General features: G+C 42.0%; 49 protein-coding genes (2 of these 49 cut by a window edge). 26 read left to right on the forward strand and 23 right to left on the reverse strand.

Annotated features, from left to right (window positions below; all coding sequences use genetic code 11):
• The 3 genes from AC1DXF_RS09815 to AC1DXF_RS09825 form a co-directional block, all read left to right on the forward strand.
• Positions 1–708, forward strand: partial view of an alpha/beta hydrolase gene (locus AC1DXF_RS09815; protein ID WP_477448126.1) — the 3' portion only. The gene continues 234 nt to the left of window position 1, outside the view; only the last 708 of its 942 coding nucleotides appear in the window; its start codon lies off the left edge, out of view; the stop codon is at positions 706–708.
• A gap of 98 nt (positions 709–806) precedes the next feature.
• A complete protein-coding gene (locus tag AC1DXF_RS09820) occupies positions 807–2,633 on the forward strand; it encodes a glycoside hydrolase family 9 protein (protein WP_477448127.1) in 1,827 nt (608 codons plus the stop codon).
• A gap of 328 nt (positions 2,634–2,961) precedes the next feature.
• On the forward strand, positions 2,962–4,413 hold the full coding sequence (locus tag AC1DXF_RS09825; protein ID WP_477448128.1) for a hypothetical protein: 1,452 nt from the start codon (positions 2,962–2,964) through the stop codon (positions 4,411–4,413).
• Positions 4,414–4,807: 394 nt separating this feature from the next.
• Here the strand turns inward: AC1DXF_RS09825 and AC1DXF_RS09830 are convergent, their stop codons facing one another.
• From AC1DXF_RS09830 to proB, 7 genes are all read right to left on the reverse strand, one after another.
• Positions 4,808–10,399 carry an alpha-2-macroglobulin family protein gene (locus AC1DXF_RS09830; RefSeq protein WP_477448129.1) on the reverse strand — a complete coding sequence of 1,864 codons (5,592 nt, stop codon included), beginning with the start codon at positions 10,397–10,399 and terminating at the stop codon, positions 4,808–4,810.
• A 199-nt stretch (positions 10,400–10,598) separates the two neighbouring features.
• Entirely contained in the window at positions 10,599–11,003 is a 405-nt protein-coding gene (locus tag AC1DXF_RS09835) for a hypothetical protein (protein WP_090650669.1), read from the reverse strand.
• A 195-nt stretch (positions 11,004–11,198) separates the two neighbouring features.
• Positions 11,199–13,592, reverse strand: a complete 2,394-nt coding sequence (gene topA, locus AC1DXF_RS09840; protein ID WP_477448130.1) for a type I DNA topoisomerase — start codon at positions 13,590–13,592, stop codon at positions 11,199–11,201.
• Between the two features lie 226 nt (positions 13,593–13,818).
• Complete coding sequence (gene mnmA / locus AC1DXF_RS09845) at positions 13,819–14,907, reverse strand: tRNA 2-thiouridine(34) synthase MnmA (RefSeq protein ID WP_477448131.1); 1,089 nt, start codon at positions 14,905–14,907, stop codon at positions 13,819–13,821.
• Between the two features lie 360 nt (positions 14,908–15,267).
• Complete coding sequence (locus AC1DXF_RS09850) at positions 15,268–15,951, reverse strand: TIGR02117 family protein (protein WP_477448132.1); 684 nt, start codon at positions 15,949–15,951, stop codon at positions 15,268–15,270.
• A 1,134-nt stretch (positions 15,952–17,085) separates the two neighbouring features.
• Positions 17,086–18,333 carry a glutamate-5-semialdehyde dehydrogenase gene (locus AC1DXF_RS09855; protein ID WP_477448133.1) on the reverse strand — a complete coding sequence of 416 codons (1,248 nt, stop codon included), beginning with the start codon at positions 18,331–18,333 and terminating at the stop codon, positions 17,086–17,088.
• Positions 18,334–18,335: 2 nt separating this feature from the next.
• On the reverse strand, positions 18,336–19,415 hold the full coding sequence (gene proB / locus AC1DXF_RS09860) for a glutamate 5-kinase (protein WP_477448134.1): 1,080 nt from the start codon (positions 19,413–19,415) through the stop codon (positions 18,336–18,338).
• 309 nt (positions 19,416–19,724) lie between these two features.
• Between proB and AC1DXF_RS09865 the strand changes: the two genes are divergently transcribed.
• Positions 19,725–22,667, forward strand: a complete 2,943-nt coding sequence (locus tag AC1DXF_RS09865) for a TonB-dependent receptor (RefSeq protein WP_477448135.1) — start codon at positions 19,725–19,727, stop codon at positions 22,665–22,667.
• A gap of 127 nt (positions 22,668–22,794) precedes the next feature.
• Here AC1DXF_RS09865 and AC1DXF_RS09870 read toward each other — a convergent pair whose 3' ends face one another.
• Positions 22,795–23,208 (reverse strand): Ohr family peroxiredoxin, encoded by a 414-nt coding sequence (locus tag AC1DXF_RS09870; RefSeq protein ID WP_477448136.1) that lies wholly within the window; start codon positions 23,206–23,208, stop codon positions 22,795–22,797.
• 831 nt (positions 23,209–24,039) lie between these two features.
• Between AC1DXF_RS09870 and AC1DXF_RS09875 the strand changes: the two genes are divergently transcribed.
• The 4 genes from AC1DXF_RS09875 to AC1DXF_RS09890 all read left to right on the forward strand — a co-directional run bounded on the left by AC1DXF_RS09875 (position 24,040) and on the right by AC1DXF_RS09890 (position 27,858).
• A complete protein-coding gene (locus AC1DXF_RS09875) occupies positions 24,040–25,383 on the forward strand; it encodes a PhoH family protein (protein WP_477448137.1) in 1,344 nt (447 codons plus the stop codon).
• Positions 25,384–25,562: 179 nt separating this feature from the next.
• Positions 25,563–26,222 (forward strand): MBL fold metallo-hydrolase, encoded by a 660-nt coding sequence (locus AC1DXF_RS09880; RefSeq protein ID WP_477448138.1) that lies wholly within the window; start codon positions 25,563–25,565, stop codon positions 26,220–26,222.
• Between the two features lie 200 nt (positions 26,223–26,422).
• Positions 26,423–27,055: an HAD family hydrolase gene (locus tag AC1DXF_RS09885; protein WP_477448139.1), complete on the forward strand. Its 633-nt coding sequence runs from the start codon at positions 26,423–26,425 to the stop codon at positions 27,053–27,055.
• Between the two features lie 29 nt (positions 27,056–27,084).
• On the forward strand, positions 27,085–27,858 hold the full coding sequence (locus tag AC1DXF_RS09890) for a DUF6438 domain-containing protein (protein ID WP_477448140.1): 774 nt from the start codon (positions 27,085–27,087) through the stop codon (positions 27,856–27,858).
• Between the two features lie 7 nt (positions 27,859–27,865).
• On the opposite strand, the gene AC1DXF_RS09895 is transcribed toward AC1DXF_RS09890, so the two are convergent.
• Positions 27,866–29,347: a PAS domain-containing sensor histidine kinase gene (locus AC1DXF_RS09895; protein WP_477448141.1), complete on the reverse strand. Its 1,482-nt coding sequence runs from the start codon at positions 29,345–29,347 to the stop codon at positions 27,866–27,868.
• Between the two features lie 183 nt (positions 29,348–29,530).
• Between AC1DXF_RS09895 and AC1DXF_RS09900 the strand changes: the two genes are divergently transcribed.
• Positions 29,531–29,920 carry a hypothetical protein gene (locus AC1DXF_RS09900; RefSeq protein WP_477448142.1) on the forward strand — a complete coding sequence of 130 codons (390 nt, stop codon included), beginning with the start codon at positions 29,531–29,533 and terminating at the stop codon, positions 29,918–29,920.
• Here AC1DXF_RS09900 and AC1DXF_RS09905 read toward each other — a convergent pair.
• From AC1DXF_RS09905 to AC1DXF_RS09915, 3 genes are all read right to left on the reverse strand, one after another.
• A complete protein-coding gene (locus tag AC1DXF_RS09905) occupies positions 29,910–30,239 on the reverse strand; it encodes a hypothetical protein (protein ID WP_477448143.1) in 330 nt (109 codons plus the stop codon). The two genes, AC1DXF_RS09900 and AC1DXF_RS09905, sit on opposite strands and share 11 nt — an antisense overlap.
• A 13-nt stretch (positions 30,240–30,252) precedes the next feature.
• Positions 30,253–30,723 (reverse strand): ferritin-like domain-containing protein, encoded by a 471-nt coding sequence (locus AC1DXF_RS09910; protein WP_477448144.1) that lies wholly within the window; start codon positions 30,721–30,723, stop codon positions 30,253–30,255.
• Between the two features lie 116 nt (positions 30,724–30,839).
• Positions 30,840–32,756, reverse strand: coding sequence for an ATP-binding protein (locus tag AC1DXF_RS09915; RefSeq protein ID WP_477448145.1), 1,917 nt, complete (start codon positions 32,754–32,756; stop codon positions 30,840–30,842).
• A gap of 349 nt (positions 32,757–33,105) precedes the next feature.
• Here AC1DXF_RS09915 and kaiC point away from each other — a divergent pair, with 349 nt between their 5' ends.
• The 5 genes from kaiC to AC1DXF_RS09940 all read left to right on the forward strand — a co-directional run bounded on the left by kaiC (position 33,106) and on the right by AC1DXF_RS09940 (position 38,030).
• Positions 33,106–34,839 (forward strand): circadian clock protein KaiC, encoded by a 1,734-nt coding sequence (gene kaiC / locus AC1DXF_RS09920; protein ID WP_477448146.1) that lies wholly within the window; start codon positions 33,106–33,108, stop codon positions 34,837–34,839.
• Positions 34,840–34,847: 8 nt separating this feature from the next.
• The gene (locus AC1DXF_RS09925) at positions 34,848–35,135 is read left to right on the forward strand and encodes a circadian clock KaiB family protein (protein WP_477448147.1); all 288 of its coding nucleotides are present in this window, start codon (positions 34,848–34,850) and stop codon (positions 35,133–35,135) included.
• An 11-nt stretch (positions 35,136–35,146) separates the two neighbouring features.
• On the forward strand, positions 35,147–35,479 hold the full coding sequence (locus AC1DXF_RS09930) for a circadian clock KaiB family protein (RefSeq protein ID WP_477448148.1): 333 nt from the start codon (positions 35,147–35,149) through the stop codon (positions 35,477–35,479).
• Position 35,480: 1 nt separating this feature from the next.
• Positions 35,481–37,145: a PAS domain-containing sensor histidine kinase gene (locus AC1DXF_RS09935; protein ID WP_477448149.1), complete on the forward strand. Its 1,665-nt coding sequence runs from the start codon at positions 35,481–35,483 to the stop codon at positions 37,143–37,145.
• A gap of 108 nt (positions 37,146–37,253) precedes the next feature.
• Entirely contained in the window at positions 37,254–38,030 is a 777-nt protein-coding gene (locus AC1DXF_RS09940; RefSeq protein ID WP_477448150.1) for an enoyl-CoA hydratase/isomerase family protein, read from the forward strand.
• Positions 38,031–38,062: 32 nt separating this feature from the next.
• On the opposite strand, the gene AC1DXF_RS09945 is transcribed toward AC1DXF_RS09940, so the two are convergent.
• Positions 38,063–38,341, reverse strand: coding sequence for a hypothetical protein (locus AC1DXF_RS09945; RefSeq protein WP_477448151.1), 279 nt, complete (start codon positions 38,339–38,341; stop codon positions 38,063–38,065).
• A 92-nt stretch (positions 38,342–38,433) separates the two neighbouring features.
• Here AC1DXF_RS09945 and AC1DXF_RS09950 point away from each other — a divergent pair, with 92 nt between their 5' ends.
• On the forward strand, positions 38,434–40,116 hold the full coding sequence (locus AC1DXF_RS09950; RefSeq protein ID WP_477448152.1) for a MutS-related protein: 1,683 nt from the start codon (positions 38,434–38,436) through the stop codon (positions 40,114–40,116).
• Positions 40,117–40,119: 3 nt separating this feature from the next.
• Here the strand turns inward: AC1DXF_RS09950 and AC1DXF_RS09955 are convergent, their stop codons facing one another.
• Complete coding sequence (locus tag AC1DXF_RS09955) at positions 40,120–40,413, reverse strand: chaperone modulator CbpM (protein ID WP_477448153.1); 294 nt, start codon at positions 40,411–40,413, stop codon at positions 40,120–40,122.
• 5 nt (positions 40,414–40,418) lie between these two features.
• Positions 40,419–41,321 (reverse strand): DnaJ C-terminal domain-containing protein, encoded by a 903-nt coding sequence (locus AC1DXF_RS09960; protein ID WP_477448154.1) that lies wholly within the window; start codon positions 41,319–41,321, stop codon positions 40,419–40,421.
• A 145-nt stretch (positions 41,322–41,466) separates the two neighbouring features.
• Here AC1DXF_RS09960 and AC1DXF_RS09965 point away from each other — a divergent pair, with 145 nt between their 5' ends.
• Entirely contained in the window at positions 41,467–41,802 is a 336-nt protein-coding gene (locus AC1DXF_RS09965) for a cupin domain-containing protein (protein ID WP_477448155.1), read from the forward strand.
• Positions 41,803–41,868: 66 nt separating this feature from the next.
• On the forward strand, positions 41,869–42,378 hold the full coding sequence (locus tag AC1DXF_RS09970; protein ID WP_477448156.1) for a GNAT family N-acetyltransferase: 510 nt from the start codon (positions 41,869–41,871) through the stop codon (positions 42,376–42,378).
• Here AC1DXF_RS09970 and AC1DXF_RS09975 read toward each other — a convergent pair.
• Both AC1DXF_RS09975 and AC1DXF_RS09980 read right to left on the reverse strand, forming a co-directional pair.
• Positions 42,375–43,004 carry a CatA-like O-acetyltransferase gene (locus tag AC1DXF_RS09975; protein ID WP_477448157.1) on the reverse strand — a complete coding sequence of 210 codons (630 nt, stop codon included), beginning with the start codon at positions 43,002–43,004 and terminating at the stop codon, positions 42,375–42,377. The two genes, AC1DXF_RS09970 and AC1DXF_RS09975, sit on opposite strands and share 4 nt — an antisense overlap.
• Entirely contained in the window at positions 43,001–43,690 is a 690-nt protein-coding gene (locus AC1DXF_RS09980; protein ID WP_477448158.1) for an HAD family hydrolase, read from the reverse strand. Before AC1DXF_RS09980 ends, AC1DXF_RS09975 begins: the two co-directional genes overlap by 4 nt.
• A gap of 166 nt (positions 43,691–43,856) precedes the next feature.
• Here AC1DXF_RS09980 and AC1DXF_RS09985 point away from each other — a divergent pair, with 166 nt between their 5' ends.
• Positions 43,857–44,237, forward strand: a complete 381-nt coding sequence (locus AC1DXF_RS09985; RefSeq protein WP_477448159.1) for a DUF1493 family protein — start codon at positions 43,857–43,859, stop codon at positions 44,235–44,237.
• Positions 44,238–44,352: 115 nt separating this feature from the next.
• Here AC1DXF_RS09985 and AC1DXF_RS09990 read toward each other — a convergent pair whose 3' ends face one another.
• Entirely contained in the window at positions 44,353–44,574 is a 222-nt protein-coding gene (locus tag AC1DXF_RS09990) for a PspC domain-containing protein (protein ID WP_477448160.1), read from the reverse strand.
• Between the two features lies 1 nt (position 44,575).
• A complete protein-coding gene (locus tag AC1DXF_RS09995; protein ID WP_477448161.1) occupies positions 44,576–45,862 on the reverse strand; it encodes a DUF2851 family protein in 1,287 nt (428 codons plus the stop codon).
• Positions 45,863–45,971: 109 nt separating this feature from the next.
• Between AC1DXF_RS09995 and AC1DXF_RS10000 the strand changes: the two genes are divergently transcribed.
• On the forward strand, positions 45,972–47,273 hold the full coding sequence (locus AC1DXF_RS10000) for an MFS transporter (protein ID WP_477448162.1): 1,302 nt from the start codon (positions 45,972–45,974) through the stop codon (positions 47,271–47,273).
• A gap of 163 nt (positions 47,274–47,436) precedes the next feature.
• On the opposite strand, the gene AC1DXF_RS10005 is transcribed toward AC1DXF_RS10000, so the two are convergent.
• Complete coding sequence (locus AC1DXF_RS10005; RefSeq protein WP_477448163.1) at positions 47,437–48,105, reverse strand: basic secretory protein-like protein; 669 nt, start codon at positions 48,103–48,105, stop codon at positions 47,437–47,439.
• A 121-nt stretch (positions 48,106–48,226) separates the two neighbouring features.
• On the opposite strand from AC1DXF_RS10005, the gene AC1DXF_RS10010 reads away from it, so the two are divergent.
• Positions 48,227–49,312, forward strand: coding sequence for a M20 family metallo-hydrolase (locus AC1DXF_RS10010; RefSeq protein WP_477448164.1), 1,086 nt, complete (start codon positions 48,227–48,229; stop codon positions 49,310–49,312).
• Positions 49,313–49,381: 69 nt separating this feature from the next.
• Here the strand turns inward: AC1DXF_RS10010 and AC1DXF_RS10015 are convergent, their stop codons facing one another.
• Both AC1DXF_RS10015 and AC1DXF_RS10020 read right to left on the reverse strand, forming a co-directional pair.
• Positions 49,382–50,104 (reverse strand): ZIP family metal transporter, encoded by a 723-nt coding sequence (locus AC1DXF_RS10015; protein WP_477448165.1) that lies wholly within the window; start codon positions 50,102–50,104, stop codon positions 49,382–49,384.
• A complete protein-coding gene (locus AC1DXF_RS10020; RefSeq protein WP_477448166.1) occupies positions 50,104–50,667 on the reverse strand; it encodes a phosphatase PAP2 family protein in 564 nt (187 codons plus the stop codon). Before AC1DXF_RS10020 ends, AC1DXF_RS10015 begins: the two co-directional genes overlap by 1 nt.
• A 274-nt stretch (positions 50,668–50,941) precedes the next feature.
• On the opposite strand from AC1DXF_RS10020, the gene glmM reads away from it, so the two are divergent.
• The 4 genes from glmM (at position 50,942) to AC1DXF_RS10040 (ending at position 55,204) form a co-directional block, all read left to right on the forward strand.
• The gene (glmM, locus tag AC1DXF_RS10025) at positions 50,942–52,324 is read left to right on the forward strand and encodes a phosphoglucosamine mutase (RefSeq protein WP_477448167.1); all 1,383 of its coding nucleotides are present in this window, start codon (positions 50,942–50,944) and stop codon (positions 52,322–52,324) included.
• Positions 52,325–52,508: 184 nt separating this feature from the next.
• Entirely contained in the window at positions 52,509–53,645 is a 1,137-nt protein-coding gene (locus tag AC1DXF_RS10030; RefSeq protein ID WP_477448168.1) for a cysteine desulfurase family protein, read from the forward strand.
• A gap of 356 nt (positions 53,646–54,001) precedes the next feature.
• On the forward strand, positions 54,002–54,400 hold the full coding sequence (locus tag AC1DXF_RS10035; protein ID WP_477448169.1) for a hypothetical protein: 399 nt from the start codon (positions 54,002–54,004) through the stop codon (positions 54,398–54,400).
• Positions 54,401–54,985: 585 nt separating this feature from the next.
• A complete protein-coding gene (locus tag AC1DXF_RS10040) occupies positions 54,986–55,204 on the forward strand; it encodes a hypothetical protein (protein WP_477448170.1) in 219 nt (72 codons plus the stop codon).
• 68 nt (positions 55,205–55,272) lie between these two features.
• Here AC1DXF_RS10040 and accD read toward each other — a convergent pair whose 3' ends face one another.
• Complete coding sequence (gene accD / locus AC1DXF_RS10045; protein ID WP_090651024.1) at positions 55,273–56,118, reverse strand: acetyl-CoA carboxylase, carboxyltransferase subunit beta; 846 nt, start codon at positions 56,116–56,118, stop codon at positions 55,273–55,275.
• Between the two features lie 297 nt (positions 56,119–56,415).
• Here accD and fbaA point away from each other — a divergent pair, with 297 nt between their 5' ends.
• Positions 56,416–57,495 (forward strand): class II fructose-bisphosphate aldolase, encoded by a 1,080-nt coding sequence (gene fbaA / locus AC1DXF_RS10050; protein ID WP_477448171.1) that lies wholly within the window; start codon positions 56,416–56,418, stop codon positions 57,493–57,495.
• A 95-nt stretch (positions 57,496–57,590) separates the two neighbouring features.
• Positions 57,591–57,671 carry the start of a low affinity iron permease family protein gene (locus tag AC1DXF_RS10055; RefSeq protein ID WP_477448172.1) on the forward strand. Its footprint extends 429 nt past the window's final position, so 81 of the gene's 510 nt are visible here — the first part of the coding sequence; it begins with the start codon at positions 57,591–57,593; its stop codon lies beyond the right edge, outside the window.

Consider the following 57,671-nt stretch of genomic DNA (forward strand, 5'->3'; position numbering starts at 1 on the left):
AATGAATTCAGGACCTGGGCAGGCGGGCGTACAGATTTCGCTATCTCACAAGTATTGTTGGGCGGCCACGGGTTAGATTATGCAAACTTTAAAAGCGCTACCTGGCAAGTATGGAAGCAACCTATAATGGACGAATATAGTAAGCTGGAGCAGCAAGGCTACACCAATATCAGCCTTGCAGGTTCATCAACAGGGGCAACGTTGATATTGGAAATGCTGGCAGATGGTTATTTCAATAGTCACATTAAACCCAGGCACGTTTTCATGGTCGATCCCATTATTATCCCCGCCAATAAAACTTTATCGCTTGTAGATCCGCTGGGGCCGGTTATTGGTTACACTACCGTTGATAACTCTGCGGGCGAGGAAAAGTATTATTTTCATTACAGGCCATACGAATCGTTACAACAGTTAAACAATGTAATTAACATAGTGCGTAAGCAATTACAGAACGGCGTTACACTGCCGGCCAATTGCACTTTAAAAGTATTTAAAGCCGATAAAGATGATACGGCCGACCCCGTAAGCGCGGTTTTGATATACCTTGGCACAAAAACGAACACCGGTGCAAAAGTAAACGTACACCTGGTAAATTCCAGCCTGCACGTTTTTACCCGCCTTGCGCTTCGTGATCCCGCGCCAACAACACAGGATGTGAAAAACCAAACAGATACCTTTACCGATATAGCCAATACCATAACACATTAAAGTACAGTGTGCTTTTAAGATTAAGTGCCAGTCATTCACAATATTGTTGCAATTAAATCAACGGTGTAATTCTTATATTCGGCATAACTTCCTACGTTATGATCAATAAAAAAATACACTCATTATTCATGGCGATAGCCCTGCCCGGCATCGCTATCGCCCAAAATATAAAAATAGTTATCAACCAGGTAGGCTATGAGGATACCCAGGCAAAAAAAGCGATTATAGTTGCCGATAAACAATACGCCATCAGCTCATTTGAACTGGTTGATGAGGCCGGCAAAACGGTATTTGGCGGCAAACCTGTTTACAACGGCAAAGTAAATGGCTGGAAAGGCCGCGAATTTTATACCGTTGACTTTAGCAGTTTTGATAAAGACGGCAATTATAGGTTACAGGTTGATTTGCCCGGCAAAAAAATCAGCTCATACCCGTTCAAAATTGGTAAAAACATACTGGAGCAGGCTACCATGAGCGATGTGGTTTATTACTTTAAAGGCCAACGCAGCGCGGGCGAGATTGATAAGGCCGACCACCACCTGCTATTAGCCGGGAAGACCACCGATACCGTTGATGCCCATGGCGGCTGGTACGATGCTACGGGCGATTATGGCAAACACCTTTCGCATTTGTCGTTTTCGCTGTATTTTAATCCGCAGCAAATTTCGCTGGTGGTGTACAGCCTGTTTAAAACCAGTGAGTTGCTTAATAAAAAAACGGTGACCGATTTCCGCCAGATTAACCGCCGGGTTTTGGACGAAGCCGTTTATGGGGCCGATTACCTGGTACGTATGCAGGCAAAAAACGGATCCTTTTACCGGTCGGTATCAGCTCCCGGCCCTGGTAAACTGGCAAAGGATAGGGTGATCCGGGCCGAAGACGCATCTTATCGCATCAAACAAAATAAAGATCAAACGTTGAAAAACGATGCTAAAAATAACGATTGGCATCGCTACCAGGCCAGCTACCGGTCGGGAGGAGGAATTGCCATCGCCGCGCTGGCCATGGCCTCAACATCAAAAGCAAGCGGCGATTTTACCAACGCGCAATATTTACTGGCCGCCGAAAACGCTTTTAAATTCCTGGAAGCCAATAATAAGGTTATGACCTTTGATAGTAAAGAAAATATTCTTGATGATTATTGCGCCCTAAGCGCCGCGACAGAACTATATAAAGCCAGTAAAAAGCCCGGATATTTGCTTGCTGCTACCAAACGTGCCAATAGTTTATTAAGCCGCTTATCAACATGGAAAAACTATAAAAACTACTGGCGTGCTGATAGTACCGACAGGCCGTTCTTCCACCCATCGGATGCGGGATTGCCTGTAACCAGCCTGGTATATTACTATCCTTATGCCGATGCAGAGATGCAGGCATCCATAAAAAAAGCCATCAAAAGCTCATTTGAGTTTGAGTTAAAGGTGACTAATGAAGTGAATAACCCATTTGGTTATAGTCGCCAGCTGGTGCAGGATACATTGGGCAAAAGGCGCACTTCGTTCTTCTTTCCGCAGGGCAGCGATGCCTCGCCATGGTGGCAGGGCGAGAATGCACGCTTAGCATCAATGGCCACCGCTGCAAGGCTTGCTGCCGGTTTATTTACTGATGATAAGCCCTTTCATGATCAACTCGAAACTTTCGCTATCGACCAGTTGAACTGGATTTTAGGCCTTAATCCTTTTGATGCCAGTATGCTGCAAGGCACGGGGCATAACAACCCGGCTTATGGTTTTTTTGGTACGTTTGAGTACACCAACGCGCCGGGCGGTATTGTAAACGGCGTAACATCGGGTTTGAATGACGAAAATGACATCGATTTCAACCTGTCATACGCCCAGATCCACAAGGATTATGACTGGCGATGGGCCGAGCAATGGCTGCCACATACCGCCTGGTATTTACTGGCTGTGGCTTTACATGAGTAAATTACTCAGAAGCTGTTTAAAAATGGTAATTTGAAAAGTTAATGCCTGGGTCAGTGTTATCTTATCGTAGGCCAGTTCGTTAATCATTCCTTTGATCATTGAATTGTGTTATCCGGTTATTAGGTTGCTTCAGGACATCCCTGGTTGAACTGTTGATTTGCAGCGCACGATAAAGATTGAATATCTTTTTCATGACATATGTAATCCTGTTTCAGGATAGGCCTTGAACCCTTAAAATAGTCTAATGGGATTTGGTTATGATTATTTGTAGCAGATTCGTTCATTTCTTGTAGCTTGCAATTTTTACGACTTGAACCTATAATAATCTATGGCGACAGAAGAAATCAAATCCTTTAAACGGCCGGTTGAAATAATCACTGAAATTCAGCGCAGCGGCTGGGGCGTCTTTTCCTCAGATTTCAAACCGCTTGATGGCGTAAAAGCAAGGCTAAAGAAAAACGCAAAGCAATTTCTTTTAAACTGGAAGTATCCACTTTATGCACCCAGGGAAATTACACCGGGTGATTATTTGAATTTTCTTGATTTTCAGTTTAGGGGGTATGTTTTACGCCTTCAGAATGTTTATATAGGGTCGAGCCAGCTGGGGGTCGTGGGCGGCATGAAAATAAGTGCCGATGTTGGTTATTTTCATACTAAAGATTTCTCGAAGAAAACCCCTTATTATTACCGTCTAATTATGGTTATAGACAAAAAAATCGATTTGTTGCACCAATTACAACGAAAAGTATTCGCGGACGATCTTGGATGGCGGCATTCAAATGGAACTGAAGCTACGATTTCGAAAGACCCACTACAGGTGTGCATTTTTCATGTCAACAAAGAACAATATTACCTGTCTATTGAGTCGTCAATTGAACAACCGTTTGAGGCTTTTTGCGATAAAGCCCATGCTGTCATTAATGGTGTAGCATTGCTAACAGGATTCCTTGCCGGAAATGCCGGATGGTACTTTGCCTATGATCATGTCGACAAAAAGGAGCCGGTTCACCTTTACCGGAACGAAATGCGGGACAGTATTGAAAGCTTCTACTCCCCAATTAATACTAACCCTAGCACGTGGATCAGGGACGATGTTGAAGCGAAACGGCTCTACGACCTCAAATTAACCAAACCGGTTAATTTCGAAGTGTTTTCTGCACTGTGCCAGAAACTACATGATTCAATAGATTTTTCCTCGGTAGTTTTGCTCATACTGGAAGCTAGTGTCGCAAGTCTGGTCTTCATGCCGGGTGGTTTTGCAATCGCGTTGGAGTCTATCGCGGATCTTATTATAGGGGATATGAAGACTGATCTGGCTCCGATGAATAAATCGCTTGCAAAGAAAGTTCGATCAAAATTGGAGATGATAATCAAAGAAGAATGTGCTCATTTACCGAAAGAACAACAGGATATCCTTTTGGGGAAGATCGCCAATATTAACCAGGTCACCAATAAATCCCGCCTGCGAACACCTTTTGATCTGCTCAAAATCCCGTTAAACGATAAAGATCTACAATTGATCAATACCCGTAATGATTTTCTTCATGGCCGAATACCTGATATTACGGGTGCCGGTGAAAACCGTTCTACCGATCAGAAAAACCTGGATCTTTATTATGCGGCAATGCGATTTTATACTTTGTTGAACCGCCTTATTCTAAATTGGATCGGTTACGACAATTATGTTTTAAATCATGCCAAAATTCAGGAATCGTATACCAAAATCCCACTTGATGAAGATTATTACCTGCAAGTAAGGCCGGCATCGGTTGCAGAATAACTGGCGGATACATTTGGCTATCTTGACGGCTAAAATACGTTTGAATATAATAGGTTAATTGCTCATAGGTGTTCTTTTTTATAAAAGTCTTGAATTTGGCTTAGATAATTTGTCATACTAATTGCGTTTTTGGTTATTCTCAGTTAGTATTTATTCAGTCATATATCGATGGCCTTTTTATCCATTTTTCAACACATATCTAACCGTTTTTAAACGGCTTCTAAGATAAGCCAGAGTTTTTATCTTTTTTATAAATTGCAACTTGTTGATTATCAATACTAAAGTGTTCTATATGGTATTTTTTATATTCGTAAGTGACTGACTATCAGCGCCAATGCGTTCCAGAGCGTTCCGGGTGTTCCATGCGTTCCGGTGGAACGCATGGAGCGTTATTTTACTTGGTTACATCAACCCACTGCCCTTTAATTAAACTGTTTATCGAGTTGTTGTACATGGCCTCGCAATACACAGCCGGTAAATAATAATGGCCGGTATATGCCGCGTTCAGCATTACGTAATAGGTAACTTCACGGCCTTCAGGCAAGCCAAAATAGGTATTAACCCTGTCGTCGCGAATATCCCGGTAATTAGATGGCGACGATTTAAAGGCTTCATCGTTGTTCATCATCCTGCTGTTCAGAATTTCCCAGCCCGATGGGAAGATCTGGGTGAGGGCAAGGTTATCGTACCGGCCACGCTTGCCAGGGTTTTTGATATTAACCTGCGCTACAAAATCGGTTCCCTGCCTTAATGAAGATGGATCTATCTGCTTACCCGACAAGGTAAAGTAACCTACGCGCATCTGTAATATCCTCGGGTCGATATAAGTTTTTACGTCAAGGCCCGATGATGGCTGTCCTTTTTGTATAAGTCTCACATACAGCCTGTTGGTGCCGTTGTTTTTAAGGGTCACTTTTCCTCCGCCCGCTGCCAAAGCACCTTGCCATATATAAGATTGCGAGTTAACCGCGCCACCCTGGAAGCTGAATGTCATTTTACCGGATGATTTGTTTTGTCCGCAATATTGAGCAATGGCGATCAGCGAGTAGGCTGTAGTTTGGGTGCTATACCAGTCGTCCTGCGATAGTTTTGCGGCTACTACCCTTAACTGCGCCGCGGCACGTGCCTGCTGGCCCAGTAAGGTTAATGTTTCCAGTATCATAGCCTCATCCCTTAAGTCGGACCCATAGGTGCCAAACATGGTGTAATACGGCTTAATAACGGTTGGTAAACCAGCAATCATCCGTAAACCTATCTCTGGCTGCCCTGCCAGCTTGTAGGCCGCTGCCAGCCGCCATTTTGCTTCAATGCTTATATACTTAAACTCGCGCAGGCGGTTCATGGCTCCCAACTCCGGCGAGCGGGCAAGGGCCAGTAAGTATAGGCGGTAGGCCTGGTTCAGGTCATCGCCATAAAAACTGCGGCTGTCCGGCGACCAGCCAAGGGCTTTTTGTTTCTGGAATTTTTTCCATTGTTGCATAAAACCAAGCGGCATGCTATAGCCTTTAGCCTGTGCTGCCAGCATAAAGTGCCCTGCATAATTGGTTCCCCATTCATCGGCATCACCGCCGTCGGGCCAGTAGCTTAAGCCGCCGCCCGGAACCTGGAACCCATTTAGTCTTGCTATAGTAGCCTTGATATTTCGTTCCGTTTCGGCCTTTTGCCTTGGCGACAGGTCAAGCAGTTGTCCTAAATACAATTGCGGGAATGCTGCCGATGTAGTTTGCTCCACGCAGCCATGAGGATAATCGATTAGGTAATCCAAACGTTTACCCAGATTAAGGGGTGGGATGGAGGCAATTTCCAGCGTATTTTTATTGGTGCCGCTGATACCCACGGCCTGGTATGCTGTGTTCCAGGCTTCACCCGCTGCAAGTTCCTTTTCCAATATCCGGGTAACCGGCGGGTTAGGGTTACGTACGTTCAATTCAACATCATAAGCCGCTGTTTCTGAACCGCTTTTTGCAACTACTTTTACTTTACCTACGCCTACAAAGTCCTTAACGTTAAGGTCAAATGTTACCAGCTGGTCGCCGGTTTTGGCGAAAGTGAGCGTTTGAGTATTATTACCTTCCAGGTTACTGAAAGCGTTGCTTTGTACCGATACGGTAACTGTTTTAACATTAGGCTCCATTGCAAAGACGGTAACCGGCAGCTGCACCTTTTCTGACGGCCCCAGTACCCGTGGCAGCGTTGCCAGTATCATTAATGGTTTTTTAACAACCACTGCCTTTTCAGCAATGCCATAAGCGCCATCATGCCCGGCAACAACCATAGCCTTAACCGATCCTACGTATTGGGGTAATTTAAAGGCCGTGGTTTGCTTTTCTCCCGCCGCGAGGTGGAACGGCCCCATAAATTTTACAACAGGCTTAAACCGGTTTACAGATACGTTCCTGTTATTGCCCAGGCTGCCGTCGCCACCTATGCTTAGTATCCTGTTAAGGCCGCCGCCATAAGCGCCAATTATGTAATCGAATAAATCCCAGGTTTTAATACCCAAAGCCTCCCTGGCATAAAATGTATTATGCGGATCGGGGAGTTTGTAGCTAGTAATATCCAGCAGCCCTTCATCCACAATAGCGATGGTGTAGGTCATCTCTTTGCCCGACGCCTCGGATACCGTAATGGCCGACTGTGTTTCGGGCCTGATCTTATCGGGCATCGTGATTACCGGCTTTAATATGGTAGCCGGGTTATTAACGGTAAGTGGTATCACCCCATACATGCGGATAGGCAGGTCATTAATGGTTTGCGAGTGGTGCTGCAGCATAGTAACGTTTACAAAAACATTGGGGGCCATATCCGGCTCAACCGTAAAGCTGTATTGGGTTTGGCCTTTTTTGGTATCAATCCAGGTGGTCTTTAAAATCTTGGTGCCGTTTTCAAAGCTGATCAGTGCCCTGCCATCTGCCGCGGTGGGGATTGTTAAGGTGGCCTGTTCGCCAACATTATAAGCTTGTTTATCTGATGTAAACGAAAGCATGGCTGCCTCGGTAGGGTTGCTTTGCTGTAACCTTTCCGACCAGTTTGGCCAGTCGACATAAATAATTTTTCCGGTGCTATGGCCTGTTTGTTCGTCTTTAACCTTAATCAGGTACCGGCCCCAGTCGGCTTTTGGTACACGTAGTGTCCATTTGCCACGGCCATTTGTCAACTGTAAGCTTTGGGTTTTAATAAGCTTGTTATATTTGCCCTGGGTAAAATTGGTCATTTCGTCGCCGGTTTCATCCCACCACCAGCGCCATTGAATTTTGTACAATTCCAGCTCCACGTTGCGGGTACCGGCAAGGGGGGTGCCGTTTACATCCACATCTGCAATATCAATCTGCTGGTCTTTATCGGTAACCAGCATTCCGGATAGCGCGCTGCCTTCGGGCGTTTTAATACCCACATAACCCGGGTAAACATTATAAGGAAGACTGACCTGCTGAACGCTGAAGTTGCCGCCCGGTTCAAATACCTTTACCAAAAAGTTGGCCTTCAGTTGCCCGGGAGCTTGTTTTTCAATATTGATATTAGCATCCACATCGGCATTGCCTTCGGCGCTTAGCTTACCATCAAAAACGGTTTGCGTTTGCATGTTAAAGGCCAGGGTAGGATCGTCAAAAACATAATCCTTATAATTTTTAAACGTGGTTGTTTGTGCCGATAAAAAGGCATCAACCTTGGCCTTTAAGTTTTGCGCCGCTCCGCCAAACAGCCAGCGGGCGGTTAATTTGCCGTTGGCGTTATTGCCTTTGGTTAGTTCTTCGGCGCCGCCAAAGGTTAGGCCCAACTTTAAGCGGTTAGGCATAATGGTCTCAACCTTTATTTTCTTTTCAAACGTAGCGCCGCCAACTTTTACAGTGGCTGTCCAGTTACCGGTAGGTGATGAGGTTTCGGTAGCGGTATGGAAGCTGTAAAAGCCATCAACAGATTTGGTGTTTGTAATCCGTTTATACAATTTATCGTTGGGGTCCTTTAGCTCAAACTCTACAGGATGGTCGGCTGGTAGGGTTTTTAACTTGTCTTCCAGTATAAAGGTCATAAATATGCTATCGCCAGGCCGCCAAACCCCACGCTCACCATAAATAAAGCCTTTCAGTCCGCTTTGAACTTCATCGCCACCAACGTTAAAGCGCGTAAGTGGGAGGGTATTGCCATCGTCAAGTTTTAAATAGCCACGCTGGTTTCCTTTTTTAGCTACCAGCAAATAAGGCTTTCGTTTTAAGTCGAAACTGGCCAGGCCGTCGCTGCCCGATGTAGTTTTTAGCAGCACCTGCTTTTGATAATCCAATAGCTGCAATTCAACGCCGGCCATCGGTTTGGCATTCATAATATCGGTAACCGCTATCAGCATATTATTGTTATTGCCCCGTTTGGCAATCAGGCCTATGTTTGAAGCGATAATGTTACGGGTAGCCCAGCGGGTTTTGGTATAGTAGGATGGGGTGCAGGCATTATCCTTCTCCTGCCAGTTATAACCTTCGGGATAATAGCTATCATACCTCGACCAAAATTCACTATCGTCATCATTTACTTTACCTGCATTATCACTATAGCTATAATCACCACCTCCTTCATATTCGTCATCGCCGCTGCTTTTTTTACCGGCACCCGCTACGTTGCAATTGTACAAGGAGTAATCCTGCCTGAAACCGATAATCACCCTGTAAATTGCGCCCGGCTCAGTTCGGATCATCTGGTCAAGATCTAACATAAAGCGGTTTTTCTTATTTAGGTTAAGCCCTTTGTCGTTATCAAGCCTGATGGTTTTTTGTAAAATAGGCCTGCCTACCTGGCGCAGTTCCTGGCTGCCGTTAAAATCATTGTTTTGAAAATATTGCGGAACGTTATTTTCATAGATTTTGATTACGGTTACATCAACTGCCTTCAGATTCACCGCTTCAAATGGCATCATCAGCTTGCCAGAATCGGGTAGTATAACCCCCTTGCCGGGAATAGTGACGCCGGGCAGCCTGTTTTCAAAAAACACATTGGCTGTATACGTTTTAGAAATTTTTTTATGCGATATATTTTCTACCCCTTCATTTACAAATACACTGTAATCGCCTTCAAGCCTTTCGGGAGCATAAATTTTTACCGTGCTTCCCTCAATGGCGTATGCCGGATCGGTTACATTGTTGATGCCGATAAGGCCTGCCAGTTCCTGCCCAACCATAATGGCATCTGAAAATTGTACCAGCACATACTGGTCATTATCCTGCACGGCGCGAACGTTTAGTACTTTAAAATCTCCAATTGCCGGTACATCAAAATGCTGTTCGCCTTTTTTATCAACGTTGATGCTGCTGCCGTCCCAATTAATGGTTAGCGCAGCAACTTCGCCCTTTTGCCGTTTTAAACCGGTTATTTTGAAGGTGTGGGTTTTTGCGATTGTGTTATGCTCCCAGTTGATCTTCACCGGCAGCATATAGTTTACAGTAATCACTTTTTCAATAAGGGCAGGGTCCTCAGTATCGGCCGTTTGTACCGATCCTTCCAGCTTCATCTCGTCGGTAGATGTACTGGTAGCAGTTTGAAGCCCGTTAAACGCTACGTTAAAATCGGGTTTCACTACCTGGAAATTAAATTTAAACCTGTTGAACCGCGAAGGCACGTCAATCAGTTTGCCCAATTTAAATTCGGCGTTATAGTTTTTATCTGGGTCGAGCCTTTTATCCGGCCGGAATTCAATAGTGCGCGAGTCTGTCCAGTAAGCTTTGCCTTTCACCGATGGCGAAAAGTCGAACAAACTATTGTCAACTTCCTCGTTCTGCTGATGGGTAACCTGCACGTTGCTGGCCAGGCGAATAGTAATGGGGCTGGTTTTGGAAATTACCCCCGTTGTGTACGATTCAATGTACTTGCTAAAAGCAGGATCAACCGTATTTTTCTTTTGGCCGTTAACGATAAGGTAAGTGATGATTAACAGCACTGCAAGCGCAGAACCGAATGTAATTAAGCTTTTACGCTTGCGGAACCTGGTATATCCGTTCTCCATGGAATAGGTTTATTTATTCCATGAATGTATAAAATTTATAACAACAAATAATTAATTGAGAAATATTTTAATGGAGAATAGTTGATTGAGTTGATTAGGTGAATGGTTAACTGATTTTGGTTCGGAAATGTAAACTGAATTGTGTCAGCTTTCAACCTAATCAACTCAATCTAACCCAATCAACCACTCACTTTGACAACTACAATATCATAACGCCTGGCTTATTCAGTACCGGAAGTTTGATAAAATTCATCTCTACAATGCTCTCGGGCAGGAAAATGAACTTTTTATCGTAAATGTTACCGCCGATATAATAGCTGAGCCAATACTCATTATTCAGGCCGAAAGTTTGCTCGTCAATGGGTTCGATTAGTTTGTAGCCTTTACTGCCAACCACCGGGATCATATGGCGTAAAACGGAAGTTTTTACCTGCTCTCCATTTTTTTCGCCATAACCCTTTGAGGTGATCAGTACGTTCTCGATAGGCTCATTTTTCAGGTTGATGAGGTACACGTACCAAATTTTACTCTCCACACTTTCACGCTCCAACGCTACCGCAATGGCTATATCTTTAACGTTATTTTCGGGCAGGTCTTTAATCATTGCATTCTTTAGTGAGTGGTTGATTGGGTTGATTAAGTGAGTGGTTTGTTAGTTAGTGAGTGGTTGATTGGGTTAATTATGAGAATGGTTTGTTTTCAATAAATAACATTTACCATTCAACCACTTACTTAACCAATATTTTCCAAACATTTTTTTCAATCCAACTACTCAACTAATCAACCATTCACCAATAACTTATTTTTTCTTAGCCGGCGCTTTTTTCTTAGCGGGGGCTTTTTTGGCCCCGGGTTTTGCGGCTGCTACCGTTTTACCAAAGCGGCCTTTTTTGGTGTCCTTAGGCATGGCATCGGCCAGGGCCTTGCACTCTTCGTAAGTTAAGGTCAACGGGTCTTTATCCTTTGGTATCTTAACGTTCAGTTTGCCAAATTCAATATATGGCCCCCAACGGCCGTTTAATACTTTTACTTCCGGGTCTTCGTCAAACGCTTTAATCAGCTTTTCGGCATCTTTTTTACGTTTTTCGTTAATCAGCTCTATCGCCTTCTCTTCGGTAACATCATGCGGATCGATATCTTTTGGTAACGATACGAACGCGCTGTTATGGCTGATGTATGGCCCGAAACGGCCGATGGCCACTTTCATTACCTTGCCTTCATATTCGCCGACAACTTTGGGAAGCTTAAATAATTCAAGGGCCTCATCAATAGTAATGGTTTCAATGCTTTGGCCGGCCCTTAAGCTGGCATATAACGGCTTTTCTTCATTCTCCTCGGTAGCACTTTCGCCAACCTGCACAAAGGGGCCGTAGCGGCCAATACGTACCGAAATCTTTTTGCCGCTTTCGGGGTGCATGCCCAGTTCACGTTCGCCGGTTGCTTTATCGGCAGTTTCAATGGTACTTTGCACGCCTTTATGGAAAGGGTTATAAAAATCGTGCAGCATGGCTGTCCAGTCTTTTAAACCCTGGGCTATCTCGTCAAATTGCTTTTCAACGCTGGCGGTAAAGTTAAAATCTACAATTTCTTTAAAGTATTGTACCAAAAAGTCGTTTACAACTGCGCCAATATCAGTAGGGAATAGCTTACCCCGCTCGGCACCTGTATTCTCTGTTTTTTGTTCTTTAACAATCTGGCCATCTTTCAGCACCATCAGCCTGAAGTTGCGCACTTTACCTTCCCGCTCTTCCTTAACCACGTAACCACGGTTTTGGATGGTAGAAATGGTAGGGGCGTAGGTAGATGGGCGGCCGATACCCAACTCCTCTAACTTTTTCACCAGGCTGGCCTCAGTGTATCTTGCCGGCGGACGCGAGAAGCGTTCGGTTGCCGACATTTCCTGTAGTGCCAAACGCTGGCCACGGGTTAAAGGTGGCAACATTGCGTTTTCGCCGTCCTGTTGCGGTTCATCCTCGTCATCGCTTGATTCAAGGTAAACCTTCAGGAAGCCATCAAACTTCATCACCTCGCCGTTGGCTGTTAAATCCTCTTTACGGGTTGATATACTGATTTTTGCAGTGGTTTTCTCAAACTGCGCTTCACTCATTTGCGAGGCGATGGCCCGTTTCCAGATCAGTTCATACAGGCGTTTCTCGTTCGATTCGCCGTTGATGGTATGGTTGTTGAAATACGTTGGCCTGATAGCTTCGTGAGCTTCCTGCGCGCTTGCGTTTTTTGTTTTATATTTTCTTAGCTGATGGTATTTTTCGCCATAAGCTGATACGATTTCACTTTGGGCGGCATTTAACGCGGTATCTGATAAGTTTACCGAGTCGGTACGCATATAGGTAATATACCCCGCCTCGTACAGCCTTTGGGCTACCTGCATGGTGCGTGCTACCGAGTAGCCCAGCTTCCTGCTGGCTTCCTGCTGTAAAGTTGATGTTGTAAACGGTGCTGCCGGCGAACGTTTGGCTGGTTTGGTTTCCAGCGAGCGTACGTCAAAATCGGCGCCGATACAATCCTGTAAAAACTTCTCGGCATCTTCAGGTTTGGCATAACGCTCGGCCAGTTCTGCTTTAAAAGCATCTTTACCTTTGCCAAATATGGCTACTATTTTAAAAGCAGCTTCGGCTTTAAACTTATTTATTTCGCGCTCCCTGTCGACAGTTAAACGTACAGCTACCGACTGTACGCGACCGGCAGAAAGCGAGGGTTTAACCTTTTTCCACAAAACAGGAGATAGCTCAAAACCTACCAGCCTGTCTAAAACACGGCGAGCCTGCTGGGCATTCACTAAATTGTAGTCAATTTTACGCGGTGTGTCAATCGCCTTTAAAATGGCCGGTTTGGTTATCTCGTGAAAAACAATGCGTTTGGTGGTAGCATCCTTCAATCCCAAAGTATCAAATAAGTGCCATGATATGGCTTCTCCCTCGCGGTCCTCATCCGATGCCAGCCAAACCATCTCTGCTTCTTTAGCTAATTTCTTCAACTCGCTCACTACCTGTTTTTTATCGGCAGGCACCTCATATTTTTGAGCGAAGTTGTTACCTATATCTATCGCATCTTCAGACTTTACCAAATCGCGGATATGCCCGTAGCTCGACTTTACAATAAAGTCTTTCCCAAGGTAACCCTCGATGGTTTTGGCTTTCGCCGGAGATTCAACTATCAGTAAATTTTTGGCCATTTAAGCAGTTATTTTTTGCAAATAAAACATAAAGAAAGCGAAACGCCAATTAGTTTTGCTAAAAACGTTGGAATATTAGCTGTGAAGATTGTAGTATTGCCGTAACTTTGAAAGGATGTTGTGTTGTTTTGAGCGCTATTTTAACGGCTGTTTTTTTGGTGTTTTTGACCTTGATCCGGATGCAGTTAAACATGGGGGTTTTGCCATATTTAGCCTCCCAAAAAATCTACATCAAAAAGCCACCGCCCAGCAAATCATTTCCCTCGTAAAAAACTGCCGATTGCCCGGGGGCGATGCCAGATACATTATGGTGAAAATCAACCTTCATGTGCTCGCCCATTTGTACAATGCTGCTGGTGGTACCGGCATCTTTATAACGGATTTTGGTAATAGCCTCGATAGGCTCGGTAATGCTGGCGTATTTTACCAGGTTTAGGTTTTTAACCCAGGCTTGTTTGCGCTCCAGTTCATCGGCTGTACCTAACACTACGGTATTGGTGTTAGGGTCAATGCTGGTTACAAACATAGGTTGCCCCAGGGCAATGCCTAATCCTTTACGCTGACCAATGGTATAAAAGGGATAACCCTGGTGTTTGCCCACTATGGTGCCGTTTGCAAGCACAAAGTTGCCGCCGGCAACGCGTTCTTCCAAATCTTCAACCTTATGCCTTAAAAACGATCTGTAGTCGTTATCGGGTACAAAGCAAATCTCGTAGCTTTCGCTTTTACCGGCAAGCTCAATCTGTCCCATATCCATAGCCATTTGCCTGATCTCGGGCTTTGAAAAACTGCCTAAGGGGAACTTGGTACGCGCCAGGTTTTTTTGAGATACTCCCCAAAGCACGTATGATTGATCTTTATTTTCGTCTTTCCCTTTTGATATCACATAACGGCCGCTATCCTGTAACCGGATGTTGGCATAGTGGCCTGTAGCTATAAATTCACAATCCAGTTTATCGGCGCGCTTTAACAACGCTTCCCATTTAATGTGGGTATTGCATAACACGCATGGGTTAGGGGTACGGCCAGCCAGGTATTCGTCAACAAAGTTATCAATTACAAAATCGCCAAACTCATTGCGGATATCCAGGATATAATGCGGAAAGCCATAGCCAACTGCTAAAGCGCGGGCATCATTTATGCTATCCAGGCTGCAACACCCGGTTTCTTTTGAGCTTCCACCGGATGAGGCATAATCCCAGGTTTTCATGGTAAGGCCAATAACTTCATAGCCCTGCTCATGCAGCATAACTGCCGCTACCGAACTATCAACGCCACCGCTCATTGCCACTAAGATCCTGCCATGCTTACTCATAATGGGCGCAAAGATACGCTTTTGTGATTTATATTGATATAGGGGTTAGGTCAGCCGAGGGCAATATTTAAAAAGTATCAAGTAGTTAGTATCAAGTAGCAAGACTTTTTTGGTTCACTTGATCATTAGATTATCGTTTTTTTTGGTGGGATTGCGAGATAAATAGGGGCATTCAGCCAAAAAGTCATTTGCCCGCCATGCCCGCGTTCCAATGAACCAATGAACCAATGAACCAATGAACCAATGAACCAATGAACCAATGAACCAATGAACCAATGAACCAATGAACCAATGAACCAATGAACCAATGAACCAATGAACCAATGAACCAATGAACCAATGAACCAATGAACCAATGGACTACCTATAATGATAAAAGATGCCCCTGTCAAAAGGAGTCCACATGCAGGCCGTTTGGCCGCAGGCTTTAAGGGCGTTGTTGGCCCAGGTGTTACAGGTATAAAACATGTTATATTTACGGTTAGCTTCGTAAAATGCGTCGCTGGTTCCATAATTGGCATTTGTTTTTATGTTGATAACATTACCGGTGACATCTCTTTTAAAACTATCGTTAACAAACATTATCAACCTTTTGTACTGATCATTGCTGATCATGATTTTTTTACAATCATTATTCTCCTGCATTGCCTGATAGTAGGTAGCGTGAATGGCCGACGTACTTAAAGCGAAGGCCGCCTTGAAAGCGGTACTAAACTTCAATTGCGACCAGGTAGGGGTGTTGAGATAAAAACCCTTATCGCCCCAGCCTATGGCCAAATATTTTGCCGTGGTATCATGGCCTGTAGTATTTTGATATGGCATTTCCTTGCTCCAATCTGTCACCTGACTTTTCACCGGAACCACAATGTCGGTATGGTCGCCATTGGTGAGAATGTATATGGCGATATCAGCCGAAGTTCCGGGTTCTTTTTTAATAGTCCATATCGAAAGTAAAAAGGCCGCCAGCAGGAAGAGCACTACAAATGCTATAAGGCCCAATGCGGTTCTTAAAATTACTTTCAGGATTTTTTTTAAAATTATCATAATCGGCGGTTGAGGTTTGGTTTGGTGTTAATACAATAAAAAGCACAAGGTAACCTTATGTTAACACTTATTCGGTATTGAGAATAGCTATCATGTGATAAATGTGCCAGATTTTATGATTACAATATTCATAATTGATCCCAAATATTCATTAATTATTGATTAAATAATATTGATAATAAGGTTGTTACGTATGTCATATAAAGTTTTGTTTCCAATAACTGAACGGGAATGTTTTATACAGCCAACAACCGCCGAAAACACAAAAGCCCATTGAATAAACAACAGGCTTTTACTTTTTTGGTTAATGTGAGCGTATTAGTTGAAACTCATCGGGTCGATTAAAGTTACCCCCTTTTATTAAGCCACTGCTTAATACGCGAATTGAGCAGTATACCTGCAATGGTGCAGGCCACTAAAAGATATACGATCATGATGTGCTTTGGCATTTTATTTTGGTTTATAATCTGCAATAAATGTAACGGGGATGATACATTTATTGCAAGTGTTTATGAAAATAAATATCTAACCAATTGGGAAAAAAAGTCAGATACCTAAACAAAGGTAACGCTTTGATATGATGTGTTTTCACTGGCCGCATTCGGAGCTTTATTATAAGAAATTTGCGTTTACATAAAATGAACAAAAAAAACGCGTAAAAAAATATTTTTACAGCTAAAAAAATGCCAGTTTAACGTAGTGTTACGCTGACACTATTTCAATGTTAAAACTGATTTATTGCTATTTTTTTAAAGAATAAATGTGCAGTTGACGATTCTAAAAGTTTTATAACTATTTATTAAAATAAACGTAAAAATGAAAATACCTATTGTAACATTCGGATTACAATATAAATTTGCTTTACCCTAATTAATTTAAAAAATGATAAGCCAATTAACATTAGAACAAAAGCTTCAAGGCGTGATCTTGATGATCATTTGCTTTATTGCCGTAGCGAACTACTTAATTAAGTGAGTGCCGACAGAGAGAAGAGAAAATTAAGGTGCCTTTTTGGGGGCGCCTTTTTTTATGGAATAAACTTTTGGCTGGTTTTCCGAAAGAGGTGCATGCTTGCCCCTTTTGCTTTAGTACGCAAGTATGCTTCCGCAGTGTTTTATACTTGTTTTACGGATTTTACGGATTCCTTGTCTGCCCGTCGCCTTTCACAATCCATTTGTAACTGGTAATCTCATCAAGGCCCATAGGGCCCCGGGCATGGAGCTTTTGTGTACTGATGCCAATCTCGGCACCTAAACCAAATTGCGCCCCGTCTGTGAAGGCTGTGGATGCATTGGCGTAAACCGCAGCAGCATCAACATCATTTAAAAAGGTGGCAATATTTTCGGCATCCTCAGATATAATAGCCTCGCTGTGTTTAGAACTATTGATGGCAATATATTCAAGTGCTGCTTCAAAACTGTCAACCGTTTTGATCGCCATTTTCATCGATAAAAACTCGGTACCAAAATGCTCAGGCTGTGCTTTATGCAATAAAGCGCCGGGATAAGTGTTTTTTAGTTCATCGTAAGCGCGTTCATCAGCAAATAGCTCAACTTCTTTCTCTCCAAGAATGTGGCTTAACCTCGGCAGGTCACTTAACCTACCAGCATGAATAATCAGGCAATCGAGGGCATTACAGACGCTCACCCTGCGGGTTTTGGCATTGGCTATAATCTCGGCACCATTTTCAAGGTTACCGGTTAAATCGAAATAGGTATGAACAATACCTGCACCGGTTTCAATAACCGGTACTTTACTGTTATCCCTTACAAAATCAATAAGCGACTGGCTGCCTCGTGGTATCAATACGTCAACATACCCAATGGCATTTAGTAAAGCGGCTGTGGCCTCTCGTTCTGCAGGTAACAGAGTTACCAGGTTGGTAGCTATGTGGTGCTTATTTAACACGTTATGAATTATGCCGATAATAGCACGGTTAGAATGGTCGGCATCACTGCTGCCTTTTAAAATACTGATGTTTCCCGTTTTAAAGCACAGCGCAAATACATCAAAAGTAACATTGGGCCTGGCCTCGTAAATAACGCCCACAACGCCCAGTGGTACGCGCACTTTTGAAATAGACAGGCCATTGGGCATCTGCGTTTCCGAAAGCTGTTTACCTAAAGGGCTATCCAGTTTTGCAACACTGATCATATCGGCAGCAATAGCTTCAATACGGGCTGCAGTGAGTTTCAACCTGTCGTATTTAGGATCCGCAGGATCCATCAAATCAAGATCTTTTTGGTTTTCGGCTAATATCAGGTTGGTTTGGGCAATGGCTTCGGCAGCCACGTCGAGTAAAACCTGGTTAATAAGGGCAGGGGCGAGGGTAGGTTTGCGGCCTGCAGCCCGTGCGTTCTCGAAATATATATTGTAACTCATTGTTAACCTTGTAAATAAAGATAATCATAATGCACCAAAGGCTTCTGGTTTTTTTGCCCGATGCGTTCTTTAGCTTTGTCCGATCCGTATTCGGCGATGCCCAGGCCTATCAGTTTTTGATTTTCATCCATTAACTTGATGATATCGCCCTTTTTAAAGTCGGTTATTACCGCAGCAATTCCAACCGGCAGCAAACTTGTAGCTTTGCTGGATATCAATGCGGCTTTGGCGCCTGCATTAACTAAAACCGCACCTGTGGCAGATTTTTCGGAATGGGCTATCCATTTCTTTTTGCCCGACGCTGTTTTATTGGGGATAAACCGGGTATGGATCACTTTATTCTCCAATACGTCGGTTAATATATTATCGCGTTTGCCATTGGCAATGTGTACCGCGATGCCCAACTGTGCCGTTTTTTGCGACATGGTTGATTTGGTGATCATCCCCCCACGGCCAAACTGCGATTTCCCTGAAGAAACAAACTCGGCGAAATCAACAATCGAACCCGCTACTTCTTCGATAACTGCCGATCCCGGCGCTTTGGGATCACCGTTATAAATGCCATCAACATTCGTTAGTATGATTAATGCCTGGGCGTTAAGCATGGATGCTATTAAGCCGGCTAATTCATCATTATCAGTAAACATCAGCTCGGTTACAGATACCACATCGTTTTCATTCACTACCGGTATTACCTGGTGCTGCAACAACAGATCCAGGCAGTTTTTCATGTTTAAATAGTGCATCCTGTCCCGGAAATCCTCTTTAGTAACCAATACCTGCGAGCAAAGGATATCAAAACGCTCAAAAAGCTGAGAATAGGTATTGATGAGTTTTACCTGCCCGATAGAGGCTAAAAGCTGCCTTGCGGCAATAGCATCATATTTTTCGGATATGGTGATCAAACTCCGGCCGGAAGCGACGGCGCCTGATGATACCAGGATCACTTCTTTTCCTTGTTTTTTGATAGCGGCTATCTGGCCAACCAGATGTTCGATACGTTGCAGGTCGGGCAAGCCGTTTTCCTGGGTAAAAACATTGGAACCGATTTTGATGATGATACGCTGGTAATTGAAAGACATTATAAATTAGTACGTGTTGAGCCGCCAATATTACAAAATTGGGAGGGAAGAGGGCGAGATTATTTGAAAATAACTCCACTAAAATGGTAGATATTATAGAAAAATACCAAACGGGCCTTGACAAGGACTAAAAAATTTCTATTTTTGTCGACTAATTCAATAGACTATGTATAATATTTACTCCCTTGTTACTATCGCCCCTTTAAAAATGCAGTTAAATGTCATGTGTTGCTGTTGATAGTCCCAATCTTTAAGCTATTTACAACAGGTAAAACAACAAACAACATTAAATTTATACTGATCCTTTTCATGAAAACACTTATAAATTCATTTAGACTTATAGCACTTTTTGTACTTCTTGTCCCGGCGATAAGCCATGCTCAACTTAATGGTTCATACATCATTAGCGGCATTGTAAAAGACGACCACGGGTTGCCGTTAGTGGGCACAACTGTAAGCATAAAGGGTACTACCAACAGTACGGCATCTGATAGTACCGGTAAATTCTCGTTAACTACCAGCGCCAAACTACCGTATACTTTGGTTTTTACCGCAATAGGGTTTCAGCCACAGGAATTTTTTGTTAAAAATGCCAACAGTGCGCTAAACATCCAGCTAAGCAGTCAATCGTTATTGATTAACGAGGTAGTAGTAACCGCATCCCGTAAAGAAGAAAAGCTTTTACGCTCGCCGGTTGCCATTGAAAAGCTGAGTATCAATGCACTTAAGCAGTCGCCCGGCCCAAGCTTTTATGATGCCTTGGAAAACGTAAAGGGTGTACAGATGACTACCACCAGTATAACCCTGAAAGTGCCTAACACACGCGGTTTCAACAGCCCGAACAACTTCAGGTTTATGCAACTGGTTGATGGTGTGGATATGCAATCGGCAACGTTAGGTGTTCCACTGGGTAATGCCATTGGCCCAACGGAACTGGACATTGCCAGTATAGAAATTACACCGGGCGCGGCCGCCGCGCTTTACGGCACAAACGCTATCAACGGCTTATCAAACTTAATAACCAAAGACCCTTTTAGATACCAGGGTTTAAGCGTTTATCACCGCGAAGGTGTAAACCACGTGGGCAACGACAGGTTGGGTGCAAGTGCCCTTAATGAAACCGCTGTACGTTATGCCAAAGCATTTAACAATAAATTCGCTTTTAAAGTAAACTTTAGCTACATGCAGGGTAAAGACTGGCAGTCTGATACCCGTAAGGATCAAAATCCATACAATCTAAAAACAGCAAATCCCGGTTTTCCACCTTTAACGGGAACCAGTAATGCGGCTTATGACGGCTGGAACAAATATGGGGACGATGCGCTTGCCGGCAGTAACACTGTTGTTGTAAAAGGCCTTACCGTTGATGGTAAAGCCATGCCAGGCCTGACAGTTGCCCGTACGGGATACAACGAGGTTGATTTGGTTGACCCAAAAGTTACCAACCTGAAACTGGATGGTACACTATCTTATAAATTAACGCCAAACACCGTATTGTCCTATACTTACCGCTATGGCCGTTTGGATGGTGTATTTCAACGTGGTAACAAGATTTCGTTGCAGGGAGCAACCGTTCAAAACCATAAAGTTGAGTTAAAAGGAAAAGAATTTTTGGTTCGCGCTTATGAATCGATAGAAAATACCGGCAACTCATTCAACGTAAAACCGCTGGCAGATAACCTGGATTTGAAACATGCCAGCAACTCAGCCTGGGGCACCGCATTTAAAAACGCGCTCAACACTTACGGCAGTGCAAACGGAGGTTTAACAGCGGCAAACCTTGCCGCCGCCGAGCAATATGCAAGGGCAGCAGCAGATAAGGGTAGAGTAGAACCAGGCACTCCGGAATTTGATGCTTTGAGAAAAACCATTATCGGCATTAATAACTGGGATATTAAATCGAGCCTGATACCGAATGCCCCTGAAACCGGCGGGGCGGCACTGTGGCAAAAAAGCCACATGTACAATGCCGAAGCACAGTGGGATTTGACAAGCCGGGTAAAGGTAGTTGATCTATTGGTTGGCGGTGACGTACGTGTATACGCAATAACCCCCGATGGCAACAACTTTGTTGACTTTAGCCGCCCGATTGCCGACAGGAACACACCTTTGGCCGATGGTAGCTTTGGTAAAGATGTGATCTACAAAAAGTATGGCGCGTTTACCCAGATAACCAAAACATTCTTCGACGAAAAATTAAAACTCTTCGGATCGATCAGATGGGATTACAACCCTTATTTCGACCCTAAATTTACGCCTCGTTTAGCAGCAGTTTATACGCTGAATGAGAACCATAATTTCAGGTTCACGTTCCAGAACGGTTACCGCTTCCCCTCATTGTTCGAAGCATTGTCATATGTAAATAACGGACGTGTTAAGCGTGTTGGTAGCTTGCCATTTATTAATGAAGGCCTGGGTTATTTAAATAACAGTTATACACAATCATCTGTAGTAGCTTTTAACGCAGCAGTAAATGCAGCGGGAGGCACCGACCAGGTTGCTTTGGCTAACAAGGATTTGTTGAAAGTAGCCAAGTTGCCAGATGCGCGGCCAGAGCAGATAACTTCATACGAAGTTGGTTATAAAGGTATCATTTTGGATAATAAAGTGTTTATTGATATTGATGCTTATACCAACCGTTACGATGGTTTTTTAGGCCAGGTGCAGGTGTTTGTACCTAATGGTGTACAGGTAGGCACAAATGAAGGGGTGTTGGCTATGCTCGATATTAACCGCGACCCAACTACCGGTACCTCCAGCAATGCTGCAAGCCAGGGCCAAAGCAGGTATCGTGTTTACACCAATGCTAAAAACATTTACCATAACTATGGTTCGTCGGCAGGTATTAGCTATAACTTCTATAAAAGGTATACGGTATCTGGTAATGTGAGCTTTAATAAACTAAAAGCCCAAACAACCTCGGATATTTTTGTGACCGGTTTTAATACGCCGGAGTGGTCGGGCAACCTGTCATTCGGTAACCGCGAAGTGGCCAAAAATGTAGGCTTTAACATCGTTTACAAATGGCAGGAGTCGTTCCTGTGGGAAAGTCCGTTGGTAACAGGCAAGGTACCTGCAATTGGCACATTTGATGCCCAGGTTACTTACCGCGTTCCGGTTTACTATGCCACTTTTAAAGTTGGCGCAACCGATATATTTAACAAACGTTATTATCAGTATGCCGGTGGCCCTACTATCGGAGGCTTGTACTACGTTTCGGTTACACTTGATGGTTTGCTTGCCGGTAAATAAGCAACGGTTTTTGATACTATAAGATTTAAGCGGATGAGGGTGACTTCATCCGCTTTTTTTATAAAATATGTCATCCAAAAAAGTTCGCGGATTGGACTTTAAATTGTTTGATTATTAACCTGTCATCTCAATCCGCCAATACCTTCACCTCAATATTCCCCCTTGTAGCTTTAGAGTACGGACAACCCTTGTGTGCTGCCTCGGCCAGTTTTTGGGCCACATCCCAATCAATGCCCGGAATGTGGACATGAAGCTCGGCAGATAAGGCATATGAAGATGCACCTTCTTTGTTAAAAGTAATATGCACATCAACCGTAGCCTGGGTAACGTTTACGCCGTCCCTAATGCCTACTGAACCAAGCGCGCCCAGATAGCAAGCACCCCATGCGCCGGCAAACAGTAGTTCGGGATTAGGATAACCATCTTCGCCTCCCATTGCTGCCGGAGCTTTTAGCTCCATATCAATTACGCCGTCCTCAGATTTGATATGACCGTCGCGGCCGCCTTTTGCTGTTACTACAGCTGTATATACTTTTTCCATGATTCAATTCCGTTTATAAAATCAACGATGAACACCGGTTTATGTTTGTCGGAATTCAACTTAGCCGTTTTAACGATGTACATACTCACGACTAATGAAACATTTAAAGGTTTGCTTACGCTTTTTTTAAGGCAAATTTCTAATAGGTATTGCCGGTGTTTAACAGAGAAAATTTAGAGGTTTTGTGTTTTTACGCGTTTTGACAAACAAGAAAAACGCGGTTTTTGAGCATTTTTGTGGATAACTTTAATGTTAACAACTCGGTAAGTTTGTTAAATTTTATATTTTAAATTATTGTATATCAATACTATGTAACGTATTTTTTATTAACATGTAAATGTTAATAACCTGTTTATAACAAATTTATTTTTTTCTTGACAAATGTGCCTTTTAGTCCCTATATTGTAATCATCAAGAACGACGTACTTTGACAGCCTTTCAGGAAAACAGAAATTGAATCGGGTGAATCTTCGGAGGAACTAAAGATCAAGGGAAGTTCACTGAGTTACATGAAAAAATGAAAATTACGAAAGTCTTTGAAAAAGGATTGTGACTAAAGGAGGTGCCAGGAACGATGCGGGACTCTACGGAGAAACAAAGCAGAACTGGTGATATTGCGGTAGTCGACCGTTCGCAAGAACAACAGACGAAGGCGTATCGGTCATGGATACACAAAACTTGATGCCACTGGGAAACTACGGTTGAACAGGGGTTTGGAAACGGGAGTTCAAATCGAAAGAGGAGACTCCCGTTTTCGCTTTTATAAGGTTTTTTATATTAACGACGCTTTTTCATTTTGAACAATCGTTAAAAAACCTAATTTAGTGGGATATGAATAAGGACGGCCAGCGTAACCAGAAGAAGATATTCGTTTTAGATACCTCCGTGATCCTGTATGATCACAATGCCTTTCAAAATTTCCAGGAGCATGACGTAGCCATACCCATCCAGGTACTGGAAGAGCTGGATAATAAGAAAAACGGCAACGATACCCGAAACTTTGAAGCCCGGAGTTTTATCCGGCTGATGGATGACCTGTCAAAAAATAGCCTGGTAAACGAATGGGTACCACTGAACGGTAAAAGTAAAGGCAGTTTTAAAGTGGCCATGGATGTAAAAACTACGGCTACTGATGCCGAGGAGGTTTTTGGATCGGACAAGATAGACCACCGCATATTAAACGTAGCATTAGGCTTGCAGGCAGAATATCCCGCAAAAAAAGTAGTGCTGGTATCAAAAGATATCTGCCTTCGTCTTAAAGCCAAATCGCTTAACTTGCATGCCGAAGATTACGAAACCGGCAAAATTAAAAACCTTGCTGAGTTATACACCGGTAAAACCGATGTAGACAAGGTAACAGATAAACTTATTACCCAGTTAAACAAACATGAAAACCTTCCGGCCGAAAGCATTCACGTACCTCAATATACCAATAATCACTTTTATATATTAAAGGGAAAAAAAAGTGATGTTTCTGGTTTTTACAACGCGGCAACCCAGCAATTGGAAAAAGTTACCGAGCAGCCGGTGTTTAACATTTCGCCACGCAATATCGAGCAAGCCTTTGCAATTCATGCCTTACTCCACCCGGATATTAAACTGGTAACCATACAGGGCAACGCCGGTACCGGCAAAACCCTATTGGCCCTGGCCAGCGCACTGGAGCAGCGTAAATATTACCGGCAAATTTTTGTTACCCGCCCTATAGTGCCGTTAAGCAATAAAGACATCGGTTTTTTGCCCGGAGATATTAAATCCAAAATTGATCCTTATATGGCACCGATATGGGATAACCTGAAATTCATTAAAGATCAGTTTGCCGATGATGATAAAATGCAGGCAAAAATTGATGAGCTGGTGAGTAACGATAAAATATCAATAGCGCCACTGGCCTTCATCCGCGGACGCACATTAAGTAAAATATTTTTTATTGTAGATGAGGCCCAGAACCTTACGCCGCACGAAGTAAAAACCATCATATCGCGTGCCGGCGAAAATAGCAAATTTGTATTTACCGGGGATATTTATCAGATTGATACACCCTACCTTGATGCTGAAAGTAACGGCCTATCGTACCTGATTGATAAAGCTAAAGGGCACCCGCTTTACGCGCATATCACTTTGCAAAAAGGGGAGCGTAGCGAATTGGCGAATTTGGCAAATGAGTTGCTGTAACAAGATTTGATGATTTTGCAGGATTAACACTTTTTTTTCATCGTCTCAAAAAGCAGGCATTTTTGATATAGTACTATTACTGGTTTAAAGTTATCAAACTTAATATGCCTGGTAATTGTATCTTATGTAAGCTTAGTTCCGGTAAATCTTGTTAAATCCTTAAATCGTGTTAACTGAATATGAAGATTTCTAAATACCTCCATTCCTGTCTTGTATTTGAATTGGATGACTACAAATTATTATTTGATCCCGGTAAATTTTCGTTTGCCGACGGAGAGGTTACCGCGGAGATGTTTGCTGATGTAAAAGCCATCGTTATAACGCACATTCACCCCGACCATTACGACCTTGAAATTTTAAAAAGCATCCTAGATTTAAGCGGTGCAATCGTGATAACCAATAGCCAGATAGGCAAAGAATTAGAGAAAGCCAGGATCATATATACTTTATTTGAAGAGGGTACGGCAAATTTTGGCCCGTTTATATTAAAAGCCATTCCGGTTGCGCATGAACCTATTATGGATAACCCATTGCCACAGATGACAGGCTTTATCATCAATGACCTGGTACTGCACCCGGTTGATTCTATGGAAGATAAGCTGCTTGACTATAAGGGAATTGAATTATTATTGATGGTTACTATGGCGCCCTTTGCCAATGAAGTACGGATATCGGGCTTTGCAGATAAGTTACAGCCAAAACAAATTCTGCCAGTTCATGATGGTTATGCTAAAGAGTTTTTTATTAAACAGCGCTATGGTGCCTATGTAAAACATTTTGATAAACTCAGCATTAAGTTTCACGAGGTTTATAAGATTGGAGATAGCATAATCATCTGATTATTAAATGCTTATATGGTGAATAAAAAAAGTCCCCGCGTATTACGGCGGAGACCTCTATGGAACCAACCTCCTGCTAAGCTGGCCCACATTAACCTTATCACATTTCAAAAGTGTAGAATAATAATGAAGAAAGTATGAACTTCGTTTTTATAGCTAAGCTTAATTTTACATCTTAGCAAAAAAGCCAGATAATTTGTATGCAGAAACCCGATAGCCTCATTTTTGACATGGACGGAACCCTTTGGGACGCCGTTGAGACATACACCAATTCATGGAACTTAACCTTTGAAAAGCTTGCTATAAACAGGATAATAAACCGTGCGGAGTTGCTGGGCCTTATCGGAATGGAGGGAAAAAAACTAACCAGGGCTTTAATGCCTGATCTTGACGACGATATAGCCCAGGGAATTTACATGGATGTAAATGAAACCCGGAGGCAAATATTACCGCAAAGCGGTGGTAATATGTATGAAGGCGTTATCGAAGGGATAAAACTACTGGCAACAAAATATAAAATTTTCATCCTGAGTAATTGTGCGGTAGGTATTATCCCACTATTTATATCATGGGCAAACATCGGCGATTATGTTACCGATTATATAGCATATGGCGAAAACAGTATGCCCAAGCACTACAATATGCATTTATTGATAGATAAACATGCGCTTAAAACCCCGGTATATGTGGGCGATACACAAGGTGACGCGGAGCAGACACGCATAGCAGGCATACCTTTTATATTTGTGAGTTACGGATTTGGAAAAACAGAGGACTATGAACACAAGTTTAATGATTTTCCATCGTTAACATCCTATTATATGGGTTTGTAAGCAAAGCCATATTCCATAAATATAATTAAATGATAAAACACTGCCTTTTGTTATTTGCATTTATTGTTGTTTTTGGCGAATTGCGCGCTCAAAAAGTACAATTAGATTCTATCCGGTGGATTAATAAAGATCTCGGGCACTTATATTTTGAGAAAGGCCGTGTTAATTTCAATTTTATTGGAAATGATAAATTCAAAAGTCATTATTCCATTGTAAAGGATACTTTGGTCATGACGGATATTTATACCTCAAGTGCCGATAATTTTAAGGTTAAACACAAAACCAACTTTAAATTTTTGATCAGGGATCTTACTAAAGACCGGCTTTACATTAAAGCTATCGATTCAAATTCCATTAAACTGGCTGGCCCGGGCACCTATGAATTTACCAATTTAAAAAATAGTTACGATAAGGATATCAAATTCACAGCCATCCGCTTTTTATCTTCAACCTGTCATGGAGATTGTCCGCAACTTGAAATATTAATTGGGGCCAACGGCGATTATCATTTAAGAGGAGGGGAGTATGCCGACCCTTTTAAGGGTGAGTTTACAGGGAAATTATCAAGACCGCAGCTTGATACACTGAACTACTGGCTTAAACATAGCGAACTTAAAAAAATGTACAGCTGGCAGCAGCAAGACCAGGTGATTGATAAGCCTAACTATTATTTTGAGGTTGATTTTGAAAATAATAAAAAAAAGCTGAGTGTAACCACTAATCAACCGCCATTAAATATGACCGACCTGGTGGAGTTTATGTTATCGTCCTATAAAAAAGTAAAATTAACACCGGTAAAATAGTGGGCCGTTAAGCCGGGATGCTAAAATAAAAGGTTGAGCCTACGCCTTCGGTACTTTCAACCCATATTTTGCCTTTATGACATTGTATAATCTCGGTTGATAGGTAAAGGCCTATGCCAAAACCCGAAACGTTTTTTATTTTTTCGTTGTCGACCCGGTAAAAGCGGTAAAACACCTTCTTATGATCTTTTAGCTTAATACCTACCCCTTCGTCGGTTACGGCCACAACCACATATCCATCATCAACAGTGCATTTAACAATGATTTTTGTTTCTTTAGCCGAATATTTTACCGCATTGCTTAAAAAATTACCAATAACCTGGCCAAGCTTTTCCTTATCTCCGGTAACATTTAAAATGCCTGAATTGTTAAAGATAATATCGTGACTATGGGTAGATTGCAACAATTCGGAAATGCAATCGTCTATAAGTTTGTTTATATCAAACAATTCGGGCCTTAGCTGTAGTTTTCCTGATTCCAGTTTAGAGAGATCAAGAAAGCCATGGATAAGATCGGTCATTTTGTTAACCTGGTTGTTTGCCTTGCTCAGAGCGTTGTTTATAAAAGCATCATTATCTGAAGTCAGTTTTTTTGATAATATCTGGATATATGATTTAATAGAAGTTAGCGGTGTTTTTAACTCATGGCTGGCCATAGCTATAAAGTCGTTTTTCCTGATCTCGTCGCGTTTATTCTCGGTTACATCAATCACAGTACCTAGCATTCTAAGGGGCTTTTGTCGCTCATCGATAACCATTTTACCTTTGATACTTAGCCAGTGAATACTGCTATCGGGCCAAACCACCCGTACATCATATGCGTAAATGCCGGTTTCTTTTGCTTCATTAAACGCATCTGTTATTATCTGCTGGTCTTCGGGCAATACCTGTTTTTGAAGGGCATCTATTGATGATAACCAACTATCCGCGGGATGGCCAAACAACTCGGCTAACCGTGGCGAACATAAGCGTATTTCGTCTTTAAAATCCCAATCAAAAGTTGCGAACCCGGTAGCTTCGGCGGCAAGGCGTAACCTGTTTTCGCTTTCGATAGCAGCTTCTTTAGCGTTTACCTCGCCTGTTATCTCGGCAATGGTATTTAAAATATAAGTAACCTTGCCATCTGCACCAGTAAAAGGAACATTACTGCATGACCAGTACCTAATCCTGTAGTCGCCGGTCTCCGGGTTGCGGGTATCGTACCGATAGGTGGGTATATCAATTTTTTGACCGGTTTGTACCACCCTGGTAAATGTTTTACGGGCGCCGGTTTCATCGGCAGGGTCGTCATCATCATCAGGGAAAACCTGGAAAAAACTCTTGCCGATAATCATTTCGCGGGTGGCATTTGTTATAGTAAGGTAGGCTTCGTTTGCCGCCATGATGGTAAAACGTGGCGCATCGGCCTTAACCAACAGTGAGCCCGGTGATTTTTCGAATATAATTTTGAAAATTTCATCTGGCAAAACAGGCGTTAGTTCGGCAGGCATTTCTGTTAATTTAAAGTAAACTCAGATAAAGTTAGGGTTTAAACTCAATATGGTTAATTATTAATAATATTTTTTTTATTTAACCTTTAGGAAAAGCAAAAAGCTCAAAAGCCTCTTTTATTTGAATTATGGTTCCGCTTGGTCTCAACTTTTTGTAGCTTTAGATAATTAAAAATACCATCCATGAAAACCAAAACCAGGTTAATTCTTTTGTTAATTGTATTATCACTATTCGCGGGCTTTTTTTACTATCGTTTTTATTTTATTTTCGGCGAAGGCACAAAAGCCGGTACCATGAATTATTTTGTTAAAAAAGGCTACGTTTTCAAAACTTATGAAGGCAGGCTGATACAAAACGGCATCCGCACACAAACGCAGGGTAACATTGCCTCAAATGAGTTTATGTTTTCGGTTACAAATGAAAAGGTAGCCCAACAATTAAATAACAATGCTGGTTCATATCTGAAGTTGCATTATAAAGAATATCTGCACACCTTGCCGTGGAGGGGCGTGAGTGTATTTGTTGTAGACAGCATAATTTCGACTACACCAATAAATTCCGTTAATCCTTAAAAAGGCTATCGGCTTTACCTGAGTTAGCTTCCCTGATTTTACTTAAATTAAAGGCAAGTTTGCCATTAACGTTGTTGGCTTTTATCAATCCTTTGTCGAACAAATAATTAAGTATATCGTCGGCGTTTTTTTGATGGATATACGGATCAATACCGGGCTCAAGCATGGTTAGCCGGGCGGCAACTTCATCGGCAGTTGCCTCTCCCAATTGTGCAAGCGCGTACACAACATTATTTTGAACACAAGTCGTGGGGTCATATTCGTGCGGGACGTGCAAAGGCTTATATTCATTAAAAAAGGATTGATCGGGGCTATTCATGGTAATAATGCGATTAAATACTAACGGTGTCGCGCAATGCTTTAATAGTTTCGTGCGATGTTTTAAATCCTTCCAGTTGCCATGCTAAAAGGTTAACTACCTTATCGTCCTCCCAAATAAGCTCTTTATCATCTTGCGCCTTTCTGTAAGCCCTGATGATCACGTCTTCGCCATATTCACAATCGGCCAATATGCCCTGCTTATCTTTATTGATGAAAGCGGCTTTCAGGTTAATCCAGGTGTGATAAAATTTTCCCGATAGCGTAGTACCATCAGCGGGCTGGCCGCCTAAAACATGAATATATTCCTTTAATTCCCTTACGTTGTTTTTACTTTGATCAACATATTCGTTAAACAGTAGTATAAGGTCGCTATCGGTTGAATCTTCCAGTGCTTTTTGATAACCGGCTATGCGGTCGTTATTTATTTTGATCAGATCATTAAGCGCCGAGATCTGATGTTGTATATGCTGTAGTGCTCCCATGGCTTTTGTAGTTATGTATGATATTAAAAGTACAACATTGTATGGGAGCTAATGTTTTAATACAAGTATGAAGTTACGGGTATGGTATCTCCGTGACGTTCAAAATGATATGAATTTCAACGCTCGTTCCCATCTACAGGCAACGCAAAGCAAAAAGTAGAGCCTTTTCCCTCAATGCTGTTTACCCACATCCTGCCGCCTTCGCGTTTAATTATCTCAGATGATATATACAATCCGAGCCCCAAGCCTGGAAAAGTATGTTGCTTATCGCCGCTTACCCTGTAAAATTGTTCAAACACCTTATCCTTCTTATCACCGGGTATACCGATACCAAAATCCTGCACACAAACAATGGCTTCGTTGTTTTTCAGCCGGGTGCTAACAATTATTTTATCGGTATGCGGCGAATATTTGATGGCATTGGTTATCAGGTTGGTGATCACCTGGCCTATGCGGTCTTTATCGGAGTAAATTTGCCCGGTTTCACCAAAATCTTCCACCAGCTTATGTTTCTGCGTGGTATGCTGCAAATCGTCAACGGTTTCTTTGATCGCCTGGTTAAGATCAAACCAAATCTTGTTGAATTGTAACCTGCCCGAATTGATCTTGGTAACATCCAACAAGTCGCCTATTAAATTGGTAAGGCGATTTACCTGTGCATCCATTCTTGTTACCATTTCGGCTTTTTTAGTTTCGCCTTCCCTGGTAAGCATAGCGCCCAATACCTGTGCATAGGCCTTGATACTGGTTACCGGCGTTTTCAGTTCGTGACTGGCAATGCCCAAAAAATCATCTTTTTGGCGTTGTAATTGCTTTTGCTCGTCTATATTGGTACTGGTGCCAAACCACTTGATAATTTTACCGTCGTTTACAAAAGGCAATGCCTGGGCAAGATGCCATTTATAATCACCGTTTTTATCCAGCAGCCTAAACTCGTAGTGGTACATATTTCCGGTATTAATTGATGATGTCCATGCTGCAATACACCCATCCCGGTCTTCGGGATGTACCAGGTTTAACCACGACGAGCCAATTACCTGTTCCGGCTCAATTCCAAAATAATCAATTGTGCGCTGGTTTACATAATCAATATTGCCATCGGTACTTGCTGTCCATAACAGAACAGGCATAAAATCAGTAACAAACTCAAATTGTTTAATCTGGTCGTTTAGTTTTTGCCTGTCGGCAATTTCACGGCGCATATCGCGGGCAATGGTTGCCCGGCCTTGTGGTTTACCGGTAATTGTATCATATACAAGCATGGTGGTGCCCATTACAGGTATGGCCTCACCGGTTTCGAAATGCCGAAAATTTATCTCACCCGACCATTTGCCATCCTTCATTAGCCCCTTATTTACCTGGTTAACCAGTTTGGTTACATCGGCTGGCATTACATATTCAGTGTTATGGCGTTCCAACTCCTGCTGATCTTTTATGCCTAGCATTAACCTGCCGGCGGCGTTTACGTAGCTTACATTGCCATCAAGATCAGACAGGCTAACAAAATCCGAGCTATGGTCAATCAGTGTTAATAATTTATATTGTTCATTATGGGCATTTTTTTGGGACCTCAGGTCGGGTGTTACAGTTGCCTGTTTCCGTTCCTCACTTTCTTTTAATTTTAGGCGGGTAAGCACCAGTTCTGTAACATCGGCACCCGTATTTAAAATCCCCCAAACCTGGCCATAATTGTTTTTTATAGGGGTGAATACAAAGTTGAAGTAAAATATTTCCAGCTTCCCGTTTACAACGATATCAACACGCGCTTCGGTAGCCTCATAGGGTATGCCTGTATCATAAACATGGTTAAGGATATCAAAAATGGGTTGTGTTTTCAGTTCGGGCAGTAATTCAAAATACAGTTTATCAATAACATCATCGCCTTTTGCAAATATGTTGATGATGGATTTATTGGCAATTTTTATCTGCATACTCCGGCCAACATACAGACCAACCGGGCCTGGCGATTCTTCGATAAGCGTGCGAAATATGTTTTGGTTGTTCAGGAAACCTTGTTCTGTAATGTTGGTCATTTACCTGGTAATGTGTATAAATATAGGCCTTTAATTTATATGGTAGTAAACTAAAAAAAACGGCGCTCTGTTTTAATGAATTTATGATCCGGGTTAACGAAAATGCCTGATGGTTAATGTTTTTATTGCCGCGAAGCTTATTTGGTAAAAATGATCAATTACGGCTATATCGATTTATAAATACTTGAAATCTACATTAACCCACTGCCTTATCAATCAAAAAATAGCTGTGATTTATTAAATAAATTCTTATAGATAAAACAAATTATGCCCACATCATATTATTAACCAACAAAATTGCGAGATGCCGTGGGTTGATACATTTACGATTAAGTAAACGTTGTTCACAATGAGTAAAATAAAAAAAGACGAAAAAACAAATTTCATTGCTTTACCTAAAAGCAAAACCGGTATAACAGGCCTGGATGAAATAACAGGAGGCGGCTTACCTAAAGGCAGGCCGACTTTGATATGTGGTGAAGCAGGTTGCGGTAAAACATTATTGTCGCTTGAATTTATTGTTCGCGGTGCGATGGAATTTGATGAACCAGGCGTTTTTATGGCGTTTGAAGAAAAAGCCGAAGAGTTGGTAATGAACGTAGCTTCATTAGGCTTTGATCTGGCAAAACTACAAGCCGATAAAATGGTAAGGCTTGATCATGTTCATATTGACCGCAGTGAGATTGAAGAAACCGGCGAGTACGACCTGGAGGGGCTTTTTATAAGGCTGGGCTATGCCATAGATGCAATTGGGGCCAAAAGAGTGGTATTGGATACCCTTGAAAATTTATTTTCGGGGTTAACAGATCAAACTATTTTGCGGGCCGAACTACGCAGATTATTTACATTTTTAAAAGATAAGGGCGTTACAGCAGTTATAACGGGTGAAAAAGGCGACGGCGCATCTTTAACCCGCCAGGGGTTGGAGGAATATGTTTCTGACTGTGTGATATTGCTTGACCATCGCGTCATCAACCAAATTTCTACTCGCAGGTTACGCATTATTAAATACAGGGGCTCGCAACATGGCACAAATGAGTATCCTTTTTTAATTGATGAAGACGGCATTTCGGTATTGCCGGTAACGTCTTTAAAATTGGAAAAGGAGGTATCTTCTCAAAGGATCTCTTCGGGTATCCCTGCATTAGATAACATGCTTGGCGGCCACGGATTTTTTAAGGGTAGTAGTGTGTTAGTATCGGGCACCGCCGGTACCGGCAAAACCAGTATAGCCGCCTACTTTGCCAACGAAACCTGTAATAGTGGTAACAAGTGTTTATACTTTGCTTTTGAAGAATCACCGAAACAAATTATTCGGAACATGAAGTCAATAAATGTCGATTTAAAAAAGCATGTTGACAATAACCAGTTGCAATTTTATGCCTCCAGACCTACTCTGTATGGCCTGGAAATGCATCTGGTGGCTATTTATAAACTTATTAAAAAATTTAAACCATCGGCCGTGGTGCTTGACCCCATAACTAATCTTATAACTGTTGGCTCGGTGAGTGAAGTGAAATCGATGCTGATAAGGCTAATAGATTTTTTACAGGAAGAACAAATTACGGTAATGTTTACAGCACTTACGCTTAATACAATTATCAGCGACCAAACCGACGAGGGTGTGTCGTCGCTTGTTGATGCCTGGCTGTTGGTTCGCGATATTGAATTTAACGGAGAGCGGAACAGGGGGATGTATATTATGAAATCGCGTGGCATGAAACATAGCAACCAGGTACGCGAGTTTATTATTACCGATAGTGGCCTTGACCTGGTTGACGTTTATCTTGGTGCTGACGGTGTACTTACAGGCTCGGCTCGGGAGGCAGAAAAATTAAAGGAAAAAACAGGGATTGCCTTGCGGGATTTCGCCGTATCGCGTAAAGACAAAGAGATTTTGCGCAAACGTATGATGTTAGAATCAAAGATATCCAGCCTGCAGGCAGAATTTGAATCGGTAGAAGATGAGCTAAATAAAATTTATTTAGAAGAAGAGCTAAAACAACAAATAATAGAAAAGAACCGGGATGAAATTACCAGGATACGAAGGGGGGATATTGTTGCCGGAAAGAAAAAAAGTTAAAAAGCACAATGGAAGAAGAAACAATAAATTATGAACTTAGGTTGTACGTTGCCGGCAAAACAGCCAAGTCTGTCACTGCGCTTGCTAACCTAAAAAAATACTGCGAAGAGCATTTAAAAGGCCAGTACGCCATAGAAGTTATAGACCTGTTAGTTCAGCCACAACTGGCCGAAGGCGACCAGATATTTGCAATACCTACATTGGTGAGGAAAGTACCCGAGCCTATCAGAAAAATAATTGGCGATCTATCCAACGAAGAAAAGGTATTGGTAGGTTTAAACATCAGGCCGAGATAAAAACGCAGATAATGACTGAACAAGACAAAGAGCCGTTTTTGGCCAACAATTTAAACTACGATGATCATCGTGTTTTTCAGTTACGCTTGTTCGTAGCCGGGGCTTCGCCAAATTCAACGCGGGCTATATCCAATTTAAAGAGCATTTGCGAAAACCATTTAAAGGGTAATTATAACCTGGAAATTATCGACGTTTACCAGCAGCCGTTAATTGCCGAAAGCGAGCAGATAATTGCCCTGCCGCTACTTATTAAAAAAGCACCTGGAACAGAGCGCAGGCTGATAGGTGATATGAGCAATATTGCCAGGGTACTGCGTGGCCTTGGTTTACATATTGATTATTAGAATGAATCCTGCTAAATTAACATACGAGGAGTTATTGCAAGGTTTTCGGGAACTTCAGTTTCAATTAGATGAAGCCAACGATACCATCGACGCTATCCGGAATGGCCAGGTTGACGCCCTTATAGTTAAGGATGAATCGGGACATCAGCTGTATACCCTTAAAACTGCCGACCAAACGTACCGGGTTTTTATTGAAAAAATGAACGAGGGGGCCGTCACGCTGAACAAGGAAGGCACAGTTCTTTACAGTAATTCGCGTTTTGCAGCCATGATGCACATGCCATTAGAAAAGGTAATCGGCTTAAAGTTTGAAACTTTTGTCCCGGAGATTTCCGCCAGCAAGTTTAACGATTTGATTAACAACGGGTGGAACGAAGATTGCAAAGGCGAGATATTGTTAGCAGATAAAAACGGTCATTTAACACCATGTTTGCTATCGTGCACCACCCTCGATCTTGACGAAGGCCTGTCCCTTAGTTTAATACTTACCGATTTAACAACTCAAAAAGAGGCCGAATGGGAACTCAAGGTAAAAAATGATCAGCTTATTGAAGCGCAGTCAGAAACCGAAAAGTTGAATGATGAGCTTGAAGATACAGTAAGAGAGCGTACTAAGGACCTGCTGATAAGCAGGGAGCATTTTAAACTGTTAAGCGATAATATTCCACAAATGAGTTGGACAAACCTGCCCGGGGGCGAAGTTGATTTTTACAACCAGCAATGGTATAATTATACAGGTTTACGATTTGGCGATACGGCCGGATGGGGCTGGCAACATGTAATACACCCCGATGACCTGCCGATAACCATGGAAAAATATATCCATTCGCTAAAAACAGGAAATATTTTTGAGGCCGAATATCGTTACAGGCGATGGGACGGCAATTACCGGTGGCACCTTAGCAGGGCCGTGCCGTTGAAAGATGACCAGGGAAAAATTATTTTTTGGGTAGGCACTGCTACTGATATTGAAGATCAGAAGCAGGAAATGGAGCGCAAGGACGAGTTTATAGGGGTAGCCAGCCATGAACTTAAAACGCCGTTAACCAGTTTAAAAGGCTACATTCAGCTTATAAGTACCTATAATAAGGAGCCGGTACCGCCCATTGTTAAGCAATACATCGAAAAAGCCGCTGTCGCAGTTAATAAATTGCAGCGTTTGGTAAACGATTTACTTGATGTTAGCAAAATACAAGCCGGCAGGCTTGAATATGCAATGAGCGAAGTTAACGTTGCCGACTTAGTTGCTGTATCGCTGGAAAGCGCGCGGCATATGTACCATGAGTATGAATTTGATAACCAGGCTACCATCGGTGTTAAAATTATGGGCAACGCCGAACGGTTAGAACAAGTGCTCATGAATTTTATAAATAATGCGGTAAAATATTCGCAGGTAAATAAAAAGATCATTATTAAAACCGAAACCCACGATGGCATAATGCGCCTTTCTGTTACCGATTTTGGAATTGGCTTATCTGCCGAGCAGATAGAACGTATATTTGAACGGTTTTACCGGGTTGAAGATCAGAAATTTATGGCGAGTGGTTTGGGTATGGGACTTTATATCAGCACCGAAATTATAAACAACCATGATGGCAAAATAGGAGTAGAGAGTGAATTGGGTAAAGGCGCAACTTTTTATTTTGAGTTACCAATTGCAGGGTAGAGTCTTCCTGATCGCAAATTATTTTAAGCCAAAATTGCAGTTAAGTTAAATACTTCTGATATTGGCCCAACACCCGGTTTTGTTACCAAACCACTTACACCTATAAGCATGTCGGCCATCGATAACGGAAATGTATCAAACACAACAAGCACCAATGGCATAGCTACCGTTAGTTTTTATCATCCATCCCAAAATTCCCTGCCATATCATTTGCTGCAAAAGCTTGCTCAAAGCATTGAAGAAGCAGGCCTGGATGAGGCTGTAAAGATCATTGTGTTAAAAAGTGAAGGCGAGCGCGCGTTTTGTGCAGGCGCCAGCTTTGATGAATTGATGCAGATAAAAGATAAGGAGCAAGGGGCCAAATTTTTTTCGGGCTTTGCAGATGTAATTAACGCGTGCCGAAAATCGTCGAAAATAATTGTTGCCCGGGTTCAAGGGAAAGCCGTTGGCGGTGGAGTGGGCCTTGCGGCTGCGGCAGATTATTGCCTGGCTACACAATTTGCTGCTGTTAAATTAAGTGAGCTGACAATAGGGATAGGGCCATTTGTAATTTCGCCGGCGGTTGTACGTAAAATTGGATTACCAGCATTTTCGCAACTGACCTTCCGGGCAACTGAGTTTCAAACCGCGGCCTGGGCAAAAGATAAGGGTTTGTATAATGAAGTTTACAACGATGCAGCATCACTTGATGTTGCCCTCGACGAGCTTGCAACAAAACTGGCATCATATCATCCCGGCGCCTTAAGGGCGCTAAAGCAGGTATTGTGGGAAGGTACCGGCGATTGGGACCAGCTATTAGCCAGCCGGGCTGCAATAAGCGGCGAACTGGTATTATCTGATTTCACGCAGCAGGCGCTTCATAATTTCCTTTCTGATAAAAAATAAGCCCATCTTTATTGCAAAATGGGCTTTACCTGTTACCAGCGGCGATGGCCATGAAAATGCCTGGAATATGATCTATGATGATGTGGCCTGCAATAATTTTGTGAAGCATAATAGCGCGGTCTTCCGTAATAAACCCTGCGATCATAATAAACCGGGGCGGGGTAATATGTGGGGTAAGAGTCGGTAATTATCACCCTGTGATGCGGATAAGTATATCCAAATGATGCGCCAACCGAAATACTTTGAGCTTTGGCAAATTGAAATGAAAATAATATTGCCAGTGTTATTACGGAAATTTTAATCAGTTTCATCGCTTTAAGAATTTTAAGTTAATAACTTTGATTATATTTATATTGACTAAAAAATAACCACCGGGTTTAAATTTTCCTTATTCCTTTCAAGCATGTATTACATCATATTTACGGTACTAATTTTATCCATTGTGTTAACAATTTCGTACATAGTATCTTATTTTGGAAAATTACGGGCTAAAGAGAAAAACCTGGATAAAATCAAAAACAAATGGGCCAAACCGGTAAACTCGAGGCGTAATTTTGATTTGATAAAAATTTACCTGGATGCAGATGACACAGAAGGTAAGTTAACGGCTGTAATCTCAGATGACCTTGACCTGAAAAATGTTTTTAATTATATAGACAGAACCAACTCGAAACCAGGAAAGCAATTGTTGTACAAAAAATTGAATTTTCCGGAAACGTCCCCTGATAATTTATTAAAACTCGATGAGAGAGTGGCAACCCTTAACTCGGATGCGCCAAACCGCGAATTTATTGAGCTCGAGCTCTCAAAGCTCAGCCATATAAACGCCTATCAAATCCCTAACCTTTTTTTAAAAACGCATGCGCCGCTATTTGCGCCTGTAATGGCATTTTATATTAAAATTGTACCTTATTTAATTTTGGCTGCAATTATTTCCCTAATTGTTATACCCAATCCGATTAGCCTGATAGTATTGGGCGTCTTGTTTGGCTACAATATCATATTTCATTTTGCCAGCAAGAAGAAAATAGCCGGATATTCAGATTCGCTGCCCCAACTGCTGATAATGCATAAAGTGGCTGTTTGGCTGGTAAAATACGCCAAAACCGGCAACAGTGATGATATCAAAAAAAGCCTGGTAAACCTTGCCGGCCTCAAGCGATCGTTAAGTATTGTGAATTTTGAAAGTGAGCTGGTTATCGATTCGGGTTCGCCGGGTTATGCAATATTTCAGTTATTTAAGGTGCTTTTTCTGCTCGAGCCACATATCTATACCAATTCGATAAATCACATTGGCAAATTCCGTGAAGACATTGAAAAAGTATACAACTTTGTTGCCGAAGTTGATGTGCTGATAGCCATACAATCCGTAAGGGAAGGTCTGCCATTTTATAGTAAGCCCAAATTTATCAGCCAAAATGCAAAAATGGAAATTACAGACTTGTATCATCCATTAGTTAAAAACTGCATACCCAATTCATTATATACGCGCGCAGATAAGGGAGCTTTAATAACAGGTTCAAATATGTCGGGCAAAACAACGTTTATCAAGGCAATAGCAGTCAATACATTATTGGCCCAAACTATATTTACCAGTTGTGCAAAAGCCTATAAAGCTCCATTCCTAAAAATAAAAACCAGTATTAAAATAACCGATAGTATTGAAGAGCAGCAAAGTTTTTTTCAGGCGCAGGCATCGGCTATATTAAATATTGTTGATACCAGCAGCGTTACCGAAGAGATAAAAAGCCTGGTTATTATCGACGAAATTTTCAGAGGTACAAATACTATTGAGCGTATTGCAGCGGCGAAGTCGGTATTGTCATATATCACAGCCAATGATAATTTTGTATTCGTATCAACCCATGACCTTGAACTGGCCGAATTACTGGATGAGGATTTTGCTATCTACTCGTTTGAAGATTCGAAATCGGGCAAGACGTTGGTATTTGATTACAAATTGAAGCAGGGCCTGCTGAAAAGCAAAAACGGTATTGCCATATTGGCCTCCATGGGCTATCCCGAGTCGGTAATTGAAGATGCCCACATTGTAAGTGAGCGCATGATGTTGAAGTATATGGAGTAATGACTACTCTTCCTCATACATTTTTAGCTTATTCCGCAATGCACGCATGTTTTCCTGCATTTGTTCAATCCTGTCGAGCATGTGGGTTATAGCCTCGATGCCTGCAATATTGATTTCCAACTCGTGCAGGTTGATTATCTTTTGAAGTTTTTTTAATTCAGATTCGGGAATGAATATAGTTTGGTCAACTTCTTTAACATCAACAAGCCCCGCCTGCTGCAATGAATTTATAAAAGTGAACTCCACGTTATGGTATACACAAAAATCATTGGCTTTAATTAAATTCTCCGTTTTCATGATAATCAGGATTTTGATAGTTCTTCAAACAGTTGCTTTTGTTTATCGGTAAGGTTGGTTGGTATCTTAATGTTATAAGTAAGGTACAGATCGCCAAAGTCATTTTCTTTTTTATAAACCGGCATACCTTTGCCTTTCAGCTTTACCTTGGCGCCGTTTTGGGTTTCGTGTTTTACTTTAACTTTTACCTTTCCGGTTGGTGTTTCGGCCATAATCTCGCCGCCCAGCACGGCTGTGTATAAATCAAGGTCTACGGTAGCATAAAGGTTGGCACCATCCCGCTTAAAACGGTTATCTGCGGGAATGTTGAATTTGATAAACAAGTCACCCGCAGGACCGCCATTTGCACCCGCACCTCCATGGCCGGCAATTTTTATAGTTTGGCCATTTTCAATCCCTGCAGGAATGGTGATGCGTATATTCTTTCCGTTTACCGTAAGCGTTTGTCTATGTGTTTGAAGTGTATCCTGCAAATTTAAATTGAGTTCGGCATTCAAATCCTGCCCGCGGTAACCTGTACGGCGCCTGCCACCAGCGCTGCCCGCGCCACCAAACATGGATTGGAAAAAATCGGAAAAGTCCTCGCCGCCACCGAAACCGCCACCAAATCCTTCAAACCCTCCCTGCCCGCCGTAATTGCTTTGACGGTTCTGCTGCCTTGTTTGTTGCTCATAGGCCTCCCCATGCTGCCAGTTTTCGCCGTATTTATCGTACTTTTTGCGCTTTTCCGGATCGCTCAATACTTCATTAGCTTCGTTTATTTCCTGAAATTTTTTATTTGCCTCGGCATTATCAGGATTCAGGTCGGGGTGATATTTGCGGGCCAACTTGCGGTAAGCATTTTTTACGTCTTTATCCGACGCTGTTTTTTCTAATCCTAAAATTTTATAGTAATCAATAAAAGCCATGGTTGATGTATAACTTATTTAACAACCCTATAAAGATAGCATGGTTTTAAAAAAAATCTGTCAATATAAACCTGGCGGGACGTATAATATTTGAAGTGATAATACAAAAGGTATAAAATTTAAAATAGTACTGTAAATTAGCCGCATGCAAAATCAATTTTTCCACCTATTTAGCGATATAGAAACCAAAGAGATAGCACCGGGCTACTTTTCAAAATTAATCCACACCAGTTCCAACACCATCAATTTTATCGAGGTAAAAGCAGGCATATCTTTACCTATGCACCAACATGTGCATGAACAGTATTCATTTGTACTTGAAGGCAAATTTGAACTTACCGTTGATGGTATTCCGCAGGTATTAGACCGCGGAATGTTTGCTATAATCCCGTCGAATATTGTGCATGGTGGCACTGCTGTAACCGATTGCAAGCTGATAGATATTTTTAGCCCGGCCAGAGAGGATTACAAATTGTTGTAAACCGGTAAGTTTGTTAGGGATTTATCGTTGCAAATATTAAGTTTGCCGTCCCAAAAACAAAATGCTATGCCAATAACCAAAGCTACACTTGCTGATGTACCCGAATTAAATGTTTTGATTAACAGCGCCTACCGTGGCGAAGAATCAAAAAAAGGCTGGACTACAGAAACTGACCTGGTTGATGGTATCAGGATTGATGAGCCGATGTTGACTGATTACCTGAACAATAAGGCCATCACTATATTAAAATATACTACCCTGGACGGTAAAATCATAGGCACAGTATACCTTGAAGTTAAAGGGAACAAGTTATACTTGGGTATGTTTAGCGTATCGCCAACTTTACAAAACGGGGGAGTAGGACGCGCATTAATTGATGAGGCCGAAATTATTGCAAAACACCTTGGCCTGCATACAATCAGCATGACGGTGATCCGCAGCCGTAAAGAGTTGATTAGCTGGTATGAGCGTCGCGGTTACGCTTTTACTGGCGAAATTCAGCCATTTCATGACCATGGCCGTTTTGGGGCACCAAAAGAATTGATAGAACTTATTGTGATGGAGAAAACGGTTTAAACGGCGCCATTCATTAGTTCCTGGAAGCTATCAATAAACTGACCGACGTGTAAGCCATCTACCAGGGCGTGATGTACATGGATAGATACAGGTATTGATCTTCTGCAATTCTCATGCACCGTTATTTTACCAAAGGAGATCTTCGGGCAGCTATCTTCAATACCAAACATTCGGGCGTGAGATATACTGGTAAAATCAATCCATGGTAACGACGAAAAACGGATGATATTGGTGGCATCCGACCTTACCAGATCATTGGTTTTCTGGACTTCTTCAACTTCTTTATTCGCAATTGCCATAAACTCATCGAATGAGGCCGTGTATGGGAATGACCCGAAGCCAAATGTGCCATTGGCACGCCCAACGGTCGATCCGCCGTCTATCTGATCGTGGATGTACACTTCATCGCCTTCGATACGGTAAGTAAATTCGGTTATTTTTTGTGAAGCAGTTAAGGCAAGGTACATGGTGTATAAAAAGAATGATACCTTTTTTTCTTTGGCAAACATGTACGCGGCTGTACAATCCATAGTTACAGTTACGCCGTAATATGGCTCGTCAAATTGCTTAAAAAAAAGAAAATGCTCCTTGCGTGGCCAGGTATCAAGATCTAATTTTTGTTTCATCGCTGTATCGACGCTAAAATATCCGCAAGCTTATCAGCCTGCATGAATTTTTCATGGCTTAAGCTTGTCTCTACGTGTTCATGGGCCCAGGTGGTATGGAAAGGGACATGAATGGCATATCCTCCGATGTTTAACACCGGCATTACATCCGATTTAAGGGAATTACCCACCATCATAAACTCTTCGGGATTGATATCAAGATGTTTTATCAGTTTAATATAATCATCTTCCTTTTTATCGCTCATGATCTCGATATGGTGAAAATAATGCGCCAGGCCCGATTTTTTTAGTTTGCGTTCCTGGTCAAGCAGATCGCCTTTTGTGGCTACCACCAGCCGATAATCTGTTTTTAGCGTTGATAACACGTGCTCCACGCCATCCAGCAGCTCAATAGGTTCATTGAGCATCTCCCGACCATATTGTAAAATAATGTTGATGGTATCAATACCAATCTTATTGTCTGATATTTTTAACGCAGCTTCAATCATGCTCAGGATATAGCCCTTAATGCCATACCCATACAGAGGGAGGTTGTCAACTTCTACCTTAAAAAGCTCTTTTGAAATATCATGTTCGGGCAAAAAATCCTCCAAAAGGCTGCAAAACTTTTTTTCGGTATTCTGAAAATAAGGTTCATTAACCCAAAGGGTATCATCGGCATCAAAAGCTATAACTTTTAATTTCATGGTTTATAGTAAACGAAGTGCAATAATAACAATACCATGTTAATTATCCATCAAAAAGTAGGTTAGGGGCAATTGATAACTCTTTTTAAAATTTTGGTAACCTTTTTTCAAAAATGAGGTCTCCATGATGCAACCTTTGTTTTTAAAACCACGTCCTATAACCAACATGATCAAAACTATTCAATTAATGGAAGAGATACTACCACCTTTAAAAGAATTTATTGTTGATTATTGCAGCCGCTATAAAATTCGCAGCGTTGATCCAGGCAGCCTTTGTCTTGAAACCAGCCTCGACCTCGACCTTGATATTTTTGATATCGAAATAGACCTGTTCCTGGCCGATTTTACCGATCAGTTTAATATCGACCAATCTAAATTTACCTGGTATAAATATGGCTATCCAAAAGGATCAACCCGTGTACGGATGATAAAAATGGTATTTGGCTACAACAGCAACTGGGTAAAACAACTTGCACACTACTGCTATAAACCCAAGTTTAAAGTACGTCATTTACAGGACGCCGTAATTACCGGCATGTTAGTATAAATATTTAAATCAGCTTTGTTATTTAAGGAGGTAATATGCAGCGATTAAGATAGCATGATAGTCCCGATTTTAGTTCGATAAAATCCTGTCAATCTTGTTCAATCCTTAAATCGTGTTAAAGATCTGTAACCCTGGTATGATTCCGCTTTACATAATTACGAATGTCAAGTACAATGCCGGCGAAGAAATAAAATATCAGCGGAAAACCCACGGCTAAAAAAGAAGAGTAAATAAAAAACAGGCGAATTTTGGCTATCGAAACGTTAAATTTTTCTCCCAGGTAGGTACACACGCCGAAGGAGTGGCGTTCAAAAAAAGTTAATATTCTTTGTAGCATGTCAGCTGAGCTTTAATATTTTATTACCAACGCCACATTGCAGGCATTTCTTGTAATTACAATAGTTATTTTTTAGTTCGAGCAGTGCCTGCGATTCAAATGCGTTTGTAATTTTCACCCCTAAGTTAACAAAATCTGCGGTTATATTGTTCTTTTCGGCCGGTAAATTTTCTAACAGCTTTAAAGCTCTGCTGATATAATATTGTTGCTGGTGGTGTTTGCCATAACTAAACAGGAATAATGCCAGGGTATTGATAAGCAATATATCAACCGAAGCAGCACCCATAACTTTGGGCGATGATTTTGAAGGTACATCAAACCGGTAATGATCGTCCCAATACTCGTTTGTTTTGATGGATGCAAAGAGGTTTCGTAAGGCATCGATATCCTTTATCTCCAATATCTTCGAAAACAGGTGGTTAGCATTCACTATAAGCGCGGCAAATTGCGCCAGTCTTATGGTTGGAAAATTGGGTGGCCTTAGGCGCATAAATTTCCATAGGTGATTTTCTATCGGTTTAAGACCGTATTTTTTTCGCAGGTAATCATATTCCTTTTTTAGTTTAACAGGGTAATCGTCGCTCAGTCTACCCTCTAAAAAACCTGCCTGCCCAAATATGAGCGCTTCAATTTGCATTGGGTTATTTTTATTTTTGGCCAATGTAAGTTGTGGTAACGATTTTGCCAACAGCTCAAAGGGCAGCGCATTTGTTTTAAAACCAAAATTGGCAGCCAAAAACTGGTAAAATGTTTCTTCCCAATCGCCACGGTTAATGGCAAGTGCGGCTATTACTGCAGCCGATTTCTTCTCCAGTCGTTCCACCAAAACACGGGTAAGCCAATTGTGCATTATTAAACCATCAACTGCGCCGATGCTGGCTTCGCATGGTATGACAGTTTGGTTGCCGAATATCATCTGGTGGTAACGGGCATATAATTCTGCCGGAACCCTGTCTTGTAACTGCAGCGTAGGTACCGTTCGCCCATTGTTTAGTTTTAAAGGTAAATCGTTGTTGTAAACTACATGCAGGATCACATTATTGTAAGCATCGTCGGTAGTGTGCCCGTGCTTTTGCCAGTCGGAGGCCGAAAGGTGAACCTCCACATTACCAGCCCAAAGGGTTTCACCAATTTTAATCCGGGCGTTGTGAAAATCAGGCCCTGCATCGGTATTGTGAACACCGGTAGAAAATATCTCCAGTGCCTCGCCATCCTCAGTTCGCAGATCTAAACGGTCAAATAAGCGAAATTTCCATACGTAGTGCAAAAAATCTTCGGTGAAAAGCATGCTTTAAATATAGTGAGTAGTTGATTTAGTTGGATTAGGTTGATTAAGTTTTTTGTGCGGTAATTTGATTATAGTACTTTTAGGTTTTAATCTACATCTAAATAAAATTATGACCGACTCAACCGTATCTATACCTAAAACAACCGGTGGCCGCATTAAATCAATTATTGGCGGCTCGTTAGGCAATTTGGTTGAATGGTATGATTGGTATGTATACTCGGCATTTTCACTTTATTTTTCCAGTTCTTTTTTTCCAAAAGGCGATCAGACAGCCCAGTTATTAAATACCGCGGGCGTATTTGCCCTCGGCTTTTTGATGCGCCCGATAGGGGGATGGCTAATGGGTACGTATGCCGATAAGCACGGCCGGAAAAAAGCCCTCACTGCATCAGTGCTGCTCATGAGCCTTGGCTCGCTTATTATTACCATTACCCCTGGCTACCAAACTATTGGAGTAGCGGCGCCGTTGCTATTGGTATTGGCCAGGGTTATACAAGGTATTAGTGTTGGCGGCGAATATGGAACAAGCGCCACCTATTTAAGCGAAATGGCGGGCCGGAAGCACCGGGGTTTTTATTCCAGTTTCCAATATGTAACCCTCATTATGGGCCAGTTGTTTGCCCTGGGTTTATTGATATTACTGCAGCGAATATTTTTAACCGAACAGCAGTTACATGACTGGGGCTGGCGCATCGCTTTTGGCATCGGAGCCTTCCTGGCTGTAATCACCATGTACCTGCGCCGTAGTTTACAGGAGTCGGCATCGTTTTCAAAGGAAAAAGACAAAGCCGATACACATGGCACGATAACCGAATTGGCAAAGCACCCTAAAGCGGTGTTAACTGTTATTGGCCTCACGGCAGGCGGTACATTGGCGTTTTATACCTTTACTACTTATATGCAAAAGTTCCTGGTAGATACATCGGGTTTTAGCAAGGCCGAAGCTACCTTGATTTCAAGCCTTACTTTGCTTGTATTTATGCTGATACAGCCATTATTTGGATTACTATCTGATAGTATAGGGCGCAAACCATTGTTGATTAGCTTTGGCGTTTTAGGCACGATAACAACTATTCCGATACTTACATTGCTTGGCGGTACAAAAGACGGCTGGATAGCGTTCGGCCTTATTTTGGCAGCGCTTATTATCATAAGCGGGTACACCTCAATTAATGCCGTTGTAAAAGCCGAACTTTTCCCTGCAAATATAAGGGCGCTTGGTGTTGGTTTCCCGTATGCTATAGCTGTTTCTATATTTGGCGGCTCGGCCGAGTATATTGCATTAGGCTTTAAAACCCTGCATCATGCCCAGTGGTTTTACTGGTATGTAACGGTGTGCGTCGCCTTGTCGCTGGTGCTTTATATAACCATGAGGGATACCCGGAAACATTCGAAGATGGAGGAGGATTAGGGGATTTGAAAATTTGAAAATTTGAAGATTTGAAGATTTGAAAATGATTTCTCTGAACCAGAATTTATCGAATTAAGGAATTATTTTTATTTTCAAAATTCTGGAAATTCAAATAATTCGACAAGTCAGTTCAGACAAATTCTTAAATTCTGAAAATTCTGATTCAGACAGTTGGATTAGCTGAATAATCTTTCCACAACTCATCCAGCGTTTTGCCGGTCTGCTGTTTCCAGGTATTGTCGGTAAATGTATGGTCGCGCATTTTGGCATCGAACGTTTTTACTATGCCGGGCTTGCTTTTTTCAAGCCAGGCCAGGAAACGGGCGGTAACACGATAACTGTTATCATAGTTTTGGCTGGCTTTATAAGCCGGTAACGACCAGTTTGCTGCCGGGTTATTAACGCCAAATTTGAATCGCGCATAATCGGCAATACCTTCTGTTAGCCAGCCCGGACCGGTGCTTTGGCCATAATCCTGTACAATGTGCATTACTTCGTGAGTTACCACATCAATATCTTCGGGGTGTTGGTGCATCCACCGCGAGCTGATGGTAACAATGCCGTTCGCGGTTTCGGCCACGCCTTTATAGCTGGTATCTATAATCATGGTAACTGCCCTCAGCGTTTTTTTGTTGTAGGCATTTGCCAGTTCAGGATATACTTTATAAAATGTATTTATCAGCTTGGTTTTCAATGCGGTATCAAGTGTGCTATCATAATTGATAAAGGTAAGCTTGTAACCGTTTTTGTTGTAGCTGCTGGTTTGCTGGGCGTAGGACGTGCTTACCATCAGCATTAAAAATAAGATAGATAAGATTGATGTTTTTTTCATTGTTTTGGATAAAATAGATTGAATTTCAAAACTACCATTTTAAATTAAACCCGAATATTAATACCATTCGTTTATCAGCATCGTTACATAAAAAGTTATTAATTTTGCCCGCATAACATTCATGGGAATTATCCCGACATCTATGGCCGATAGCAACAATTTATACCAGTTGGCAGTTACATTATTGCAGCAACTGATATCTATACCATCATTTAGTAAAGAAGAAGACCGTACCGCCGATCTGATTAACGAGTTTTTACAACAACATGGCGTAATCACCCATCGGAAGCTTAACAACATATGGGCATGGAACAGGTACTTTGACCCGGCAAAACCAACCATACTGCTCAACTCACACCACGATACTGTAAAGCCGAATTCCGGCTACACACGCGATCCGTACGATGCTAAAATTGAAGACGGTAAGCTTTTTGGCCTTGGCAGTAATGATGCCGGCGGTTGCCTGGTATCGCTGATAGCCGTATTTCTTTATTTCCACGATCGGGAAAACCTAAAATACAATTTTTGCCTGGCTACCACCGCCGAAGAGGAAATCTCGGGTGTAAATGGCCTTGAACTCATAATCCCCGAACTGGGTAAACTTGATTTTGGCATAGTAGGAGAGCCTACACTGATGCAACTGGCCATTGCCGAACGTGGTTTAATGGTGCTGGACTGTACCGCCCATGGCCGCGCCGGCCACGCAGCCCGCGAAGAAGGTGAGAACGCCATCTACAAAGCACTAACCGATATTGAATGGTTCCGCAGTTTTAAATTCCCTAAAGAATCGGAAGTTTTTGGACCAATCAAAATGTCGGTTACTATTATTAATGCAGGTTCGCAGCATAATGTGGTACCGGCAAGTTGTGTGTTTACTGTTGATGTGCGGGTTACAGATGCTTACCGCAACGAGGAAGTTCTGGAAATCATCCGCCAGCATGTAAGCTGCGATGTAAAACCAAGATCTATCCGCTTAAAACCATCATCTATTCCCAAAGAACATGCCATTGTACAGGCCGGTTTAGCATTAGGCCGCACAACGTATGGTTCGCCAACTACCTCAGATCAGTCGCTGCTGGATATCCCGTCCATCAAAGTTGGCCCCGGCGATTCGGCAAGGTCACATACAGCAGATGAGTTTGTATATGTAGATGAGATAAGAGAAGGTATTGATTTGTATATTAAGATGTTAGAGCGTATTAATTAGCCCCCTAACCCCCTGAAGGGGGAACCATAGTTACAAATTAGAAATTCAAAAAATTCCCCTTTCAGGGGGTTAATGGGTTAACGAGCTTCCGGCCAACGCGATAGCGACCCCCAAAAGCACGGCCCCCATTTTTCGTAAGTTGAATTTATGATCGGCACTTGATTCAAACAAAATTGTGGTGGATATGTGCAGGAAGATACCTATAACCATACCCATCATCCGGTTAAAGTAATGCTGCAGGTTACCAATATTACTGGTGCTTAATGTATTACTAAAAAAGTAACCCGCTGGCGCCATTACTGCAAATAGCAAAATGAAAAACACGGTTTTATTCCGGCCTTGTTTGTTAGTAAGCAGCACAGTACCTAAAGCAAATGCAGCAGGGATATGGTGTAAGGCGATACCGTAAACTAATTGATCCTGGTTACCTTGTGCCAGCGGCATGCCTTCTAAAAAAGCATGCAGGCAAAGGCTTACCATAATACCCACCGGAAAAACAACCAGGTCGTGGTCGTGCTGATGCTTGTGCATGTGGCCGTGCTCAATACCGTCCGAAAATAGCTCTAAAACAATCTGGAAAAGGAAACCGGCCAGGATAAATACCCCCACATAATTATCATTGCCGTGGTAAGCATCGGGGATTAAATGCAAAACGGTTATGCCAAACAGGTATGCCCCGCTGAATGACAGCACCAGTTTGAGCATTTTATGATTATTGCCCCTGAATAAAAAAACAGATAAGCCACCAAACGAGGCGCTTAAAAACAACAGTAAAACTTTCCAGGTCTCCATTAAAAGGCAGGTTGTATTTTTTTGAAAATATAGGCAAAAAGCAATCCTACTAACGATCCATAAATGGCCCCACAGATTACATCAACCGGGAAATGCACTCCCACGTACACCTGGGCAAAGGATACAAGACTTGCCCAAAATATAGCCCCCAACCATACCCAGCGCCACTTTTTGCCAAAAACAAGGCATAAAAATATAGCCATGGCAAAATGATCTGTTGCATGGGTTGACGGGAAACTGTAACCCGTTCCGCATGGAATGCGGTTAATATCGGTTAAACCAACTACCGGATCGCGGCAGGGGCGAAGCCTTTGTACCTGATGCTTGATGAGGGTAGCGCTAGTAAAATCGGCAAAGCCTGCTGTAGTTGCTAACAGGATGATGATAATAGCGCCCACTTTTTTATATCGCCATAAAGAAAAAACAACTATGAAAATATACAGCGGAATCCAGAATTTAGGATTACGAAACCAGGGCATAACCAGATCAAAGAACGGATTGGTCAGGTCGTGGTTGATGAAATAAAATAAATGCCGGTCGAGTTGTAGGATATAATCAGGCATTGATGAATTTTATAGTAAAGTCCAAAGTTATCAAATACTTTAAACAAGTTTTATAGCAAGCGGCTAATTACAGATAAAAGACTCATGTTTTACCAGTTATATACGGATGAAAGCAAAACGGCGTTATCCTTGGTAAAAAAGCAAGTGGTTATAAAACAGTTTTTTGAAGTTGTTTGAGGCGTTTTTTACTGAGCAAACGTTTGCAGAAAAATATAAATTGTACAAGCCTATCGTTTAAATATTTTACTTTTGTCCAACAAAAACAAATACAATTTTGACACTTATAAAATCTATTTCGGGGATACGCGGTACCATTGGTGGTGCCGCCGGCGACGGTTTAACACCGCTGGATATTGTAAAATTTACGTCGGCTTATGGTGCCTGGGCCGTCAAAAAATCGGGGATTAAAAAAATTGTGATAGGCCGCGATGCCCGCATATCGGGCGCTATGGTTAATAACCTGGTGATAGGTACCTTACAGGGCCTTGGCATAGATGTAATTGACCTTGGCCTTTCAACCACGCCAACGGTTGAAGTTGCCGTTACCGGCGAGCAAGCCGCAGGCGGTATCATCTTAACCGCAAGTCATAACCCAAAACAATGGAATGCGCTTAAACTGCTTAATGCCGATGGCGAATTTATAAGTGATGCCGATGGTAAAGAAGTACTGGAAATTGCCGAAAACAGCGATTTTAATTACGCCGACGTAAACGACCTTGGTAAGGTTATCCAGGATGATAGCTGGCTGCAAAAACATATCGACCTTGTACTGGCATTGCCGCTGGTTGATGTAGAAGCTATAAAAAAAGCCGATTTTAGTATCGTAATTGATTGCGTAAATTCAACAGGTGGTATTTTTGTACCGGCTTTATTAAAAGCACTAGGTGTTAATACCGTTCATGAATTGTATTGCGAGCCTGACGGCAATTTTCCGCATAACCCGGAACCGTTGCCGGAAAACCTCACAGCATTATCAAAAGAGGTGTTAAATCAACGCGCCCACTTAGGCATAGCCGTTGACCCGGATGTTGACCGCCTTTGCTTTGTTTGTGAGGATGGCAACATGTTTGGCGAGGAGTATACATTGGTAGCGGTGGCCGATTATGTGTTGCAGAATAATTTAGGCAATACCGTATCCAACCTGTCGTCAACCCGTGCTTTACGCGATGTTACCGAGAAGGCCGGCGGCGAATATCACGCGTCGGCAGTAGGCGAGGTGAATGTGGTTAACAAAATGAAAGCAGTTAATGCCGTTATTGGTGGTGAAGGCAATGGTGGCATTATTTACCCCGAAATACATTATGGCCGTGATGCTTTAGTAGGTATTGCTTTGTTTTTAACCCACCTGGCTAAATATGGCCAATCGGTTTCAAACCTGCGACGGTCATATCCCGGCTATTTTATTTCGAAAAATAAGATCACTTTAACACCGGAAATGGACATTGACGCCCTTTTGACCAAGGTGGAAGAAAAATATATGAAACAACCGCACTCAACAATTGACGGTTTGAAAATAGAATTTGATAAAGAATGGGTACATTTGCGTCGTTCAAATACTGAACCGATTATTCGCATTTACTCCGAAGGCAATTCAGAAACGGTTGCAAACGGGTTGGCAAATAAGATAATCGCGGATATTAAAGAAATTTTGAATTAATTATTGAATTATTGATTTAGTGAATTCTTGAGTTAGAAGATAACAAATAATCAAATCCATAATTCAATTAAGAGTTTTTACAAGTTAACTGACCCGTTTGTTGAAGGATTGAATTGATGAATTGTTGAGTTTGCTCTTCAAATCACTAATTTAGTAATTCAATAAATCAATAATTACTATAACGATGCGTGTTTATTTTGATAATGCTGCTACTACGCCGCTTGACCCTGAAGTTTTAAAAGAAATGTATAAAGTGATGGAAAACCATTATGGTAATCCATCTTCAATTCATTCACATGGGAGGGAGGCACGTACGCTAATCGAGAGATCGCGCAAAACAATAGCTAACCTGCTGCATACTTCGCCTGCCGAGATATTTTTTACCTCTAGCGGCACCGAGGCGGATAATACAGCTATCCGTTGCGGCATTATCGACCATAACATTACCCATGCCATTACCAGTCATATTGAGCACCATGCTGTACTGCACACGCTGGAGGCCATGGAAAAATCAGGTATCATCAAATTAAGCTTTGTTAATGTCGATAGCAAGGGCAATATAGATTACGATCAGCTGGAGACGTTGTTGAAAGATAACGCCAGGAGTTTTGTATCTATTATGCATGCCAATAACGAAATTGGCACCTTATCGGATATGTACCGCATTGGCGACCTTTGCGAGGCTTATAACGCCATTTATCATTGCGATACGGTACAGACTATGGGGCATTATCAACATGACCTGAGTAAACTTAAAACTCATTTTTTGGTTTGCGCCGGTCATAAACTGCATGGCCCTAAAGGTGTAGGTTTTTTACACATTAACCACCGCATTAAAATAAAGCCTTTAATATATGGCGGCTCGCAGGAGCGCAACATGCGTGGCGGTACCGAAAATATTTACGGCATTGTTGGCCTGGCAAAAGCTTTGGAACTGGCTTATGCCGAAATGGAGCAACATCAGGCACATATCCAGGGCTTAAAGTCATACATGCTGGGTAAATTAACCAGCGAGATCCCCGGCGTTAATTTCAACGGCGAAACTGATCCTGAGAAAAGCCTGTACACGGTGCTTAACGTAGCGTTCCCAGAAATGGAAATGGCCGATATGTTATTATTTAATTTAGATATCAGCGGAATATCAGCATCCGGCGGCAGCGCCTGCAGCTCGGGCACTGATATTGGTTCACACGTGCTCACCTCGATAGGTGCAAGCTCCTCAAGGCCATCTGTAAGGTTTTCATTCTCCAAATACAATACCAAAGACGAAGTTGATTTTACTGTAGCCAAGGTGAAAGAACTTTGTTTGGTGAACGCGTAAGCTCCTCACTGACATGTTATATAGGTAGTAAGTCCGTGGATTCCGAAAGGGCAATGACGTGTAAAATAAAAACTGTCATCCTGACGAAGGAAGGATCTATTAGCGAACTTTTCTAACGGTCATGCACTGCTGACAGATCCTTCCTTCGTCAGGATGACAGAAAAATTGAAGTCCGCGATTGCCGCGCTACACCCGCAATGAAATAATGCTCTTTTAGTGTTTTTTAGCGCTACTAATCCTTCATCGGCAGATCTGAAATTTGCATATCTGCACATTTACCTAGAAAGTTATTTTCTTAATTAGAAAACAATATGGCATTTTAATGGGTTTATAATTAGTAACTAAAATTAAAACCTATGAATATGCATAATGAAACCTGGGAAAACCAGGATAGCAATTATCAAAATGCCCGTTCGGTTTCTGTAAACAACGGCGATGCCTATAACGCGAACCGTGACTTGGAAGATGATGGCGATGATTTGGACGAAGAGTTTGATGTAACCGACGAGTATCCAAACGAAACGCCGGAAGAACGTAAAACCAGGACAGAAGGCGTTGGCAGCCATACTCAGGCCGAAGTTGACCAGCCTGATAGAAGCGCCGATACATCTTATAGCGAACAAACCGACGTAACCCCGCCAAATAAAAAAGAGTTTCCGTCAGTGGGACCTGCTAAAACAGATTTTGCAAGTCGCCCGCACGGCCGGACAACAGGCCGTATGGTAGGGCATGAGCCGGGTACCGAAGGTATATAAGCTTGTGGCTTTAATCACATTATAAAACTCGCTGCTTGAAAATAAGAAGGGGCTATCCGTATCGGCCAGCCTCTTCTTTGTTATCATTTCTTACAATAATGAGTTAAACTTTTGTTATCCTAAGTGGTAAAATCCACAGACTCTGAAGGAAGAATGACAATGATTTACCCCCAATGTCATGCTGAACTTGTTTCAGCACCCCACATGTTAAGGGTACTTTATGCGGGTCACTATCCTGTAGGATCCTGAAACAAGTTCAGGATGATTTCCGTTTTTCAACTTGTCATGGGCTGTTATCAAATTTCAAGAAAGTATAAAGGAGAAATAGTATTGTAAAAAGAGCAGTCATCTGCGTTCAGCCGGGCGTTGTTAGCAACGGTATCTTTCGTGCGCCTTTTGGGACAATAAATTGACCCATAATAAGTTGATATATTATACAAGAATGAGGACAGTTAACTGAAATTCCGAGTATAAACCGGGAACCCAGACTTATCACCGAACTAAATCCGTAGCCATGAATCAAATACCTATGGATATTTCGTAGAATTAATATTTTAACCTAAAAATATAGAGGAGGATAAGATCATGAGAAAGTATGGAGAACTAAACCAGAACCGGGGTGACGACATGTGGATAAGGAGCACTAACGTTAATGCGGATATGACGGCCGGTAATCATACGCTTGAAAGGAATGGCCCCAACAGAAAAAACCTGAAAGTTTTGCATGAAGACGGCAGCTTTGCCGATCTTCCTGACCGTGATATACCGGGCGCCGGTGCACTATCGGGCTGTATAACAAAATAATTTTTGGCAACAAAAACAAAGGCCACCCAAAACGGGTGGCCTTTGTTTTTATATCGAATTAACGAAACTTAGTTTTTCATCATTTTTAAAAACGATGCCAGTTTCTCTTTCATTTCCCTGCGGTCAACTATAAAATCAAGGAAACCGTGTTCCTGAACAAACTCTGCGGTCTGGAAGCCTTTGGGCAAATCCTTTTTGATAGTTTCTTTAATAACCCTTGGGCCGGCAAAGCCTATCAATGAACCAGGCTCGGCAATGTTGATATCGCCCAGCATAGCATATGATGCAGTAACACCACCTGTTGTAGGGTCGGTTAACAAAGATATGTAAGGGATTTTAGCTTGTGACAGTAAAGCCAGCTTAGCCGATGTTTTGGCCATTTGCATTAATGAAAATGCGGCTTCCATCATCCTTGCACCACCAGATTTGGATATCATCAGGAAAGGGATTTTGTTGGCTATGCTATGATCTATAGAGCGGGCAATCTTTTCGCCTACTACAGAACCCATCGAACCACCTATAAAATTAAAATCCATACAGGCAATTACAATGTCTTGTCCGTCAATTTTACCAACAGCCGCGCGTATAGCATCCTTTAAACCGGTTTTTGCCTGGGTTTCTGTTAGCCTGTCGGTATATTTTTTGGTGTCTTCAAAATGCAGTGGATCGCCTGATGTTAAATCGGCAAATAGTTCTGTAAACTCGTTATTATCAAACAAAACAGAAAAATACTCTTTTGAACCTATACGCAGGTGAAAGCCACAGTAATGGCAAACATATTGATTTTCAACCTGCTCAGAATAGTGTAAAGGTTTCTTACAATTAGGGCATTTATTCCAGATACCATCAGGGGTTTCTTTCTTTTCCTCAGTAGTCGTAATTATCCCTTTCAACTCTCGTTTAAACCACGCCATATCTATGTCTAACTCTTTCAATTGACTACAAAGAAACGAAAAAAATTAGATTTGAGATATTAGATGTGAGATTTGAGGCAGAATTAGTTCAATATGTTTTATTAAAACCCCTAAAGCTATCTGCATCTAAGATTGCAATAATCTATACTTACATCTTAACCGAATATAATAGCTATCGAAAATTGGGATTGGAAACGGCGTTAAGCACTTAGAAAACAAATAAATATTCAAAAATCTCATATCTTGTATCTCAAATCTCACATCTAAATGATAACTTCGAGGCCCAAATAAAAGCTCATGGATTTAAAAAATTATAAAGGTGTTCTGCACGGCGATCAGGTGCAGGAACTATTTGAAGCAGCTAAAAAGCATCAGTTTGCTTTACCGGCGGTAAACGTTATTGGTACCAATACTATTAACGCAGTTATGGAAACAGCTAAGCTGGTAAATTCCCCGGTTATTATCCAGCTATCAAATGGCGGTGCACAGTTTTACGCCGGCAAATCATTAGATAATTCAAAACTACAGGCCTGTATTTTAGGTGGTGTATCTGCTGCAAAGCACGTTCACTTATTAGCCGAGCATTATGGTGTTGCCGTTATTTTGCATACCGACCATGCTGCAAAAAAATTATTGCCATGGATTGACGGCCTGTTGGAACATGGCGAGAAGTTTTTTGCCGAAACCGGTAAACCGCTTTTCTCATCACATATGCTTGATCTGTCTGAAGAGCCTATCGAAGAAAATATAGAAATATCTGCTAAATACCTGGAGCGTATGGCCAAAATGGGCATGACGCTTGAAATTGAATTAGGTGTTACCGGCGGCGAAGAGGATGGCGTTGACAACTCCGATGTTGACAGCTCACGTTTATATACCCAGCCAGAAGAGGTTTCTTACTCGTATGAGCATTTATTAAAAGTGAGCCCACGTTTTACTGTGGCAGCTGCTTTTGGTAATGTGCATGGCGTGTACAAACCGGGCAACGTTAAATTACAGCCGGTTATTTTGCACAACTCACAAGAGTACGTAAAACAAAAATTTAACCTGGCAGAGGAAAAGCCTATCAACTTTGTATTCCACGGTGGTTCTGGTTCAAGCCAGGAAGAAATCCGCGAGGCTATTTCATACGGTGCTGTAAAAATGAATATTGATACCGATATGCAATGGGCATACTGGGAAGGCATTAAAGATTACTACAAATCAAAAGAAGGTTATTTGCAATCGCAAATCGGAAGCCCGGATGGCGAAGACTCGCCAAACAAAAAATATTACGATCCGCGTGTTTGGTTACGTAAAGGCGAAGAAAACTTTGTTAAAAGACTTGCTGCCGCTTTCGAAGACCTTAATTGTATCGACGCAACCAGCAAATTATAATATTCATTAAAAACTAACAAAAGCGCCTGTACATTTGTTGTACCGGCGCTTTGTTGTTTAACGAAGTGGCCCTTCTAAATTTAAAAATCTAAAAAATGGCCCAGATCGCAAAAAAGAAGAAGAATTTATTTGAAAGGTTTGCCAATTGGGCAACAACAGCTACCGGCAGCTCTGCA

This window comes from Mucilaginibacter sp. P2_A5, assembly GCF_056404995.1.

Coding starts and splice junctions, on each gene's coding strand:
- AC1DXF_RS09820 (WP_477448127.1), top strand. CDS start 807: ATGATCAATAAAAAAATACACTCATTATTCATGGCGATAGCCCTGCCC.
- AC1DXF_RS09825 (WP_477448128.1), top strand. CDS start 2,962: ATGGCGACAGAAGAAATCAAATCCTTTAAACGGCCGGTTGAAATAATC.
- AC1DXF_RS09830 (WP_477448129.1), bottom strand. CDS start 10,399: ATGGAGAACGGATATACCAGGTTCCGCAAGCGTAAAAGCTTAATTACA.
- AC1DXF_RS09835 (WP_090650669.1), bottom strand. CDS start 11,003: ATGATTAAAGACCTGCCCGAAAATAACGTTAAAGATATAGCCATTGCG.
- topA (WP_477448130.1), bottom strand. CDS start 13,592: ATGGCCAAAAATTTACTGATAGTTGAATCTCCGGCGAAAGCCAAAACC.
- mnmA (WP_477448131.1), bottom strand. CDS start 14,907: ATGAGTAAGCATGGCAGGATCTTAGTGGCAATGAGCGGTGGCGTTGAT.
- AC1DXF_RS09850 (WP_477448132.1), bottom strand. CDS start 15,951: ATGATAATTTTAAAAAAAATCCTGAAAGTAATTTTAAGAACCGCATTG.
- AC1DXF_RS09855 (WP_477448133.1), bottom strand. CDS start 18,333: ATGAGTTACAATATATATTTCGAGAACGCACGGGCTGCAGGCCGCAAA.
- proB (WP_477448134.1), bottom strand. CDS start 19,415: ATGTCTTTCAATTACCAGCGTATCATCATCAAAATCGGTTCCAATGTT.
- AC1DXF_RS09865 (WP_477448135.1), top strand. CDS start 19,725: ATGAAAACACTTATAAATTCATTTAGACTTATAGCACTTTTTGTACTT.
- AC1DXF_RS09870 (WP_477448136.1), bottom strand. CDS start 23,208: ATGGAAAAAGTATATACAGCTGTAGTAACAGCAAAAGGCGGCCGCGAC.
- AC1DXF_RS09875 (WP_477448137.1), top strand. CDS start 24,040: ATGAATAAGGACGGCCAGCGTAACCAGAAGAAGATATTCGTTTTAGAT.
- AC1DXF_RS09880 (WP_477448138.1), top strand. CDS start 25,563: ATGAAGATTTCTAAATACCTCCATTCCTGTCTTGTATTTGAATTGGAT.
- AC1DXF_RS09885 (WP_477448139.1), top strand. CDS start 26,423: ATGCAGAAACCCGATAGCCTCATTTTTGACATGGACGGAACCCTTTGG.
- AC1DXF_RS09890 (WP_477448140.1), top strand. CDS start 27,085: ATGATAAAACACTGCCTTTTGTTATTTGCATTTATTGTTGTTTTTGGC.
- AC1DXF_RS09895 (WP_477448141.1), bottom strand. CDS start 29,347: ATGCCTGCCGAACTAACGCCTGTTTTGCCAGATGAAATTTTCAAAATT.
- AC1DXF_RS09900 (WP_477448142.1), top strand. CDS start 29,531: ATGAAAACCAAAACCAGGTTAATTCTTTTGTTAATTGTATTATCACTA.
- AC1DXF_RS09905 (WP_477448143.1), bottom strand. CDS start 30,239: ATGAATAGCCCCGATCAATCCTTTTTTAATGAATATAAGCCTTTGCAC.
- AC1DXF_RS09910 (WP_477448144.1), bottom strand. CDS start 30,723: ATGGGAGCACTACAGCATATACAACATCAGATCTCGGCGCTTAATGAT.
- AC1DXF_RS09915 (WP_477448145.1), bottom strand. CDS start 32,756: ATGACCAACATTACAGAACAAGGTTTCCTGAACAACCAAAACATATTT.
- kaiC (WP_477448146.1), top strand. CDS start 33,106: ATGAGTAAAATAAAAAAAGACGAAAAAACAAATTTCATTGCTTTACCT.
- AC1DXF_RS09925 (WP_477448147.1), top strand. CDS start 34,848: ATGGAAGAAGAAACAATAAATTATGAACTTAGGTTGTACGTTGCCGGC.
- AC1DXF_RS09930 (WP_477448148.1), top strand. CDS start 35,147: ATGACTGAACAAGACAAAGAGCCGTTTTTGGCCAACAATTTAAACTAC.
- AC1DXF_RS09935 (WP_477448149.1), top strand. CDS start 35,481: ATGAATCCTGCTAAATTAACATACGAGGAGTTATTGCAAGGTTTTCGG.
- AC1DXF_RS09940 (WP_477448150.1), top strand. CDS start 37,254: ATGTCGGCCATCGATAACGGAAATGTATCAAACACAACAAGCACCAAT.
- AC1DXF_RS09945 (WP_477448151.1), bottom strand. CDS start 38,341: ATGAAACTGATTAAAATTTCCGTAATAACACTGGCAATATTATTTTCA.
- AC1DXF_RS09950 (WP_477448152.1), top strand. CDS start 38,434: ATGTATTACATCATATTTACGGTACTAATTTTATCCATTGTGTTAACA.
- AC1DXF_RS09955 (WP_477448153.1), bottom strand. CDS start 40,413: ATGAAAACGGAGAATTTAATTAAAGCCAATGATTTTTGTGTATACCAT.
- AC1DXF_RS09960 (WP_477448154.1), bottom strand. CDS start 41,321: ATGGCTTTTATTGATTACTATAAAATTTTAGGATTAGAAAAAACAGCG.
- AC1DXF_RS09965 (WP_477448155.1), top strand. CDS start 41,467: ATGCAAAATCAATTTTTCCACCTATTTAGCGATATAGAAACCAAAGAG.
- AC1DXF_RS09970 (WP_477448156.1), top strand. CDS start 41,869: ATGCCAATAACCAAAGCTACACTTGCTGATGTACCCGAATTAAATGTT.
- AC1DXF_RS09975 (WP_477448157.1), bottom strand. CDS start 43,004: ATGAAACAAAAATTAGATCTTGATACCTGGCCACGCAAGGAGCATTTT.
- AC1DXF_RS09980 (WP_477448158.1), bottom strand. CDS start 43,690: ATGAAATTAAAAGTTATAGCTTTTGATGCCGATGATACCCTTTGGGTT.
- AC1DXF_RS09985 (WP_477448159.1), top strand. CDS start 43,857: ATGATCAAAACTATTCAATTAATGGAAGAGATACTACCACCTTTAAAA.
- AC1DXF_RS09990 (WP_477448160.1), bottom strand. CDS start 44,574: ATGCTACAAAGAATATTAACTTTTTTTGAACGCCACTCCTTCGGCGTG.
- AC1DXF_RS09995 (WP_477448161.1), bottom strand. CDS start 45,862: ATGCTTTTCACCGAAGATTTTTTGCACTACGTATGGAAATTTCGCTTA.
- AC1DXF_RS10000 (WP_477448162.1), top strand. CDS start 45,972: ATGACCGACTCAACCGTATCTATACCTAAAACAACCGGTGGCCGCATT.
- AC1DXF_RS10005 (WP_477448163.1), bottom strand. CDS start 48,105: ATGAAAAAAACATCAATCTTATCTATCTTATTTTTAATGCTGATGGTA.
- AC1DXF_RS10010 (WP_477448164.1), top strand. CDS start 48,227: ATGGGAATTATCCCGACATCTATGGCCGATAGCAACAATTTATACCAG.
- AC1DXF_RS10015 (WP_477448165.1), bottom strand. CDS start 50,104: ATGGAGACCTGGAAAGTTTTACTGTTGTTTTTAAGCGCCTCGTTTGGT.
- AC1DXF_RS10020 (WP_477448166.1), bottom strand. CDS start 50,667: ATGCCTGATTATATCCTACAACTCGACCGGCATTTATTTTATTTCATC.
- AC1DXF_RS10030 (WP_477448168.1), top strand. CDS start 52,509: ATGCGTGTTTATTTTGATAATGCTGCTACTACGCCGCTTGACCCTGAA.
- AC1DXF_RS10035 (WP_477448169.1), top strand. CDS start 54,002: ATGAATATGCATAATGAAACCTGGGAAAACCAGGATAGCAATTATCAA.
- AC1DXF_RS10040 (WP_477448170.1), top strand. CDS start 54,986: ATGAGAAAGTATGGAGAACTAAACCAGAACCGGGGTGACGACATGTGG.
- accD (WP_090651024.1), bottom strand. CDS start 56,118: ATGGCGTGGTTTAAACGAGAGTTGAAAGGGATAATTACGACTACTGAG.
- fbaA (WP_477448171.1), top strand. CDS start 56,416: ATGGATTTAAAAAATTATAAAGGTGTTCTGCACGGCGATCAGGTGCAG.